This window comes from Streptosporangium sp. NPDC000095, from assembly GCF_042899335.1.
Lineage (GTDB): Bacteria > Actinomycetota > Actinomycetes > Streptosporangiales > Streptosporangiaceae > Streptosporangium.
The window spans coordinates 1-56,306 of record NZ_JBIAZS010000030.1; the positions used below are offsets into that span (position 1 = coordinate 1).

A 56,306-nucleotide genomic window follows, 5' to 3' on the forward strand; every position below is an offset into this window, starting at 1 on the left:
GACCAACCGGTCCGGCAGAACTCCGGGGCGTTCGTTTTATTCTGTTCTTTCGTTGTGCCTTTATTCTTTCAGGCCCGCTTTTTCGTGTCAAACCGACCCGATCCGGCTTACCTGTTTCAGAATTCACTGCCCCCCTTCTCAGGGGGACCCGCCTAACGTACTCGACGGTCCGATTCATGTCGAATCAAACCCCTTTAGGGGACAAAGATCCCATCAAGGCTGAGATGATCAGAGAGGGTTCCGAGGCCCCGGCGCCACCGCCGTCTCCCTCGGGTCTGGTGAACTTTATGAACCCCGACCCGCATCGTCAAATCAACCGCGCCTCGCATGGAAGCAAGGCGCGTTGTGGCGTGCGCGCTTCAGGGAAAGCGGCTCCGACAAAACGGAGGATGCCGGGCACGCCGGAGACGGACCGGTCATGTGGTGTCCCGGCTGTGGGCCCTCGACGCGAGGCGGGCGCGGTGCACCCCGGTAGCGGAAGGAAGGGAATACACCCATGGTTCGCGCTGGAAACTCCGGTAATCTGCCGCTCGTCTTCAGGAGGTGGCAGGTGGCCGGAGCTGGCGCCTTTGCGGTACCGGGCTACGAGGTGTCCGGGGTGCTCGGCCAGGGCGGTTTCGGGATCGTCTACCGGGCCAGACAACTGGCGGTGGATCGTGAGGTCGCGCTCAAGGTGGACAACCGGGTGCTGGTCTCCGAGCGGGACCGGCGCCGCTTCATGCGTGAGGTGACCTCGGCCGGCGCCCTCTCCGGTCACCCGCACGTCGCCCATGTCTACGACGCGGGGGTCCTGCCCGACGGGCGGCCGTACATGGTCCTGGAACTGTGTCCCGGCGGGTCTCTGCTGGATCGGATGCGGGCCGAGAAGCGGTTGCCACCGGCCGAGGTCGCCGACATCGGCATCCGGATCGCCGACGCGCTGTCGGCCGCGCACGCCGCCGGGGTGCTGCACCGCGACATCAAACCCGCCAACATCCTGATCAACCGGTACGGCAATGTGGTGCTCTCCGACTTCGGCCTCGCCACCATGCCGTCCTCGGGCAGCGAGGTGTCGGTGACCCGGGAGTCCCTCACTCCCGCCTACGCCCCGCCCGAGGCGTTCGAGCTGACCGAGCCCGCCGCCGCCGGTGACGTCTACTCTCTGGCCGCCACGCTGTACGCGCTGCTCTCGGGGCGCCCGCCGCGCTTCCCCGAGAGCGGCGTGGTCAACATCGCGGTCATCATGGCCCTGCACCGCCTGCCAGTTCCCGACCTCCCGGAGGTTCCGCCGGAGCTGACCGCCGTGCTCAGGGAGGCCATGGCCACCGACCCCGCGCGACGCACCCCCTCGGTGGCCGCGCTGCGCGACGCCCTCACGGACCTGCGCCTGGAGGGAGGCGCCTCTGCCCGGCCCCACGCTCCGCGCCCCGCCGTCCCCCACCGGGCCCCGAGGCCCGCTCCGCCGCCGGTTTCGACACCGGAGAAGAACCCGGTGCCCATGCCACCGCACGCGTCGCCGTACGGCACACCGCCGGGGCAGCGCGGGGAGCCTGTGCGATCGCATCTGACGTCACCGGGCGTGAAGGGGCTCTCCGGTGCCCAGCCGCCCGCGGTGGCCCCGGAGCATCCGGCCACGTCGAACGCGCGGGTCTTCGTCGCGGTGGCCGTGGCCTTCGCGATCCTGCTGATGGCCGGCGTAGGGCTCATGTACATCGAGAACCGCGACCAGACACCGTCCACCGGGCAGGGGCCCGGCGCACAGGCCCCCCAGAGCCCTGGCGAGGACCAGAGTGCGACCCCGAAGACGGGCACGTCCGCGGCTCGCGAGGTTTTCGAGGTCGCCACGGTCACGACCCCCTGCCCCGCGGCGGCGGTGGCGGGCGCGGGGGCCGCGTGCGTGGCGAAGAACGAGTGCTGGGGCGGCCTCGTCGCGATCGCGGGCGACACCACGGCGAAGCGGATCAGCTGCCAGGAGCCCCACGCGTGGGAGACATTCGCGATCGCCCCGCTGCCCCAGGGCTCTCTCATCTACGATCCGGCCGTCCTGGAGAAGGATCCGACGGTGAAGAAGGTCTGCTCGGACGAGGTGATGTTCGCCTCCATGTTCGACGAGCGCAATGACCGGCGGACAAGGTGGCACAAGACGATCCTGCCGCCCTCGCGGGAGCAGTTCCAGGGCGGGGCGCGGACCTACCGGTGCCTGGGCGGCCTCATCGGACGTGAGCTTCCGGGCGTCATCAGCTTCGGCCGCTGAGTCTTCTCGGCGCGGGCTCGTCCCCGCCGGGTGTCGGAACCGTCGGAAAAGCAGGTCGTCCACCGATCGGCACGGTACCGGGACCTTCTTCGCACGTTCGATCGGGGTGGGTGCAGACTTGCCTTCCCGGACGTGAAAAATTAGACGCGGTTGGACGGAGGTGGAGCGTGAACGTCCGCCTCCCGATCCGCGTAGGTCACAAAGTAGGTCACCAAAGGTGGCGGCATTCACCACGAAGTCGCTCAGGTTTTCGAGAAATCAGCCAACGGTATCCTGCCGCGTTCTCCTTCCGGTCGTGAAGACCGGGTTTTTCGAGCTGGAGGTTTTTGATGTCTCAGGCACAGATCGGTGTGACAGGACTGGCCGTGATGGGGGCGAACCTCGCCCGCAACCTGGCCAGGCACGGGCACTCGGTAGCGGTGCACAACAGGTCCCAGCACAGGACCAAGGCGCTGATCGAGGAGCACGGGCACGAGGGAACCTTTGTCCCCTGCGAGACCCCCGAGGAGTTCGTCGCGGCGCTGGAACGGCCCCGCCGCATTCTGATCATGGTCAAGGCGGGTGCGCCGACCGACGCGGTGATCGAGGAGTTCGCTCCCCTGCTTGAGCCGGGCGACATGCTCGTGGACGGCGGGAACGCGCACTTCCTGGACACGCGCCGACGCGAGGCCGCGCTGCGCGAGCGCGGCATTCACTTCGTCGGCGCGGGGGTTTCCGGCGGGGAGGAGGGCGCGCTGCTCGGGCCGAGCATCATGCCCGGCGGTTCGAAGGAGTCGTACCAGGCGCTGGGTCCGCTGCTGGAGGACATCGCGGCGAAGGTGGACGGTGTGCCCTGCTGCGCCCACATCGGCCCCGACGGTGCCGGGCACTTCGTGAAGATGGTGCACAACGGCATCGAGTACGCCGACATGCAGCTCATCGCCGAGGCATACGACCTGGTCAGGCAAGGACTCGGCCGGACCCCGGCGGAGCTCGCGGACATCTTCGCGGAGTGGAACGAGGGTGAGCTGTCCTCGTACCTGATCGAGATCACCGCCGAGGTGCTGCGCCAGGTCGACGCCGCGACAGGCAAGCCGCTCGTCGACGTGATCGCCGACCGGGCGGAGCAGAAGGGCACCGGCCGCTGGACGGTGCAGATCGCGCTGGACCTGGGCGTTCCGGTGAGCGGAATCGCCGAGGCGGTCTTCGCGCGCTCCCTGTCCGGTCACGCGGACCTGCGGAAGGCCGCACGGGGTCTGCCCGGCCCGTCGGGAGTGCCCGCAGGGGCCGTGGGCGAGGACTTCGCCGAGGACGTGCGCCGGGCGCTGTACGCCTCGAAGATCGTCGCTTACGCCCAGGGGTTCGACCAGCTCAGGGTCGCCAGCACGGAGTACGGCTGGGATCTCGACCTCGGCACGCTGGCCACGATCTGGCGGGGTGGCTGCATCATCCGCGCCGTCTTCCTCGACCGCATCCGCGAGGCGTACGCGGCGGAGGACAAGCCGGTCACCCTGCTCGCCGCCCCCTACTTCGCCGAGGCGCTGACCCTGGCGCAGGACTCGTGGCGGCGGGTGGTGGCGAAGGCCGCCGAGCTGGGCATCCCGGCACCCGGTTTCTCAACCGCGCTCGCCTACTACGACGGGCTGCGCGCCGAGCGCCTGCCCGCGGCCCTGATCCAGGGCCAGCGTGACTTCTTCGGCGCTCACACCTACGAGCGGATCGACCTTGAGGGCTCCTTCCACACCCTGTGGTCGGCCGACCGCACGGAGGTCAAGGGCTAGCCTGCGTATCCCTCGCCCCGAGGTGACCGTCTGCCGCGCCGGATCGGATGCGGCCGCCGACCCGTGACAGGGCGGCACACTCGGGGCAGGGGCCGACCGCCCCTGCCCGGCCCCGCGCAGTGTCGCGGCTGGACGTGCTGCCTCCTTCCGCTTCCCGCATGGTTCCCGTCTGAGCCGCCGTCCGAGGTGGGATCGGCCGCGCCGACTGATCCCGCCTCCCGCGCGACAAGTTTCGCATTAAATGACCTTTTTGTACCTTTATTTCCATTACACGACTCGCGCTTAATGCTGGAATTCGCTGGAATTCAAGGGAGGCTGGTGGAACTCCTGTTACGCTCCGGGCCGTGAGTGATTCACTGGACGCGCTGGAACGGCGAATAGCCGAGCTCCGCGCCGAGGTGCGACGGGCGGTCAAGGCGAAGGAGAACTCGCTCGCCCGATCGCTGCGCGGCGACCTGCGCAGAGCGGAGCAGGCGTGGGACGCGGCGATCACCTCCGAGGCCCCCGAGCCGCCTCACGAACCCGAGACCTCGCTGGTGCCCATCAGAGAGCAGGTGCACCAGGCGCTGGCCATGCTGGGCGTGCCGACGGCGGCCAAACTGATCGTGGCGGTGAACGACGCCTTCTTCTCCCGCGAGTTGCGCGGCTCCCAGCTCACCAGCCTGCGGCGCGACGAGGAGCGCTCGTTCCGCGGTGACCCCTACGCCAGGCCGTACTACCTGTGCGCCGCATTGACCGACCGCCTCTCCCCCGCCCGCGGGCTGTTCGCCGACAGCACGTGGCCACCCGAGTCGCGGGTGCTGGGGCCGCTGAGCCCACGCGTCGACTTCCTCGTCTCGGCCATGCGCGTCGCCGAGCACCTGACGCGGCTGGCGGAACCTCCCGCGGGGGCGGTGCGACTGCTGTCGCGGATGGCGCAGAACATCCCGGGCGCCGTCGAAGGGTTCGCCCCGGCCGACCCGGCGACCGCGATCCGCGCGGCACGGGCCGAGCTGGAGGTGCACCTCGCCACCGACTCCGCGCAGCGGGCCGAGGTGGCGGCACGGGCGATGAGGCAACTACCGGACGTGGAGCGCCTGTTCGGCGCCACCGCGATGAACACCTTGAGGGGGGCCTGTTGAAGACCAGGCTGGACGGGGAGACCGGTTCATGAACAAGCTCGGGGAGAAGGCCTTCCAGAACAGGCTTGACGAGCTGCGCGGGCCGATGCCCTCCCGCCCGCACGACGCGCGGGCCATCGCGGCGCTCGCCGCCAACCCCGGCTGCGTCCGCCGGGCGGTGATGGACGCCGCGGGGGTCGACAAGGACCTCACGGCCCGGCACGTCGGCTTCCCCGCCCCGTTCGGCCAGTCCCAGTTCGCGATCACCCGCGGGAACGTGTTCGAGTCGCTGGTGAAGGAGAACGGGTGCGCGGAGCTGCTGCGCCTCCTGCGCGAGCTGCTCGGCCTGGAGGTCGCCCAGGTCGGCTACCAGGACGTGGAGAGCATCGGCTCCCATCTGCGGCACTCGCACACCCGGGCGCTGATCGACCGCGCGGCGCGCGAGGACGACGGGACCGCGGTGTTCTACGACCACCCGCTGCTCAGTCTGGAGATCGCCGGGCACACCTCCTACCTGGAACCCGACGTCGTGGCCTTCCAGATCGGGAGGCGCTTCCACATCGTGGAGATCAAGTCGTTCAGCGTGATCGACGGCCAGGCCGAGCCGGAAAAGGTCGCGGCAGCGGCGCGACAGGCGTCGGTCTACGTCATGGCGCTGCGCACGCTCATGGCCGACCTCGGGCACGACCCGGAACGCGTCTCCCACGACGTGGTCCTCGTCTGCCCGGAGAACTTCGCCAACCGCCCCACGGCGGCGCTGGTCGACGTACGCAAGCATCTCTCCGTGCTCAACCGCCAGCTCGCCCGGATGACCAGGGTGGAGCGCCTGCTGGAGGACCTGCCCGGCGGCCTCACCTTCGATCTGGCCCCCGGCGAGGACGGTGTGCCGACCCGCTCGGCCGAGGAGCTGGCCCAGGCACTGCTCCAGGTGCCCGCCCGCTACGCGCCCGACTGCCTGTCCACCTGCGACATGTGCATGTTCTGCCGTCACGAGGCCCGCTCCTGCGGGTCCACCGACCTGCTCGGGCGCCAGGTACGCGACCAGCTGGGCGGCGTCTCCGGCATGGACGAGGCCCTCGGCCTGGCCGAGGGCACCCGTGAGGTGGCCGAGGGCCAGGAGGAGATCGCCCACCTGCTCCGGCTGGCGCACCGGCTGCGCGAGGAGTCGCTGCGGTGAGCACACTGACGGCGCTGGCGCGGCTGCGGGCCGCCAGGGACGGCGTCGCGCAGCGGATCACCACGGTCCGGCACTGCCACGTCTCCGCCCAGCCGCTGGTGTTCATCCCGCTCAAGCTCGCGGGCGAGGCCGCCGCGCCGCTCGCCGCCATGGTCGGCACCGATCCCGGTCACCCCCGGCTGCTCGTCGTTCCCCAGCCCCGCAACCGGGACCTGCGGTTCGCCTTCACCGCCGGGCTGGCCGAGGTGCTGCTGCCGTACATCGAGGGGTTCCAGAAGAGCACCGAGACGGTCGAGCGAAAGAGCGGCGAGCCGTACGAGCGATGCCTGGACGCGCCGCAGATCCTGGTGCCGAACCGGCCCGCGGCCTCGTTCGCCGCGCTGCTCGGCCGCTCCACCCGCTTCCGCAAGGCGGAGGGCCCCTACCCGGTGCATCCGTCGGTGCCGCTGCTCGGCCGGTGGCTGACCTATCTCGCCGACCGGTCGCTGCAGCCGGGCTCCTCGATGCTGCTCGCCGCCACCGAGGCGCTGAGCCTGCACTGGGCGACCGGGCAGAGCAACCTGGAGGACGCCAACCTGGCGGCGCTGCTGGGATGGATCGATCCGCCGCGGGGAATGTCCGGGCGGCAGGCGGCCGAGGAGGCCGAGGACCCGCTGCTCTGGCCTCCCGCCGGCCCCACCACCGACCCCGGCTTCGACAACGAGGTGCTCGGCCCCGCGATCCGCGCCTACGAGGAGGCGCCGACCGATCGCGCCGTCGACCGGATCGGCCAGGCGTTGCGCACCCAGCTCGAACCCACCTGGCGGCTGATGTGGCGCAGCGTGGAGTTGTTGCGCTCACTGCCCGAGGGGACGCGGGTGAAGGACCGCTGGGAGATCGACCGCGGGTCGTTCACCCGGTTCGTCGAGCGGATCGCCGAGGGCGGGCCGCCTCAGGCGCGCAGGGACGGGGCGGTCGGCGCCGCCGCGCGGCTGGCGGGGCTGGAACGGGCGCGGGCGAGCTACGACGTGCAGCGCGCCCATGACGACCCGTTGCTCATGGCCGAGTACCGGCTGAGCGGCGAGGCCTTCGCCGGGACGGTGACGTCCGCCGACCTTGAGCACACCGAGGGCGAGGGCCGCTCGCGCAAGCTCAGACCCCTGATCACGGTGCGGACCGACGACCCGGTGCGGCTCTCCCCCAAGACCACGGTCGGCTGCCCCGACCGGCGTGGCCACGCCGCCGAGATCGTCGAGATCGCGGACGGGGAGATCACCCTCAAGGTCACCAAGGGGATGGGGCGGGGTAGGACACCGGCCCCCGGTTCCGTGCCCGAACCGGGCGAGCAGGTCTCGTACACCTCACTGACGGACGACTTCCAGTCGTCGGCGGCACTGCCCGATCCGGAGCAGACGCCGTGGACCCACGGCGGCCCTCCACAGGAGTACGAACCCGGCGACGACGACGCGCAGGAGGAATGGCTTTGAGCGTTCACCGGATCCCGGGCCGCCGGGCGACGCCTCGTCCCACCGCGTGCGGGACGGGCCGTGACCGGGGTCTTGACGGGCGCCTTGACGGGAGCACGACATGACGACCCCGCAGCGGGAGGCCGCCGCCGTGGTGGAGGCCGTGCTGGCCGACCTGCCCCGCCATCGCGGCGTGGTCGTGGACTCTCCGCCGGGCGCGGGCAAGTCCACGCTGGTGGTGAGGGCGGCGGGGCACATCGCGGAGACCGGCGAGCCGCTGATGATCGTCGCCCAGACCAACGAGCAGGTCGACGATCTGGTGGAGCGGCTCGCGGTCGAGCACCCCGACCTGCCGATCGGCCGCCTGTCGGCGAGCGGCTACGTGACCCCCGGCCGCGTCCTCGCCCACCCCAACGTCTCGGTCGCGGGCAAGCTGCCCGACCTGGGGGATCCGGCCGTGGTGATCGCCACCGCCGACAAGTGGGCCTGGGTCGGCGACCGCACCTGGCCCTGGGCCATCGTCGACGAGGCGTACCAGATGCGCTCGGACAAGTTGCTGCGCATCGCCTCGCTGTTCGAGCGGGCGCTGTTCGTGGGCGATCCCGGCCAGCTCGACCCGTTCTCCATCGTGGACGGCGACCGGTGGGCGGGCCTGTCGTGGGACCCGGTGCAGAGCGCTGTCTCGGTGCTGCTGCGGCACAACCCCGACCTGCCGGTGCACCGGCTGCCGGTCTCCTGGCGACTGCCCGCCTCGGCGGCGCCGGTGGTCTCCGAGGCGTTCTACCCGTTCACCGGGTTCCGCGCGGGGACGGGTCCGGACGACAGGTCGCTGGAGTTCACCGTGAACGGCATGCGCACCTCCCACGACCTGGCGCTGGAGGAGGCGGCCGTCTCCGGCTGGGCGCTGTACGAGCTGCCGAGCCGTCACACGGTGCGCACCGACGCCGAAGCCGTCGCGGCGACCGCGATGCTGGCGACGCGGCTGCTCCAGCGGGGCCCGGTCGCGCACTCCGAGCGCGGCAGCCATCCCGTCACCGCCGACAGGATCGCCATCGGCGCCGCGCACCGCGACCAGGTCGCCGCGATCAGGGCCGCCGGGGTGCCGCCGGAGATCACGGTGGACACCGCCAACCGTCTGCAGGGCCGGGAGTACGACGTGACGATCGTGCTTCACCCGCTGTCCGGGCGCCGCGACGCCACCGCGTTCCATCTGGAGTCCGGGCGGCTGTGCGTGCTCACCTCACGGCACCGCCACGCCTGCGTCGTGGTCGCCAGGGCGGGCATTCCCGAACTCCTGGACGCCCACCCGTCGTCCGAGCCGGTCCAGCTCGGCGTGCCGGTGAAGTTCCCCGACGGCTGGGAGGCCAACCAGGCGGTGCTGGCCCACCTCTCCAAACACCGGGTGACCCCGGACCGGTGACCCGGACGCGCCGTGCCGGAGTGCGCACCGCCGCACCGCAGTGATCCCCGCAGTGATCTCCGCGGCCCCGTGCGGCGAGGCCCGTACGGCGGGAGGTCAGATCGTGCGCCGCCAGACGTCGATCGCCAGCACCTGACGCATGCCCACCGAGAGGTAGAGGTCGAGGGCGGGCGTGCTGTTGTTGGCGTCGACGTGGAGGTAGGTGCCGACCCGCCCGCGGCGGGCGTCGGCGGCGAACGCCCCGCGCAGCATGACCTTTCCCAGACCTCGGCCCCTGAAGGCGGGGAGCACGGCCAACTGGCGCACGTACCCGCAGTTCTCGTCCCCCAGGAAGGCGTTGGTCCCCAGCAGCATCGCCGCGGGCTCGCCGTCGAGGCGGGCGACCGTCAGTTGTGCCCAGTCGGTGGTGACCGAGGAGTCCAGCTCCTCGTACCACTCGTCGTAGTCCTTCGGGGCGAACCCGAAGTGCTCGGCGAAGCCGGCCTGCTGCACGGCGTGCCCCTGACGGCGTACCTCCTCGGTGAGCCCGTCGTGCACCGTCACCCCGGCCGGGAGTTCGGGCCCGGGGACCGTCCCCTCGTGGTCGGCGCGGAGCCGGATGAAGCTGGTGGCGGCGGCGAAGCCGCGGGACGCGGCGATGGCGCGCTTGCCGCTGTCCTCGCGGTAGAGGCCGATGTCCACCACGGCCCGGTCGTGGCCGAGTTCGGCCGTGATCTGCCTGGCCCGCTCGGTCACGGTGTCCCAGAGCGGGCCGGTCAGGTCCGGTGCGGCGGGGTGCACGACGACGTCGACGTCGACGTTGTCGCTGCCCCCCTTGCGGCAGGCCCAGGCCCACGCCACCAGGCGCCCGCTCTCGTCGTGGACGAGCCAGCCGTCGGACTCCCCGGCGAAGGCGGAGTCGTTCAGGTGGTCGGCTACGTCGTCGAGCGTCATGTCGGCCTTGCCGATCACCTGGGTGTCGCAGAGCGAGATCAGCTCGTGGATCTCGCGGGCGTCCTCGGCCAGTGGCCGCCGGGTGACGTACCCGGTGGCGGGGATCGTTGTCTTCATGACCCCATCGTCGCGAGGGCGGCTTGGGGATCACTGGGTCGGCACTTGGCTCCCGGCTCATCGGCCGACCGGCCGATGAGCCGGATGCTCCCGTGGTTCGTCAGGCGACGGGAGCGAGACCGTCAGTCGAGTGCCGGGACCGGTGCCTGGGTGTCCTCGGATGCCTCGGGCGCGCCGCGCAGCGGGATCTCCTTGATGAAGGCCGCCAGCAGCGGCACCAGGACCGCGAACAGGATCGCCCACCAGAAGACGCCGGAGATCGACTCGGCCAGCGACTCCAGGAAGCCGACCCGCACGTTGGCGGGAAGCTCGTGCAGCGCGGCCGGGTCGAACTGGGCGCCTCCGGAGGCGATCCGCTCGCCCGCCGCACCCAGCTTGCTCTCCAGGCTGGAGGTGAGCCGGTTGTTGAAGATCGCGCCGAACAGCGAGACGCCGAACGAGCCGCCGATGGAGCGGAAGAAGGTCGAGGCGCTGCTGGCGACGCCGAGGTCCTTCTGCTCGACGCTGTTCTGGGCGATCAGCATGGTGGTCTGCATCAGGAAGCCCATGCCGAGGCCGAGCACCGCGATGAACACCCCGGTCTGCCAGGCAGGGGTGTTGACGTCCATCAGGGAGAGCAGCCACATCGCGACCGCCATGCCCACGCCACCGAGGATCGGATACACCTTGTACTTGCCGGTCCTGGTGATGGCGCGGCCGACGAAGAGCGAGACCACCATGGCGGCGCCCATCATCGGGAGCAGCAGCAGGCCGGAGTTGGTGGCGCTCGCCCCCTGGACGGTCTGCTGGAACAGCGGCAGGAAGTTGATCGCACCGAACATGGCGAATCCGAGCAGGAAGCCCACTCCCGAGATCAGGCTGAAGTTGCGGTCGCGGAAGACGTTGAGCGGCATGATGGGCTCGGCGACGCGGCGCTCCACCAGGACGAACACCGCCAGCGTGATCACGGCGAGCCCTGCCAGGCCGAGGATCTGCCACGATCCCCACGCGTAGTCGTTGCCGCCCCAGGTGGTGATGAGGACGAGCGCGGTGATGCCGACCGAGAGCAGGGCCGCGCCCAGCCAGTCGATGCGGTGCTCGGTGCGGAGCTTGGGCAGTTGCAGTTTGACCGCGAGCAGGGCGAGGGCGACGAACCCGATGGGCAGGTTCACGTAGAAGGCCCAGCGCCAGTCGAGGTGGTCGGTGATGAACCCGCCGACGAGCGGACCCGCGATCATCGCGAGTGACATCACGGCGGCCATGATGCCCTGGTACTGGCCGCGCTCGCGGGGCGGGACGAGGTCGCCGATGATCGCCATGGCGTTGACCATCAGGCCCCCGGCTCCCAGGCCCTGGAGGGCGCGAAAGGCGATGAGCTGCGTCATGCCGTCGGACGGCCCGCCGAGCATCTCGGATCCGGCCATGCCGCAGAGCACGGAGCCGATCATGAAGATGACGATGGAGGCGAGGAAGATGTTCTTCCTGCCGTACAGGTCACCGATCTTGCCCCAGATGGGGGTCGAGACGGTGGTGCCGAGCACGTAGGCGGTCACCACCCAGGACAGGTGCGTCAGTCCGCCGAGTTCGCCGACGATGCGGGGCATCGCGGTGCCGACGATCATGTTGTCGAGCATGGCCAGGACCATCGCGAGCATCAGGCCCGGCAGCACTACCATGACCTCGCGACGCCGCGCCGGCACGGCCGCGGTCTCCTTCACTTCTGTGCCCCCAGTTTTTGTGATCTTGCTTACTTGCCGACCGGCTAGCGTCGGCTATGCTGGAATGTAGGCCGCTTACTTGCCGGCCGTCAAGTTAATTTCTCGGTAAGGGAACCATGAGGGAAAACGCCGACACACGGACGCGCATTCAGGAGATCGCCCTGAAGCTCTTCACCGAGCAGGGCTACGAGGCCACCTCGCTCCGCGAGATCGCGGAGGCCCTCGGCGTGACCAAAGCGGCACTTTACTACCACTTCAAGACCAAGGACGACATCATCGCCAGCCTGGCGGAGGACCGGGTGCGGGCGGTCGAGGAGCTGATCGCCTGGGCCCGCACCCAGCCGCGCACCGACGAGACGCGCGAGGAGCTGATCCGCCGCTACGCCCACGACCTGCGACGAGGCAGGCACCACGAGATCATGCGGTTCTTCGAGCGCAACCAGACCTCACTCAAGAAACACCCGACGATGGAGAAGACCCGCGAGGGGATGTTCGAGCTGCTCACCTTCCTCGTCGATCCGCAGGACCCCCTGGCCACCCGGCTGAAGCACTCGATGTCCCTGTTCGCGCTGCACGCCTCGTGGTTCGCGCTCAGGGACGAGTCGATCACCGACGAGGAGCGCCAGGCGGCCGCCCTGGAGGTCGCGCTCGACCTCGCCAGGCGGTGAGCGTTCTCATCGACCCGCCCAGCTGGCCGGGTCCGCGCGGCCTGCTCTGGTCACATCTGGTCAGCGACAGCTCCACCGGGGAGCTGCACGCCTTCGCGGAGCTGCTCGGCATGCCGCGCCGGGCGTTCGACCGCGACCACTACGACGTTCCCGAGACCGTCTACGAGCGGGCCCTCGCGCTGGGCGCCGAGGCCGTCTCCTCCCGTGAGCTCGTCACCCGTCTCACCGCCGCCGGTCTGCGCCGGCGCAGGGTCCGCCCCCGGATCGACGCTTCTCGCATAGATCCCGACAGTGCGGGCATGGCATCCCCTTGATGGCATATCCGCACGTCAACGAAGGGAACGACATGCTGAACGGCAAAACGATCGCGTTTCTCGTGGCTCCCGAGGGGATCGAGCAGGTCGAACTCACCGAGCCGTGGAAGACCGTCAAGCAGGCGGGGGGCACGCCCAAGCTGATCTCCACCGAGCAGGGTCAGGTCCAGGCGTTCAACCACCTCGACAAGGCCGACACGTTCCCGGTGGACGCCACGGTGGAGCAGGTATCCGTCACCGACTTCGACGGGCTGCTGCTGCCGGGTGGCGTCGCCAACCCCGATCTCCTGCGGACCGTACCCGCGGCCGTGGGCTTCGTGAAGGGCTTCTTCGACGCGGGCAAGCCCGTCGCGGCCATCTGCCACGCGCCCTGGGCGCTGATCGAGGCCGACGTGGTACGTGACCGCAAGGTCACGTCCTGGCCGAGCCTGCGGACCGACCTGCGCAACGCCGGGGCGACCTGGGAGGACAACGAGGTCGTGATCTGCTCCTCGGGTCCGAACACGCTGATCACCAGCCGCAAGCCCGACGACCTCAAGGCCTTCTGCCAGGCCGCGACGGACGCCTTCTCCGGATAGCGTCCTTCGATCATCGAAGCGCGGGGCGGGGGTCGGCGACCCCCGCCCCGCGGGCGTTCCATGCCCGGCTCCGGACCGCGTCGTCGCGAACCCCGAACCGGAGGGAATCCCCCCGGTTACATGCCACGGAAGAAATGTTTTGCCGTTTTCTGCCGTATCCCAGGGACACGATCACCCATCCTCGATTAGGACGGTTTCCCCAGGGCAGGGCTTCTACGTCGGCTGCGAATCGGCGATGAAAAGGGGGAGACCGTGGAGGCCACCATCGCATTGCGTCTGCCGCGTGACGCTGCGAGTGTTCCTGTGATCAGACAGCTTCTCGACTCCTCGCTGCAGGCCCTGGGGGTGGTGTCCCAGATTCGCGAGGACATCCAGCTCATGCTCTCCGAGGCGTGCTCCAACGTCATCCAGCACGCCATTCCCAGCGACGACTACATGGTCAGCACCGAGCTGACCAGGGGCCGGTGCGTGATCAAGGTGGTGGACGCCGGCAACGGCTTCGACTTCTCCGAGACCTCCTCCCCCGCCCCCACCTCCGAGCACGGCCGCGGGCTGCTGATCATGCAGGCCCTCGCCGATGACATCCGGTTCGTCAAGAGGCAGGAGCGGGGCTCGATCGTCTGCCTGGAGAAGATTCTGCGCTTCACCGAGGACGCTCCCGGGCTGTCACTGCTCCTCAACGAGGAACTTGAGCTCCAGCAGGGTGTCCCTGAGATAGTCGGTAACGGTCCACACATCGGGAACCATCTCCCGGCAGGCGATCACGCCGACGTCAAGTGAGCCGTCGTAGGAGAAGACCGTGATGTTGATGCCGCCGCTGGCGTCGGTCACGACGGAGACGGGATGGTACGCCAGAAGCCTGGCGCCACTCACGTAGAGGGGGATCTGCGGGCCGGGCACGTTGGAGATCACCACGTTGATGGGGCCCGCGCTGCCGGCGAACAGGTTGAAGGCGGCGCGGGAGGCGAGCCCGGTCAGCGCGGAAGGCATCATGTCGCTGAGCTCCTGGAGCCAGCGCGCCGGGGCGAGCGACGAGCGGTCCTTGATCAGCCGCATCGCGTCACGCACCGCCAGCAGCCGTTCCACCGGATCGGCGACCTGTGTCGCCAAGGTGGTGATCATGATGCTGACCTGGTTTCCCGCGCTCTGGTCACCGGGCAGGCGGAGCGAGAACGGCACCCCCGCGACCAGGGGCTGCTCGGGCAGCGCGTCGTGCTTGAGCAGCCACTGGCGCAGCGCCCCGGCGCACAGGGCCATCACCACGTCGTTCACCGTGACACCGAAGGCGTTCTTGACCAGCTTGACGTCCTCCAGCGGCAGGGCGGTGTAGGCGAACCGCCGATGCGCGCTGATCCTTCCGCTGAAAGGGGTGCGGGGAACGGTCATGCGGGGCATGGCAGGCACCTCGGCGGCCCCGGATCCGGACAGGCGGGTGGCGAGGTCCCTGGTGATCCGTGAGACCAGCCCCGCCCCGGGTGCCTGGGAGATCAGCGGAATCTCGTCGAGGTGCGGGACGGCGTTGATCAGGAACCGTATCGCGTTGGCCGGGTTGACGGCGACTTTGGCGAGCCCTCTGACGACCATCTCCCCCGTGTCGATCTCCTCCTCCGGCTCGCCCGGGGGCGCCAGCTCGACCTCCGCAGGCTCGGGTGAGGTGTCCAGCAGCCCGGCCAGCACGTCGGCGCCGGTGACGCCGTCGACCGCCGAATGGTGGACCTTCATGTAGAGGGCCGTACGGTCCCCGTGCAGGCCGTGGATGAGATACATCTCCCACAGCGGGCGACGCCGATCCAGGCGCCGGGCGTGCAGCCTGGCCACCTGCTCGCCCAGTTGCATGTCACTGCCCGGTTTGGGCAGCGCGATCTCGCGCACGTGGTAGTCGAGGTCGATTCTGGAGTCCTCGGTCCAGTAGGGGTGGTCCAGGCCGAACGGGACGAAGGCGAGCCGCATGCGGAAGGGCGCGGCCAGGTGGAGCCGACGGGCCAGCAGCGACACCAGGTCACCGCGGGTCAGGCCTCCCGACAGGATCGCGAGTCCCCCGATGTTCGCGACGTTCGTCGAGGTCTCGAAATTCAGGAACTGCGTATCCACCGCGCTGAGCTGCCGCACCGTCTTACCTCCGCCGGGATGTCGTTCTCCCATCCTGCTCCCGTGAAGTCGCCAGAGCCAACGCGGCCAGCGCGAGGAGGACCACAACGGACACGAGAATTAACGACAGCGGAATGAGCACGAGCACGACGACGATGGCCATGATCTCGCTGATCAACTGCAACACCGGAAAGCTGTGCCCGGATTACCCGGCCGCTACACCGCATTCCAGCGACCGAGCTTCAGCGCGAGATGAAGTTCTAACCTGTGGGTTCCGTTCTTGAGGTTGCGGTCGGCCAGGTGCTCGATTCTGGTGAGGCGGTAATAGAGGCTGGTGCGGTGCAGGTGGAGCAGCCTCGCGGTCTCCTGGGCGTCTCCTCCGCTGTCCAGATAGGTCTCCAGGGTGGTGAGGAGCGCCGGGTGCTCGCGCAGCGCGTCGAGCGGGCCGCCGGCCGACCCGTGCGGGCCCGCGACCGGGTCGGCGAGCAGCCGGTAGACGCCCAGGTCCGGCCAGCGGGCGACCGGCCGCAGCGCGGGTTCGGCCGCGGCGGCCCTGGCCGCGGTGAGCGCCTCCTCGTGCGCCCGTACGGCCGATTCCAGCCCGGGGTGCGGTGCGCTGAGCCCGGCGCCCGCGCGGGTCCTGGCGGCGAGCCGCTCCCCCAGTGCCACCGCGTCCTCGCCGCGGTTCAGCAGCAGTACGGCGTGGCGGTCCAGGATCGTGAAGGCCGGCGGGCGGCGCACCCTGGCGAGCTCCGCGCCGACCGCCTCGCGCAGGCCGTCCGGGTCGCCCCGCAGCGCCAGGACGCGCAGCGGCCCCTCACCGAGCACACCGGCCGCACGCCGCACGCCGATCTCACCGGTGAGCAGCTGGCTCAGGATGTGGGAGCTGCCGCCGTCGTCGAGCAGGGCGGCGATCGCGGCGGCGTCGCGCACGGCCCTTTCGCGCTCCTGCGGGTTGAGCGGGCCGGGGCCCTCGATGATCCACAGGTAGCCGACGCGGCGGTCCTGGTGGAGCAGCGGGACACAGAGCCTCGCCGCCATCCCCAAGTCAGGATTTTTCGGGATCCGTACCGGCTCGCGGGTCGTAGTCACCCCGTGCGCCTCCTGCCAGGCCCCCACCTCGGCGGGAACCGAGCGCGAGAGGATGGCCTGCGCCCTGACCGGATCGACCTCCCCGTGATGGGCACTGTGCGCGACGACCCGGCCCTCCAGGTCGTCCACGGACATCCCCCGGCCCACGGCCACGGCGAGCGACTCCAGCAGATCCTGAACATCATCCGCTATCACGGTCCAATCCTACAGATGTAGGAAGTATCTCCGGCGCCGGAACGATGACTCGACCTGGCGTGGGCCGTAGCGTCGCACTTACTCATTTCGGGGGACCCGCCTCGTGGGAGCCGGGGAACCCGCCTCGTGAGAGTCGTTCGATCGCCCGGTGAAAGGAACCTCGTGGAGGAGCGCAGCCGCGTCGCCCCGTGGGCGCCGCCACGGGCACAGTTGCGCCTGGCCGAGCTTGAGGCCGAGGTGGGCGGACTGGGGTTCGACGCGGTGTCCCGGCTGGTCGACGCGGTACTGGCCGAGCACCGCGGCCGCCTCGACGAGGACGGCGTGGTGCTGTACGCGGGCACCAACACGATGAGCGAGCGCGCCAGGGCCGCGCACGAGATCTCCCTGGGGTGCCGCCCTTCGATGGGCTGGCCGGGCGAGAAGTTCCAGACCGGCCTGGAGGAGCTGGACGTGCTGGAGGTCCTCGCCCCGCTCCAGGTCGCGGCGTTGATGGGCGGTGAGTTCGCCGAGGTGCGCCTGCAGAGCGCCACGCTGGCCAACCTCGCCTGCTACAGCGCGTTCGCCGGCCCCGGCGACACGATCGCGGTGCTTCCGGAGACCGCCGGGGGTCACGCCAGCCACCACGCCCAGGGCGCCGCCGGAATCCGGGGCCTGCGGGTCGTCGACCTGCCCTACGACGCCGAACGGCTCGACGTCGACCACGTGGCCCTGCCGGCGTTCCTGCGCGCGCACCGGCCCGCGCTGGTGGTGGTCGGCGCGAACCTGATGCTGTTCCCGTACGACGTCGCGAGGTTACGGGCGGCCTGCGACGAGGTGGGGGCCCTGCTGCTCTACGACGCCTCGCACGTGGCGGGGCTCATCGCGGGCGGCCGGTTCCAGCGCCCGCTGGACGAGGGCGCGCACCTGGTGACCATGTCCACCTACATGTCCTTCGGCGGCCCGCCGGGCGCGGCCGTGGTGACCCGCGACGAGGATCTCGCCCGCCAGGTGTCGGCGGCCGCCTATCCCGGCCTGACCGCCAACTACGACGCCTCACGCCTTGCGCCGCTGGTCCTCGCCTCCGCCGAGCACGCCGCGGGCGGTTCCGCGTACGCCGACCGCTGCCTCGCCAACGCCGGGGCACTGGCCGCGACACTGGACGGCGAGGGCTTCACCGTGGCCGCCGCCCATCGGGGCTGGACCGTCTCGCACCACGTGGCGGTGGACGCCGCCGCGTTCGGCGGCGGGGACGAGGCCGCCAGGCTGCTGGCCGAGGGCGGCGTCTATCTCAGCGGCGTCCGCCTGCCGGGGCAGTCTTCCGGTGAGCCCGCGCGGGGCCTGCGGATCGGCACCCAGGAGGTGACCCGCCGCGGCTTCCGCCCGGAGACGATGGGTGAGGTCGCGGTCCTGATGCGCCGCCTGCTCCTCGACGGTCACGCTCCCGCCGCGGTCCACCGGGACGCGGTCGCCCTGCGCCGCACCACCCCATGATCCCGGACCGGCCCGCTCGACCCCCGGGGGTTCGCCCCCTGGCGGGCCGGTCCGTTCATCGCCACTCCCCCTGACAGACGGACCGGCCCGCGCCCCCCTGGCGGGCCGCTCCGTCTTCCCCCCAGCGCGTCCCCCCACCGGACGGGTCACCTCCCCGTCCGGTGGGAGGGACGCGCCGGGTGACGGCCGCGGCGGAGTCAGACCGCGCGGTGATACTGGTCGGGCCAGCGGGCGGCGGAGCCGAGCTCGCGGGCGGCGAGGTTCGGCCAGTACGGGGTGCGGAGCAGTTCCCGGCCGAGCAGGACCGCGTCGGCCTGACCGGAGGCGATGATCTCCTCGGCCTGCCGGGGCCTGGTGATCTCACCGACCGCGCCCACCCGCAGGTCGGTCTCGGCCTTCACCCTGGCCGCGTACGGCACCTGGTAGCCGGGCCCGGTGGGGATGCGCACCCCGGCGACGTTGCCGCCGGTCGAGGTGTCGAGCAGGTCGACGCCGTGGGCCAGCAGGTCCTTGGCGAAGCGGACGGTGTCGTCGGCGCCCCAGCCCTCGCGGTCGTCCGCGGGGTTCTCGGCCAGCCAGTCGGTGGCCGAGACGCGGAAGAAGAGGGGAAGCTCGTCGGGCCAGACCTCGCGCACCGCGTCGACGACCCGGAGCGCGAAGCGGGTGCGGTTCTCGTACGAGCCGCCGTACGCGTCGGTGCGGTGGTTGCTGACAGGCGACAGGAACTCGGCGATCAGGTAGCCGTGCGCGCCGTGGATCTCGGCCACCTGGAAGCCCGCGGCCAGCGCCCGGCGCGCCGCGGCGGCGAAGTCGCCCACGATCCTGTCGATGTCGCCGGCGTCCAGCTCCGTGGGGGTGGGGTGACGTTCGTCGAAGGGGATCGGGCTCGGCCCGACCGGCTGCCAGCCGTGCTCGCCGGGTCCGGTGGGCGCGCCGCCTCGCCAGGGACTGCGGGTGGAGGCCTTGCGTCCCGCGTGCGCGAGCTGGATGCCGGGCACGGCGCCGTGCTCCCGCAGGAAACGGGCGACACGGGTGAACGCCTGCTGCTGGCGGTCGTTCCAGAGTCCGAGGTCGGCCGGGCTGATGCGGCCCTCCGGCGCCACCGCGGTGGCCTCGGTCAGGATGAGCCCGGCACCGCCCACCGCGCGGGCGGCGAGGTGGGACAGGTGCCAGTCGGTCGGCACCCCCTGCTCCGGCCCCTCGACCGCCGCGGAGTACTGGCACATCGGAGCCATCCAGATCCGGTTGGGAATGGTGAGGGACCTCAGGGTCAGGGGCTCGAACAGGGCGCTCACGGTCGTACTCCTTCTGGAGAGGGTCTTTGGGGCGGCGCCCCGGCTTGACGCTAATACGATAATCTACGTACTACGACAGATGTCAAACTACGACTGCTCTCGTACAATCGAGCCACCCAAGGGAGGGAATCACCGTGTCGACCTCGTCCGTCAGGGCTCTGGAACACCCCGCGCGCGAGGACATCCGTCTGGAGGGCGTGCTGCACGCGCTGTCCGACCCGATGCGCCTTCAGATCGTGCGTTTCCTGTGGCAACTGGGCGAGGACGGGGAGGCCCCCTGCTCGGCGATCGATCTGGCGATCACCAAGTCGACCACCACCCACCACTTCCGGGTGCTGCGCGAGGCCGGGGTGATCAACCAGGCCTATCGGGGCACGGCCAAGATGAACGCGCTGCGCCGACGTGACCTCGACGTGCTCTTTCCCGGGCTTCTCGGCGCCATCCAGAGTGCCGACGCGATCCAGCGCGAGCGCGACGGCCACGACGGCTGACCGTCGTCGCGCGGCGACCGGCCCCGGCGTGATCCGGCCTCGGACCGCACGGTTCCGGCCGCCGATCCGGAGTCGAGCCGAGCGGCTCGGGCACGATCCGGTGGGTCAGGACGCCCCCCGTCGGCCGGTTCCGGCGGGGCCGGCCGGATCTGTAGGGTCGCGAGACGCAGTACGGTCCTGTCATGTGCCGGAGCATCAAGACCCTTCGTGAGCCCTACGCCAGCGACGTGACCGACGACGACGTGCGAGCCGCCGCGCTCCAGTACGTCCGCAAGGTGTCGGGCTTCCGCTCCCCGTCGACGCGCAACGCGGAGGCCTTCGAGCGGGCCGTCGAGGCGGTGGCCGCCGCGACCCAGACCCTGCTCGACGACCTCAGGCTGAGGCACGTCTCCCGGGACTGACCGCGGACGAGCGGACCTGCCCCTTCGCCGTGATCCGGCCGCCGAGGTCGCGGACGGAGACCTCGTGGCCGGAAGCGGTCACGACGCCCCGTGCCACCAGGCCCTGATGGTCGAACAACGGCGCCACCAGGCGGTAGTCGATCGCCGTGGCGAGCACGCCCTTTCCTCGCACGCACTCCGCCATGGCCAGTGCCTGCAGCGGACCGTGGGTCACCAGCCCCGGGTAGCCTTCGACGTCGCGGGCGTAGTCACGGTCGTAGTGGATGCGGTGCGCGTTGTAGGTCAACGCCGAGAACCGGAACAGCAGCACCGGGTCCACGGGCAGCGGCCACTCGTCCTCTTCGACCGCCACCGGTGTGAACATGCCCGCTTCGGCACGCGAGCCGGTGGCGACGGCGTCGCGATAGACGTCGCGATAGACGATGTCCTGTTCCTCGACGACCTTGACCTCGCCACCCTGGCGTACGGTGTGGCGCACGACGACGAAGGTCAGCGGCCCCGTGCGTCCTTCCTTCTCGGTCAGTGACACGACCTCGGTGCGTCGCGTCGCAGCACGCCCCACGACGAGCGGGCCGAACAGCCTGACCCGGCCGCCGGCCGCCATCCGGTGCCGTCCCGGCGCGGGTGGCGCGGGGATCACACCGCGGACCGGATGACCGTCGGCTCCAAGGTCGACCTGGCGCGGCCGCTCCAGCAGGTAGACCCAGTGCCACAACAGGGGCAGCCCCTCGCTCTCCAGATCCGGCAGGTCGACGCCGAGGAGCCGGGCGAGCGCGACGGCGGGCTCCGGCTGGAGCGCCTCGGTGCGCTCGACGACCTCCGCCTCGACGACCTCCGTCTCGATGCCCTCCGTCTCGATGCCCCCTGCCTCGGTCATTCGGCGGCCTCCTCGTGTCGCGGGCCGTGATCGGCCCGGATGCCCTCGTCGTGCCCGCCCGGATGTGGCACGACCCCCGTCACCGGCTCCCGGCCGGCGGCGGACGCGTGCGGCGTCTCTCTCACGCCCCCGGTCCGGCCGTCGTCCGGTGGCCGGCCCGCGCCATTATCCGGCGGGCTCGCTCCAGGACCGGCCTGTCGACCATCTGGCCGTTGCTGGTGAAAACCTCGCCCCCGGGCGCCTCGGCGAGCACCGCCCTCGCCCACTCCAGATCCGCGTGGTCGGGAGCGAAGGCCGCGTTGACGGGTTCGACCTGAGCGGGGTGGACGCACAGCTTTCCCCCGAAGCCGAGCCCCCTGGCGCGGGCCGCGGCCGTCCTGACCGCGGCGGTATCCCGGAGTTCGACGGTGACGCCGTCGATCGGGGCCGGCAGGGACGCCGCGCGGGAGGCCACGACGAGTGCGCAACGGGCGAACAGCAGGGCCTCGTCGGTATGCTCGGCGCCGATGTCGAGCGCGAAGTCGATCGATCCGAACGCCAGCGCGGTCACCGCGGGGAAGGCGGCGATGACTCCCGCCTCCTGAACTCCCAGCGCGCTCTCCACCAGGGCGACGATCCCGGCCTCGGCCGGCAGCCATCGGGCGACCCTGCGCAGGACGGCCGGTCCTTCCGTCTTGGGCACCATCACTCCGCGCAACCCCCGGCAGGAGGCCAGCGCCGCGAGATCGGCCTCGTGCCACCGGGTGTTCGCCGCGTTGACACGCACCCAGGCCGTCGCACCGCCGGCCAGCCAGGCCACGACCTCGTCGCGAGCGGACTCCTTGTCCTCGGGGGCGACCGCGTCCTCAAGGTCGACGACGACCTCGCCGGCACCGGCGCGGGCGGCCTTGTCGAACCGATCCGGCCGGCTGCCGGGGACGAACAGCCAGGACGCCGCGACCGGGGCCGTCACGGCCGCACCCGGTGGCGCCGGACCAGCTCCCGCGCGATCACGTTGCGCTGGATCTCGTTGGTGCCCTCACCGATGATCATCAGTGGGGCGTCACGGAAGTACCGTTCGACGTCGAACTCGGTCGAGTAGCCGTATCCGCCGTGGATGCGCACAGCGTCCAGAGCGATCTTCATCGCCGTCTCCGAGGCGAACAGTTTCGCCATGCCCGCCTCCAGGTCGGCTCGCTCACCCGAGTCGTAGCGGCGCGCGGCGTACTGGACGAGCTGGCGGGCGGCCGTCAGCTGGGTCGCCATGTCCGCGAGGTAGTTGCCGATCGACTGGTGCCTCCAGATCGGCTGCCCGAAGCTCTCACGCTCCTGGCTGTAGCGCAGGGCGTCCTCCAACGCCGCGGCGCCGACACCGACCGCTCGCGCGGCCACCTGGATGCGCCCGATCTCCAGGCCGCGCATCATCTGCGCGAAGCCGTGGCCCTCCGCGTCGCCGAGCAGCGCGGAGCGGGGCACGTGGAAGTCGTCGAAGGACAGCTCGCAGCTCTCGACCCCCTTGTAGCCGAGCTTCGGAAGGTCGCGTGACACCTCGAAGCCGGGCCCCTTCTCGACCAGCAGGATGCTGATGCCGCGGTGCGCGGGGGAGGCCGTGGGGTCGGTGAGACACAGCAGGGCGATCAGCTGGGACCGCCGCGCGTTCGTGATCCACGTCTTGGACCCGTTGAGCACGTACTCGTCGCCCTGCCTGCGTGCCACGGTGCGCATGGCCTGCAGGTCGGACCCTCCGCCGGGCTCGGTGAGCGCCATCGTCGCCCGGATCTCGCCGACGGCCATCTTCGGCAGGTAGTGGTCCTTCTGCTCCTGGGTTCCGTAGGCGAGGAGAAGCTTCGCGACCACGCTGTGCCCGCCCATCGCGCCGGCCAGGCTCATCCAACCGCGCGCGAGCTCCTCGGTCACCGCGGCGTAGCAGCGCGCGGAGACGCCGGCGTCGTTCCACGGCTCGGGGATCGCGAGGCCGTAGATGCCCATCCGCTTCATCTGCTCGATGAGCGCCTCGGGATAGGTGTCGGTGTGCTCCAGCTCCCGCACGACGGGTTTGACCTCGTGGTCGACCCATTCCCGCACCAGGGCGACGATCGCCGCTTCATCCGCGCTGAGTTCGCACATGGGAAGCCCTCCCGGGCGTGATGGTCAGGAACGGGGACACACGGTGCGCTTGGCCGCCAGGCCATCTTATTTTGCGATGTCACATCCTGTGAAATGCTGATATGTGATGACCTCACTCGTTTCGCGCATGACCACGTAAAGGACCCGATGGACCTCAAGCAGCTCACGGCGCTCGTCACCGTCAGCGACGTCGGCAGTGTCACCAAGGCGGCCCGCCTGCTCCGCGTCGTGCAGCCCGCGGTCAGCCGGCACATCCGCTCGCTGGAGGAGGAGATCGGTGTCCGGCTCTTCGAGCGCACCAGCCAGGGCATGACGCTCACTCCCGCGGGTGAGATCCTGACCGAGCGCGCGCGCCGGGCGCTCCTCGAACTGGAGCGGGCACGGGCCGAGATCCGGCCCGATCGCGGGCAGGTCCAGGGGATCGTCACGATCGGGCTGCTGGAGAGCACCGTCGAGATCCTCGCGGCTCCTCTGATGGAGTCGGTCGCACGGCGGCACCCGGGCATCGATCTGCGCCTGCTCAGCGCCTTCTCCGGCCACCTGCAGCAGTGGCTGGACGACGGCGCCGTGGACATGACCCTGCTGTACAACCTCGCGTCGACACCGTCGATCTCCGTCACACCGCTGCTGCACGAGTCGCTGTGGGCGGTCGCGCCGCCCGGCGCGGCTCTCGGCGACGCCGGCTCGCTGACCTGGGACCACGTGACGAGACAGCCACTCGTACTGCCCGTGGCCGGGCACGGACTGCGGACCCTCATCGACGAGGCGCTCGGCACCGCCGGCGTCGAGCCCACGGTGGCGTGCCAGACCAACTCGATGCTGCTGCAGAAGAAGCTGGTGTCGTCGGGAACCGGCTGGAGCGTCCTGCCCGCCGCGGGCGTCGCCGAGGACGTGGCGACCGGGCGGCTGAGCGGCGGCCCGCTGACCGATCCCGAGGTGTCCCGCACCGTTGTCCTCGCTCTGCAGCGGGGCGGCCGGATACCGGCCGCCGTCGAGGTCGTCGCGACCGAGGTCTTCCGGGTGACGCGCCGGTTGGTCGAGAACGGGGCGTGGCCGACGGCGCGTGCCGTCGAACGGCGGGACTGACATCGGCCCGCGTGGTCTCGGAGAACCCGCACCCGCCTCGCGACCGGCCGGAGGGTCCGCCGTCGAGCGCGGTGAGAACCGGCGGGGAAGGACATGCACCCGCGCCGCGAACTCCGTTCGCCGCAGGCGGATTCTGTCGGTCCTCGGTGCCAAGATCTTCCCGATCTGTCAGCCGAAGAGAATCGGACCCCCGTGAGCGACTACGACTGGATCGACGACGACGCGTTCTGCGTGACCTTTGTCCGCGGTCTCACCCCGCGCGAGGCCCTCGCCCGCTTCCCCACCGAGGTGCTCGACGGTGACGACGAGGAGGGGGACTACGAGGAGGGTCTCGTCTCCGCCCGCCCCGCCGAGGGCGGGGCCATCCTCAGTGAGTGGAACGGCTTCGCGGGGACGCTGCCGGAGATCCTGTCCCGGCTCTCCTCGGGAACGGTGACGGCGAGCGTCTTCCGCAACGTCAACATGGTCGCGAGCTTCGTCCACTACGCCGACGGGCAGGAGGTGCTCACCTTCGACTGGCTGTTCCCCGACGACGACGCCTCAGGCGCATACCTCGCCGAGCGGACCGAGCTCGGCCTGGCGGGCGAGGACGCCGAGGGGGATCTTCCGCAGGCGCTGAAACTGGCCGAGCGCATCACCGGCGTGCGGGCGAACGGTTCCAGCGAGACCGTGGCGGCCCACTGCGTGTTCGAGCACTACTGATCCGCCGGGATCCGCACCACGGCCCGCCCTCGGCCGGGAAAGGGCCGGGGACGGGCCGCGGTCAGTCGCGTGCGTTCGAGGAGTGGAAGAGCCGGCTCGCGAACACGACCACCACCCCCACCAGTCCGATGATCAGAGCCCACTTGAGGAGCGTGAAGAGGAAGCCCAGCACCGAGCCCAGCAGGAGGAAGCCGATCACCACGGCCGCCACGATCAGAAGAATTCGTCCCATGCACCCCACGCTAGGCCCCTGCCCGGCCCGGCGGCAGGCCTGGGCCCCGATCTCAGGGACAAGCCGGGGTTTCCCCTCATGCCCGTCCCCTCGCCCGGGTGCCGCAGGCCACGCGAAGGGTCCGCGTTCCCTGACCGGGCCGGGGATCAGCGGAGGGCGGCGCTCCCGCCGACGAGCGGGAGGACGACCGAGCTGGATCCGGGCTCGACCGAGACGCCGGTCCCCGGGGGCAGGCGCAGGGTGAAGTCACGGTCGGTGGACAGGAGCACGACGCCGATCCGGTGGCCGGCCTTGACGACGTAGTCGTTCGGCTGCAGGTCGAAGCGGAAGTCGTAGAAGTGCCCCTCGCGCAGAAGCTCGGTCTTCGAGGCGGAGTGGCGGTTGCGGACGTCGAGCCAGCCCCTTGTGATGATCTTGTAGGGGGCGGTCACCGTGATGTGCTCGGCCAGCCGGGTGCAGCCGGTGTCGCCGGGCACGCCCTGGCCGTAGCAGACCTGGGTGTCGCCGTAGACGACGCCGCCGTACGCGCGGGTGTCGGTGCCGTAGTCGACGAGCAGCGCCGTCAGGTACGGCGAGCGCCCGCCCTTGAAGGCGGCGCGCACCGAGACCTCCGGGGTGCCCGACAGGCGCGCGTCGCGGGCCAGGGTGCCCGAGACGTAGGCCAGCCGGTTGGGATCCGTGGCCTCGGCGTTCTCGGCGAGCTGCTCGGCGGTACGGGCGCTCTGGTCGACGAACGTCTCGACGGTGCGGCGGTCCCGGGGGCGGTCGGCGCTCAGGGTGCCGTTACGGCCGTCCTTGCCGGCGGCGAGGTGGAGCCGCGCGTCGCGGGTGCCGGGCAGCGGCCACGAGGCGTGCTGCGCCCACTGTCCCGGACCCGACTCCACGTCGGCCTGCGGCTCGTCCATGATGCCGTTGCGCAGACCGTACAGGTGGAAGTCGAACCAGCGGTGGAGCTGGCGCAGCCACTCGGCGTTGCGTCCGGCGAAGGAGAACGGGTTGAAGTGCGCGCCCTGGTGGAGCCAGATCTTGCGGGGCACGTTCCGCTTGGCGAGGGCGTCCCACCACTGGACGGCCTGCTTGGTCTTGACGTTCCAGTCGTTGAGGCCGTGCACCAGGAAGACCGCGGCGCGGACCTTGCGCACGTCGTTGAGGTAGTTGCGCCGGTCCCAGAAACCGGAGTAGTCGCCGGTGACCCGGTCCTGGTCCTGCTCGATGCGGTCCATCAGCGCGCCACAGGTCTGCGTGGCGTTCTCGCGGGTCAGCACGTAGCGGGCGAGCACGTCGGCGTCCTCGCCCTGGTAGCCGCCGGGGGCGAGCACCCCGCCGTTGGCTCGGTAGTAGTCGTACCAGGAGGAGATGGCCGCGATCGGCACGATCGCCTTGAGCCCCTTGACCCCGGTCGCGGCGACGGCGTTGGGCAGCGTGCCGTTGTAGGAGACGCCGATCATGCCGACGTTCCCGGTGGACCAGTCGGCCCTGATCTCGTTCCCTGCCGCGTCGAACCCCCGGGCGCGGCCGTTGAGCCAGTCGATCGCGGCCTTGGGGCCCGCGGTCTCGTTGTCCAGGCCGGTCGTGGGGCAGCCGGTCGCCCGTCCCGAGCCGAGGTTCTCCACCAGCGCGATCGCGTAACCGCGCGGCACGAAGTAGTTGTCGTAGTAACCGCGGAAGGGCGGCGCGACCGCCCGGTTCACGTCGAGACCGTCGATGCCGAACATCTCGTCGCGCAGGTCCTGGAACTTGTTGCGCCGGTACTCCATGCCCGCGGGGTCGGAGCCGTCCAGGTCGACGACGTGGTTGGGCACGTCGTTGCCGCCCGCGTAGTAGGGGCTCGCCTCCATGATGACCGGGACCTTCAGCCCCGAGGCGGTCTCCTTGGGCCGCATGATGTCGACGGCGACCCGGTCCGGGCGGCCGTCGGCGTCGCTGTCGACCCCGGCGACCTCGACGAACACGGTCTCGGTGAGCGCGTCGGCGCGCGAGTAGACCGGCTTGGTCTCGCCGTCCTGGATAGGGGAGGCCGCGGATCGCGCGGCGGCGGCGGGCAACACGTCGGTAGGCAGCACGCCGGCGGGTAGCACGGCGGGCAGTACGCCGCTTGGCAGGGTGACCGCCAGCGCGACGATGGCCGTTTTCCATCTGTTCATCGAGGAAAGCTCCCAGAGGGTCGCTGAAAAACTGACAACTCCGGTCAATCTCCTGCGAAGCAATCTTGACCTGCAAGATCGAAGATATAACGAATAAGCGGCTATCTCGCGTTACGCGCGAGTTCCAGCGCGTATTCGGGGAACCAGTCGCCGGCGCGGGGCTCCCCCCGGTGGCACTCGCCGTCCGACTCGCCGGGCCGCTTGATCCACAGGAAGGCGTCCACCCGCTCGTGGCCGGTCTCGGTGGTCGGTTCCGCGCCGAGCGCGCGGCCCTTGGGGTTGCACCACGCGTCGTCGCCCTGCGCGTCGCGGACGGGGCCGTTGCCGTTGCGGGAGGTGTCGATGACGTAGCGGGCCCCGTCGACCGCGTCCGAGAGCCGTCCCGCGACGGCGACGCTCTCCTCGACGGTGAAGAAGTTGCTGACGTTGAAGGCGAAGCCGTCCGCCTGGGGCACCCCCGCCCTGCGCATGGGTTCGGCCCACTCGCCCGGGTTCTTGATCCAGCCGGCGTTCCCCGCGTCGAGGTAGACCTTGGCCGCGGACTGTTTCTTCAACGTCTCCACCGCGCCGCGCAGCAGGTCGAGGCGCTCGCCCGCCTGACCGCCCTGGGTACAGTTGTCCAGGATGTGGGCGAGCGCGTCGGGTTCGACGACGACCAGCGCGGGCCGGTCGCCGATGCCCTCGGCGAACCGGCCGATCCAGGAGCGGTACTCCTCCGCGTCGGAGGCGCCGCCCGCGGAGAACTGGCCGCAGTCGCGGTTGGGGATGTGGTACGCCACCAGGACGGGAATCCGGCCCGCCTGCCGGGCCTTGGTGGTGATGGAGGCGACCCTGTCCTTCGGGTCCTGGTCACCGATCCAGATCGCGTTGGGCCGCTCGGCGATCTTACGGATCAGCCCGGCCTCCTCGGTCCTGCCTTCCCCCTCGAGTTTGCGGACCTCCTGGGCCGCGGCGCCGTCGGGGTCGACGTAGAACCCGCCCGCGGGGCCCGAGGGAGTGCCCCCGGAGGTGGCGTTCCCCGAGGCCGCGTTCCCGGAGGTGGTGGGCGGCGCGGGATCGCCGGTACAGGCCCCCGTCGCGAGAGCGAGAGCCAGCGCGGCCGCGAGGCCGTACCTGTTCATCGAATACCTCCGGCGTGGGGACCCCGGGCCGACCCCGGGGAACAGAAGTGGGAGGGCGCCGTACACCAACGGAGGGCTGCGGGGATCATGTCAGCCCTCTCCTCGGATGTGGACCCAGCGTGCCGGGGACGGCGTTCCCCGTTCGGTGACTCCGAACAGCATGTACCACCCTGGGGGCACCAGGGCTGGATTGGAGGGGATCTCGGCGATTATCCCGGTAGGCACCCGGGTGAACTCCAACTTGATCGAGCGTTGCTCCACATCGGTGACGTGGGTGACGGCGCTCGGGCGCATCAGCCGCACCTGGTGGATGCGTGCGGCGTCGGGAGTCTGGAAACCGGCCCTGCGCCCCAGGGACACGCTCTCGCGCCCGCCGGTGAACACCGGCGCCTTCTCGCCGTTGTGCAGGTAGGTCGGCGTGTAGATCTCGATGCGCTGGTCGAAGGTGCCGGGCAGGGAGCCCGCCTTGTCGCCGAAGAGCGGGTCGGAGCCCATGCCGAGCACCCGTCCGTCGGGCAGCAGGAGTCCTTCGGCGTGGTAGTTGCGGCCGACGGCGGGCGCCGCGGCCTCGTGGAAGCTGTTGCTCTCCGGGCGGTAGACCTCCGCGCGCAGGACGTCACTGGCGCCGCGTCCCCGGTAGTCGCTGGAGCCGTTGAAGGAGAGCACGCTGTCGTCGGGCAGCAGCACGGCGTTCGGGTAGCGCACCGGGTCGGACAGGTCGGGGCCTCTGACGTAGCGCGGGCTCGCCTCGGTGAGGTCGACGATGGCGGTCCTGGCGGTGGCGTTGGGCAGGCCCGGCTGGCGTTCCCCGACCGGCCCCCCGCCCATCACCATGATCCGCTGGTCCTGCGCGGGCGGCAGCAGCACGGAGGCGCCGGTCTCGTTCAACTCGGGCTCGGGCAGTCCGGGGACGGGGGTGAACGCCTCCATCTCGTCGGGCGCCATGCCTCCGACGCCGCCCGGGGTCTTCACCAGACGGTCGGTGTCGCGGCGGTAGTCCCAGATTCCGGGGGGACGCAACTCGAGCTGGCCGGGGCCGTACCCGGCGCTCATACCGGTGAAGAAGAGGGTGTCGTCCTCCAGCAGGAACAGCGCGGGGTAGGTCGGGAAGAACCTCTTGGGACCGGGCCGCCAGGTCTTGGTCCTGGGGTTGTAGATCTCGTTGTCCCTGGTGACCTCCCCCACGACGTCGAGTCCGGAGACGGTCATGACCCTGCCGTCGGGCAGGTTCGTCATGGTCGGGTACCAGCGCCCCTCGGCCATGTCCTGGACCTTGGTGTAGCGCTCGGTGACGGGGTCGAACTCGTAGGCGTCCCTGATGCCCTGGAAGTCCTGCTTCTCCATCGTCATGCTGCCGCCCATGGCGTACAGGTCGCGCTTCTCCCGGCCCTTGAGTCCCTGGATCTCGTAGTTGACGGAACCGGCCGGCGCGGTGAGCAGGCCGGCCGCGCCCTCGGTGACGGCCTCGGCGAAGACCTTGGTCTCGCTGGGCCGGATCCTCACCTTCCCCGGCACTCCGGTCTCGATCTTCTTCGCGGGCGGCACGCTGATGTGGGCGGTGGTGCGGTAGACCTGACCGCCGGGGGCGGTGAGCAGCGTGCCGGGGTGGAACTGCCTGGGCTTGGCGTCGGGGTTCTCGTTCTTGAAGGTCAGGGCGCCCGCGGCCCGCTTGACCTTGGCCTTCAGCACCTCGAAGCGGCCCGTGCCGCCCGCGATGAGGAGCTTGCCGTCGGGCAGCATCGTGTGTCCCGCGCAGAAGAGGTCGACGGGGGTGTCGATCAGCTTGAACTCGTCGGGCCCGCCCGGCTTCGCCGGGTCCCACAGCACGGTCTTGAAGGTGTTCTTGTCGAAGTTGGCGGCGTTGTTCCCCGATCCGGCGACGATGAGCACCTTGCCGGTGTGCAGCAGCGCGGCGTGGATGGCGTTGACCTTGAACCTCTCGGGGACGTCGAGGAAGGTCCAGTGGCCGTGGGACGCCTTGTAGTCGTCGCGGTTGATGCTGTAGTCGCGCCACTTCTCCGTGGCGAAGCCCGCGACGGCGGGCAGGTTGATCGCGAGGACGGCGGTCACCACCGCCACCCCGACCAGGTGCTTGCGCAGGCGGCTCACGACTCGTCACCGACCGGCCGCAGGCCGCCCTTGACCGCCCGCAGGTTCCAGGCCCAGGTCACGAGCGGGCCCAGGCAGATGACCAGGGCGAGGATGGCCCACAGCGTCATGACCAGGTGGATGTGGCCGGTCCAGAAGACGGTGAGCAGCAGCCCTCCGCCGAAGATCGCCGCCCACCACAGGTGGATACGGAACGTGGCGATCTGGTCGGGGCTGGCCGAGTCGCCCTTGGGGGTGACCACGAACTTGCTGGGCCTGCGCAGCGCGGCGCCGATCAGCGAGGTGACGTAGATGGGCGCCGACAGCGCCGACATGACCATCCCCGCCACCCCGGAGGAGCCCTCCGGCTCGTGCGGGCTGACGTTGTGGCGCCGGTTCCAGGTGTAGAGCATGACCTGCAGCAGCGCCGCGTCGCCGTACAGCATGAGCCACATGTCCATCGGCACGGTCACGCCGGAGCCGCCGACGGCCATGAACAGGGTGGCGCTGAGCCCGGCGAGCAGCCAGTTGAGCGCGGACATCGGATAGAAGGTCACCATCAGGGAGTAGTTGAAGAACCGGCCGGGCGAGAGCTTCGGCGCGGCCTTCCAGAACTGGGTGAGCAGCGTCTCGTAGGTTCCCCGGCTCCAGCGCAGCTGCTGGGTGAAGAAGTCGGTCCACGAGGACGGCCCCTCCCCCACGGCCAGCACGTCGGGGGTGTAGACCGACATCCAGCGCTGCCCGGTCTGCGGGTCACGGGAGCGGTGGAACTCGATACCGGTGGCCATGTCCTCGGTGATCGAGTCGTACAGGCCGCCGATCTGCTTGAGCGCGCGGATGCGCACCGCGTTGTTGGTGCCGACGAACATCGGCGCGCCGTACAGGTTGCCCGCCCGCTGGATCAGCGAGTGGAACAGGAACTGCTGGCTCTCGGCGGCCTTGGTGACCCCGGCGTCGTAGTTGCCGTAGACCTGGGGACCGACGACGAAGGCCACCCTCGGGTCACGGAAGTAGCCGAGCATGCGCTCGCAGAACTCCGGGAGCGGTACGTGGTCGGTGTCGACCGAGACGAAGAAGTCGTAGTCGTCGCCGTGCGCGTCCAGCCAGCTGTTGTAGTTGCCGTGCTTGGTCTTGGCTCGGAACGTTCCCTTGGGCTGGTTCCACTCGGGCACGCCCTTGCGGGTGAAGTGGCGGGCGCCCAGCCAGTCACAGAGTTCGCGGATGTCGGGGTCGTCGCCCTCGTCCAGCAGCCAGACGTCGAGCACGCCGTCGTGGCGGATCTTCAGCGCGGCGGCCAGGGTCTCCCTGACCATCTCCAACGGCTCCTTGCCGGGTACGCAGGTGGTGATGAAGGCCACCCGGGTGCCGGGTTCCGGCGCGACCGGGACCGGGTCCCTCGCCGCCAGCATGGCGTGCACGTTGGAGACCACGCTGACCAGCCGGAAGACCTCGATGAAGGCGATCGCGACGAGCATGATCCGGTCGGCCACCGGCAGATACCAGGGGATCGTGCCATAGGGGTCGGGGCGGACGGTCCAGTGGTCGGGCAGCAGCAGCCAGACCATCAGGGTGAACTCCACGAGAAGGGCCGCGACCATCAGCAGCACCGCCCGCACCCGGTGCGGCTCGGTGGCCAGCAGGGAGCGGTAGCTCACGCGGTAGGGCACCCCGGGTTCCGGCTCGGTCACGGGCCCGGCCAGCCTGCTGAACTTTCCGTAGTCGTAGCCGGCGGTTTTCGCGGGAGCGCTCATCGATCCGGCGACCTCGGAGGACACGAAAGCAGGCCAAACACTGTGTTCCCCCAGGTAGATCGCGTAGGCCGCCCCCCGTCAAGGTAGGGTCACCCGCGGCCCGCGTGGTGATAAATCGTCACACATCATATTCGGATCGGTAAGCAAGATCTGCCCAACCCGGAGATGTGCGGAACATTTCACGCGGCTCTCTAGTTTAAGTTTCAACAAACGGGATGAGAGGACCACCAGACATGAACGTCGACATCCGCAGGTCCGACGAGCGCTACGCCACCAAGATCCCGTGGCTGGACTCGAAGCACTCCTTCTCCTTCGGCCGCCACCAGGACCTTTCCAACACCCACCACGGTGTGCTGCTCGTCAACAACGACGACATCGTCAAGCCGGGCACCGGCTTCGACACCCACCCCCACCGGGACATGGAGATCGTCACCTGGGTGATGCGCGGATCCCTCGTCCACCAGGACTCCGAGGGCCACTCCGGGGTGATCTATCCGGGACTGGCCCAGCGGATGAGCGCGGGGACGGGCATCCTCCACTCGGAGAAGAACGACTCGTGGCGACTCCAGGGCGAGCAGCACACCGACCCGGTGCACTTCGTCCAGATGTGGGTGGTTCCCGACGAGGGTGGACTCGCCCCCGGGTACGAGCAGCTGGAGATCGACTCCGAACTGCTCGGCGGCGCCCTGGTGCCGGTCGCGTCCGGCATGGCCAGAGACGAGGGCCGCAGCGCCATCCGGATCAACAACAGGTACGCCGCGCTGCACGTGGCCAGGCTCCAGCCGGGCCAGAGCGTGCAACTGCCCGAGGCGCCGTTCCTGCACCTGTTCGTCCCGCGCGGCACCGTCGACCTGGAGGGGGCCGGGCACCTCGCCGAGGGCGACGCCGTCCGCTTCACCGCCACCGGCGGCCAGCGCGTCACCGCGACCGACCCGGCCGAGATCCTGGTCTGGGAGATGCACGCCGCCCTCGCCGCCTGACGGCGAGATCCGGCCCGCCACCGGGCGGCCTGGGACTTCGGCGGGATCCGTCCCGCCGAGCCCTGGATCGAAGGCCGCTCCCTCGCGCCCACCGGCAGGACCGGAGACGCCCCAGGGGACATTGAGCCATGATTACCAACAAGGCTAGCCTTACCTCATGACTTCCCTCGACACCGGTGAGACCGGCGAGACCGGCCAGATCGTCACGGTCACCTCAGAAGAAGAGCTGCGCCGGATCGCCGGGGAGGCCACGGACGTCGTCCTGCGCAAGGACATCGGCCACCTCGACGAACACGCCCGCGACTTCATCGCCGCCTCACCGTTCGTCCTGCTCGCGACCTCGGCCCCCGACGGCACCTGTGACGTCTCCCCGCGCGGCGAGGAGCCGGGCGGCGTCCTCGTCCTCGACGACCACACGCTGGTGATCCCCGACCGGCCCGGCAACCGCCGGGTCGACAGCCTGCGCAACATCGTCGCCAACCCGAACGTCGGCCTGCTGTTCGTGGTGCCCGGCACCGAGGAGACCCTGCGCGTCAACGGGCGGGCACAGGTGGTCAGCCAGGCCCCGTACATGGAGCGCCTGCGCGTGAAGGGCAGGCTCCCCACGCTGGCGGTGAGCGTCGAGGTGCGCGAGTGCTTCTTCCACTGCTCCAAGGCCTTCCGGCGCTCGGCGCTCTGGCAGCCGGAGCGGTGGCCGGAGCGCGAGTCGCTGCCCACACTCGGCCGGATCCTCAAGGACCAGCTGAACCTGGAGTGGTCGGCCAAGCTGATCGACGACGACCTGAGGGCCGACGCCCGCGAGAACCTGTACTGACGGTGAGGATGTCGGTCAACGTCTCCCGGTGAGGTCCCGGCCGGCCGCCTTCCTCCCCGTCCCGCGGGCGAAAACCTGTACCCGAGCCGGGAGCGGCCCTGACAGGCTGTGCGGATGGATGCACGGTACGTCCCGGATCACCTGGTCTTGTCGGTGGTGGTCGGCTCGCGAGCGTACGGGCTGGAGACCGAGGAGTCGGACATCGACCGGCGTGGAGTCTTCGTGGCGCCGACCCGGCTGTTCTGGCGGCTGACCAAGCCGCCCACGCACGTCGAAGGGCCGCTGCCCGAGCAGTTCTCGTGGGAGGTCGAGCGGTTCTGCGCTCTCGCGCTGGAGGCCAACCCGACGATCCTGGAGTGCCTGTGGTCGCCGATGGTCGAGCGCACCACCCCGGCGGGCGAGGAACTGCTCGCCATCCGGGACGCCTTCCTGTCCGAACGCGCCAACCGGACCTTCGTGGGATACGCCGACGCCCAGTTCCGCCGCCTGGACCCCGGGCGTCCCAGGTGGAAGCAGGCGATGCACATGATCCGCCTGCTGCTCAGCGGCCTGCACCTGGCCCGCCACGGCGAGCCGCTGGTGCGGATGGACGCCCACCGCGACCGGCTGCTCGCCGTACGCAGAGGAGAGCTCCCCTGGCAGGAGGTCGAACGCTGGCGCTCCGAGCTGACGGCGAGATTTCGCGGCGGTGGCGTGCTGCCCGCCGAACCCGACCGGCGGCGCGTGGAGGACTACCTGGCACGCACCAGGCAGGCCGCGCTGTGACGGGTCGTCCCGCCCTGGCGACCGGCCGAGATTCCCGCTGTGGTCGGAGGGCTCACCCGGGTGGCTCCTTCCCGAAGGATCAGAGCCTGGGGTCGGAGCCTCGGGGAGGGGAGTTCGGCACCCGGCCGGGCGTGCGGGACGTCTCGGCGCCGTACGACACCTCCCACCAGCTCTCCAGCATGGGCACCTCGGCGGTGTCGACGCGCTCGCCCGGGCGGGGAACGGTGATGCGGACGTCGCGGGCCTTGGCCTCGCGCCACAGGCGGTCGACCGGCTCGGCCCACGGGTGCGTGGCGAGGGCGAAGGTCGCCCAGTGGACCGGCAGGAGCAGCCCGCCGCCCAGGTCGAGGTGGGCGTTGACCGCCTCCTCGGGATCCATGTGGATGTCGGGCCAGGCGGCGTTGTAGGCGCCGATCGGCATGAGCGTGAGGTCGAACGGGCCGTGCGCGGCGCCGATCCTCGCGTAGCCGTCGAAGTATCCGGAGTCGCCCGCGTAGAAGACCCTCTTCTCTCCGGCCGCGATCACCCAGGAGCCCCACAGGGTGACGTTCCGGTTGAGGGTGCGGCCGGAGAAGTGGCGGGCGGCGGTGGCGACGAACCGCAGGCCCGCGACGTCCGCCTCCTCCTCCCAGTCGAGCTCGATGATCCGTGAGGCGGGCACGCCCCACCGCTCCAGATGCGCGCCGATGCCCAGCGGCACCAGGAACGGGGCGGCCTGCAGCGCGGTGAGCCCGCGGACCGTCGCGCGGTCGAGGTGGTCGTAGTGGTCGTGCGAGATGACGATCGCGTCGAGTGGCGGAAGGCCCGCGAGCGGCCCGGGCACCGGGTGCAGACGGCGCGGGCCGACCAGCTGGGAGGGCGAGGCGCGCCTGCTCCACACCGGGTCGACGAGCACGCGGCGCCCCTCGATCTCCAGCAGCGCGGTGGCGTGGCCGTACCAGATGACGCTCAGCCCCGCCGGGGACGGCCCGCCCAGCGGGGAGGTCACCACGGGGACCGGTACGGCCGGGCGGCGCTCCTCGCGGTTGCGCACCATGTTCCGGACGACCTCTCGGGTGCTCTGCGCGGAGGGGACGAATCCTCCGGGCATGGAGTTACGGAAGACGCCGTCGTGGAACTGCGGCGAGCGACGCATCCGCTCCAGCCGCTCCCCCTCGGCCCTGCCGCCGAGCTCCGCGGGGATGTCCTTCAGCGCCCACCCGGCGGCGGCCAGCGCCAACCCGCCCGCGAGGAGACGCCCGATCGATCTGCTGCCCGCCATGCGGTTTCACGCTCCTGAAGTCGCCCGTGCCTCAAGAACGATCTCGACTCCGCGGGCATTCCCCTTACGCTCCGGGCGAGCCCGGCCCTCGCGGAATCCGAGAACACGCGGGCGGGAGAGACCGTCCGAGGCACGAAACAGCACCTGACGGCACCCGCGACGGCGTCCACGTCTCCGGCCGCGAAAGGCGTCACGATCTCTTCGAGGAGCGAGCACACGTCGACCGGCGCGTGGCATCACGAGGTGGACCACCGTCCTCGGGCGCCGGGGCGTTACGGGGCGAGATGCCGTTCGACGGTGGCGACCTTGGTCTCCAGGCGGCCGCCCTGCCCCTCGCGGATGTCCGCCTTGAGGACGAGGCTGACCCGTCCGGCGCGGGCCTCGACCGCCGCGACGGCGTCCCGCACCACGGTCATGACCTCGTCCCACGTCTCGCCCTCGACCGTGGTGAACATGGCGTCGGTCCTGTTGGGCAGGCCGGAGGCCCGGACGACGCGCACCGCCTCGGAGACGAGTTCGCCGACATCCTCCCCCACCCCGATGGGGGTCACGCTGAACGCCACGAGCACCGACATGGACAGTCCCTTCCCCGAATTCCCGCGGTGACGTCACCGGTCACCGAAGAACCCGATGAACAGTACCGAAATATGACGTCATACTATAAAAGTAGCGATCATGGAGTCATGAAGGTACAAATGCCGCGCACTGTCACGGAGGCCGAGGCCATCCAGGACGAGCTCAGGGCACTGCTCGACCTGGATGGTCCCGGACCCCGCCGGCCCGCGAGGATCGCGGGAGTGGACGTCGCCTACGACAGGGACCGGCTCGCGGCGGCGGTGACCGTCCTGGACGGAACGACACTGGAGATCGTCGAAGAGGTCGCCGTCACCGGCAAGGTGACCTTCGACTACGTCCCCGGACTGCTCGCCTTCCGCGAGGTCCCCGCGCTGCTGGACGCCCTCGCGCGGCTGTCCGCACCCCCCGACCTGGTCGTCTGTGACGGATACGGCCTGGCGCACCCGCGCCGCTTCGGCCTCGCCTGCCACCTCGGGGTGCTCACCGGACTGCCCTCGATCGGAGTCGGCAAGACCGCCTTCGTCGGCACCTACCCCGAACCCGCGCCCGAGCGGGGCGCGTGGAGCGACCTGACGCTGGACGGCGACGTCGTCGGCCGCGTGCTGCGCACCCGGGACGGGGTCAAACCCGTCTTCGTCTCCACCGGTCACCGCGTCGACCTAGACACCGCCTGCCACAACGTGCTGAACCTGACGCCCCGCTACCGCCTCCCCGAGACCACCCGCGCCGCCGACCGCCTCTCGCGACGGACCCTCGCCGAGAAGTGTCGTACGGACCTGGTTGGATCCGCTCAGCACAACAAGATGGGATAAAAGTGGGCGAAGACGAATGGGCCGAGGACATCGACGCGTGGCGTGACACCAACCTGGCGCAGATCCGCCAGCGGCTGGCGGACGGGTTCGACCCCGGCCGACGACTGCCGTGGCTGCGCACGACCCCCCTGCACCAGGCCGCCCAGGAGGGCGCCACCCAGGTGATCGAGCTGCTGCTCGCGTCGGGCGCGGAGGTCGACCCCGTCGACACCGACGGCGCCACCCCGCTGTGGGAGGCCGTCCGCCACGGCTGGGAGGACGCCGTACGAATCCTGCTCGCCGCGGGCGCCGACCCCTGGCGGCCGTGCATCGCGGGCCGCTCCCCCGGCGTCCAGGCCCTCTTCACCGAGATGGCCGACCTGTTCGCCCACCTGCCCGGGGCGCCCAGCGTGAGCCCCCGGTTCCGCGAACTCCAGGACACCGTCGACGCGATGATGTTCTCGTACGAGGACTACAACGAGGAACTGTGCCTGGCCTTCGTCGGCGAGGTGCCCGAGGACGAGGTCATCCGCCGCCTGGGCGTCGCGCCGGAGTCGTGCCCGCCGATGGGGATCGGTGAGCTGTGGGACGCGGAGCAGTCCTCCCCCGTGGAGGTCCTGCGCGTGGCCAGCCCGCCGGGGGGAGGAGTGGTGCTCTTCCAGTCCGGTGGCATCCTGCCGGTTCACGACGAGGTCGGGCGGGCGGTCACCTCGGGCGGCGGGGTGCTGGCCGGGGCGTTCCCGTCCACCAGCCCGTCGGTCGACATCTGGCGGGACGGGTTTCCCGCGGGACGGCCCTCGGTCCACGAGCAGCTCTCCGACGACAGCATGGTCGAGCTGTGGATGTGCCGCTTCGGCGACTGCGGCGCCCACCCCTCCACTGCCACCGAGCGGACCCTCGGCCTCATGACGCTGCTCACCTCCACCTACATCACCGAGGAATGGCTGTGGAACGCCCCGATGAGGCTGGTCCCGGTCATGCTGAGGTGACGGGACCGGGATCGCCGGGAAATGGGTAGAGTCGCACGACGATGAGAATGCACACGATCACCGCCCTGTGGGAAGAGGTCCCCGACGACGCCGACGACCTCGTCGTGGTGAGCGGCGGGTTCCGGATCTATCTGTGCGTGTGCGGCAGCCGGCTGCCCGACCGGGCGGCGGCCGAGTCGCACGCCGCGGAAACAGACCAGTGCACCACCTGCCTGGGCACCACCGTCGAGGACATCGTGCCCGGCTTCTCCCAGCCGTGCACCGCCTGCGCCGGAACCGGCCGGCGCACGGTTCAGCTGACCTGGCAGCTCGCCCACCTCGAGGCCGAGAGTGTGATCACCGTCGAGATCGTCCGCGGCCTGATCTCCGGTCTCGCCGAGCCGTTCCGGCTCTCGCAGGTGGCCGACCTGGTCCGCGACACCCTTCACCTCCCGGTGGGCCGCCTGCCGGTCGGCCCCCGGGTCCGCGACATCCTGCGCGGACTGGAGGCGAAGGGCGAGCTCGTGCTCGTCTCCGCCCCCGACGAGTTGCTCCGCGGCACCTCGGTCACCCTCTACCGCGACCCCTACTGGGAACACGCCACCGGCGGCTGAGCGCCCCTCGCGACTACGTCGTCTCCGCCGCCGCGAGGTATCCCGCCAGCATGGCCAGCGCGACATCGCGCACCGCGCCGTCGCCGGGCAGGAAGCCGGCGCTGTGCATGCGCACGTCCGTGCCGTCACCGACCCCGACGAACATCATCAGGCCGGGCAGCATGGCGGAGAGGTAGGAGAAGTCGTCGGCGCCGAAGGAGAGCAGCGGCCGCGAGAGCGTGAGGCCGAGGTGGGCCAGATGGGCACCGGCGCGGGTGGCGAGCCCGGGGTCGTTGTGCAGGACCGGCTCGCCCCGGGTGATGCTCACCTTGGCCTCGCAGCCGTGGGCCCGCGCGACCAGGTCCGCGACCTCCTCCAGCCGGGTGTGCACCTGGTCGCGGATGTGCTCGCTCAGCGCCCTGACCGTACCGCCGGCCGTGGCCTCGTCGGGGACGACGTTGGCCGCGCTGCCGGCCGCCAGTGTGGAGACGCCGAGGACCGCCGAGTTGGTCGGGTCGACGTCACGGCTGACCACCTGTTGCAGGGCGACGACGACGTGGGCGAGCGCGAGTACCGGATCCCTGGTCAGGTGCGGGTAGGCGGCGTGCCCGCCGCGGCCCCTGACCACGACCGTGAACTCGTCGGCGGCGGCGTTCACCGTACCGGGGGTGGCCGCGACCTCGCCGCGCGGCAGGGTGGGCTGGACGTGCGCGCCGATGACGGCGGTGATCCGGTGTTCCGCCAGTGCCGGCGACCGGGCGATGTCGTGGGCGCCGGAGGGATAGGTCTCCTCGCGTGGCTGGAGCATCGCGATCAGCGGGGGCGTGCCGACGGTCTCAGCGACCGCGTGGCAGAGCGCCACCAGGGCGGCGAGGTGCACGTCGTGCCCGCAGGCGTGCATGCGGCCCGGCCTCGTGGACGCCCAGTCGACGCCGGTCCGTTCGGTGACCGCGAGCGCGTCGAGTTCGGCCCGCACGGCGACCGCGGGCCCGGGACCGCCGACGCGCACCAGCGCGCCCGTACCGGCCACCGCGTCCACCGGGTGTCCCGGCAGCTCGGCCAGGATCAGGTCGCGGGTCGGCCCCTCCTCCCCCGACAGGTCGGGGAGTGCGTGCAGCCGGCGGCGCAGCTCCGTCGCGGCGGGCAGCCGCCGCTCCAGCGCCGACCGGAGCCTGGCCGCGACGGAACCGGCGGCCGGGCCGCGGGCGACAGACTCGATCATTCGGCCGGTTCCAGACCGTAGACGCGCAGGGCGTTGCCGACACCGATCATGGTGGCCACCCGGACCGCCTCCTCCTCGGCCCACTCGCCGGCGTCGACCCATCCGCGCAGCGCCCGGCCGAGTCCGCGGCGGAACAGGTGGGCTCCCAGCATGTGCAGCTCCGCGGGGCCCCAGGCGTCCGACGAGAACAGAATCTTGGCGAACGGCGCGAGTTCCAGTGACTCGGCGATCAGCGCGTCCGACCGGCTGCCGGTGTAGTTGACGCCGAGACCGACGTCGAAGTAGACGTGCGGGAATACCTGCGCGAGATAACCGGCGTTGCGATGGTAGGGGTAGCAGTGCAGCAGCAGGACGTCCACGCCGTGCGGCTCGACGAGCTTCAGCCAGCGGGTGAGCAGCAACGGGTCGCACATGTGCAGTTCCACGTCGGGGTCCCCGTAACCGGCGTGTAGTTGCAGCGGCAGCCCGCGCTCCACCCCCGCCCAGAGCCCGAAGCGGAGCAGCACCGGGTCGTCCACCCGCCAGTGGCCGCTCTCCTCACCGGCGGACAGCCAGCGGTCCGCCGCGAGGGCGACCTCCCGCTCCCCGGGCGGCGCCGGATCGAAGGCGAAGCCGTGCCGATAGGCGACGATGCTCTTGAGACCGACGGCGTCGGCGGTGCGGCGCTGGAGTTCCTCACGGAACCGGCCCGGCAGCTCCGCGGCCGAGACCCCCGAGGCCGCCACCTGCTCCAGCACCCGCTCGATACGGACCACCTCGTGCGCGGGCCGCCCCGACGCCCGCGCCATCCCGGCCGGGTCCAGGACGTCGTCGCCCCGGTAACCGGTCTCCAGCAGGAAGCGGCCGATACCGCTGGCGGCCAGCAGCCGCCGGTTCACCTCGGCGGCGCCGAGTTCGGTGCGGCGCGCCAGGTAGTCCTCCGGTGCGGCGTGGGCGGGCAGGTCGAGGACCGGCGCGCACCAGCGGCGGATCGCGAAGCCGAGCTGGGAGTCGAACTGGGTCATGAACGCCGGGATCGGCCGGTCGGACTCGGTCACCAGCGTCTCGAACTCACCGCGGCCGAGGTCTCCCGAGGAGGCTCCGTGCACATGGTGGTCGACCAGGGGCAGGGTGGCGAGCACGCCCTCCAGACCGCCGACCGCGCCCGCCGGGGAGCTCTCAGTAGACATCGGCGACCTTCCGGCAGAGCTCGTGGTCGGGCAGTCCCGCGACGTGGGCCAGTTCGCCCCGGCGCACGGCGAGGAAGGTGTGCAGCAGTTCGTGGGGGAACCAGCCGCGGGCGACCTCGTCGGCCTCCAGCGCGGCGAGCGCCTCGGGCAGGGAACCGGGAAGCGCGGGCTCTCCCGCCAGGTCGGCCTCGGCCGAGCTCTCCGGCCACACCCGGGCGTCCTCGGCACCGGCCAGTCCCGCGAGGCCCGCGCGGATCAGGACACCGAGCACCAGCCACGGGTTGGCGGTGGCGTCCGCGGCCCGATACTCCAGGTGGAGCTGGTCCGCGGGGTCGGCGTTCCCGATCTCGACGGTCGGCGCGATGCGCAGCAGCGCCTCGCGGTTGCGCTCGGCGAGGAAGACCCCGCCGGCGCTCCACCGGTGCGGAGTGAGCCTGAGGTGGGAGCCGACGCTGGGAGCCGTGACGGCCACCACCGCGCCGGCGTGTCGCAGGATCCCGGCCGCGAACCTGGCCGCGGTCGAGGAGAGCCTGCCGGGGGCTTCGGCGTCGAACATCACCGGGGCGCCACCGGCCTCGCGGAGCGAGAAGTGCACATGGACGCCGTTGCCGACGCCCGCGGGGTCGGCCAGCGGGACGAAGGTGACCGGGTGCCCGCGTCTGCGGGCGAGGTCGCGGACGAGTTCGCGCAGCAGGACCGCCCGGTCGGCGGCGACCATGCCGGGGGCGGGACGCAGGGTGATCTCGAACTGGCCGTCCCCGTACTCGGGAAGCCAGCTCTCCGGTTCCAGCCCGGCCTTCTCCAGCAGCGCGACCAGGTCGGTGCCGAACGGCTCGACGCCGCGCAGGCGCTGGAAGGAGAAGGGCGGCGCCTCCGCCTGGCCGCCGAGCATGAACTCGTGCTCGAAGGAGACGTTGATCTCCAGGCCCGCGATCTCCTTCAGGTCCTCCAGCGCGCGGGCGAGGAAGCCACGCGGGCAGCCGGGCCAGGGGCTGCCGTCCAGGCCGACCTGGTCGGCGAGGTAGAGCCGGGTGCCCGGCACCGGGCCGTCGTCCGGCAGGTCGACGGCCGTCGCGGGGTCGGGAAGCAGCCTCAGGTCGCCCACCGAGCCGAAGACGTTGTCGTCGACCAGCTGGCCGAAACAGGTCAGCGCCAGGTTGGCGGGGACCCATCCCACCCCGGTGCGCAACGTCTGCTCCAGCCGCGCCGCCGGGGTCGCCCGGCCGCGCACCTGGGCCGCGAGGTCACAGGTCGCCACGAAGGCGGTCCCTGTCGTCATCGGCTCTCTCCTCCCAGTCCGGTCCGCACCTCGCGTCCCGGCCGCCCTAAGTGAAACATACGATTCACATGTATGGTCAAGGCGACGGAATGAAACTTAGCATGCGTGTTACCCGGCAGCCCGGAAGAAACGGCCAGGTCACATGTGTCGAGTCGGCAGGAGGCCGCTCCCGCCCGGCATCACCGGAAGGCATCCCATGACGGACGACTCCTCTCCCGGCAGGCTCGACGGAACGGTCGTCCTGGTCACCGGCGGAGCCCAGGGCATCGGCCGGGGCATCGCCGACGCCTTCCACGACGCCGGGGCGACGGTCGTCGTCGCCGACCTCGACGAGACGCGCACGGAGCGGTTCGCCGCGGAACTCGCCGCCACCTCGGTCGCATCGCCCGCGCCGGTCTCGGCGGTGCGCCTGGACGTGCGCGACCCCGGGTCGGTGACCGCCGCCTTCGAGCACGCGACCACCCGGCACGGCGGGGTGGACGTGCTGGTCAACTGCGCCGGGGTCTATCCGAACACCCCGGTCCTCGACATGACCGCCGCGGAGTGGGACGAGGTGTTCGCCGTCAACGTCCGCGGCGTGATGCTGACCTCGCAGGCCTTCGCCCGCACCTCCGGTGCCCTCGGGGGCGGGCGCCGGATCGTCAACGTCTCCTCGGGCGCGGCCCGCTCGGCCCGGGTGGGCGCCGCCCACTACTGCTCGTCCAAGGCGGCGGTGGAGATGCTCACCAGGGTCCTGGCGCTGGAGTTCGCGCCGTCGGGGATCACCGTCAACGCCGTCGCCCCCGGACTGATCGAGGTCCCGGCCACCCTGGCGCTCTCGGCCGAGTACGTGACGACGCTGGTCGCCGGGCAGCCGGTGCACCGCATGGGCACCCCGGCGGAGATCGCCCGGGCGTGCCTGTTCCTCGCCGATCCGGACTCCTCCTTCATCACGGGGAGTGTTCTCGACGTGGACGGAGGCTTCCTGGCCGGGACGGCCCTGCCGCCGAACTGATCCACGTTTTACGAGATCAGAGCGGCGGGACGGATCGAGTTTAAGTAACAAATCTTTTACAGCCCTAGTCTTTGCCGCAGTATGCAACGTACGTTTCAATCGTCGAAACTGACAGAACGGTGCAAAGCAGGCATGTCTCGCACGCGTTCGTCCCCTCGTCCAGCAGACGCAGAGAGGCTTCACCGTGGCCCGTTCCCCCTTCCTCCGTCCCCGGACGCCAGTCCGGGCGATCACCGCCGTCGCGGTGACGGGCGCCCTGGCGGCGCTCACCGCGTGCTCCTCGTCCACCTCCACCTCAGCGGCGGAGAACGGCGGTGAGGCCGGCACGAAGGAGATCCAGATCGGCCTGCTCGCCCCGCTGACCGGAGCTCTGGCATCCGACGGCCTGGGCATGAAGCAGGGGGCCGAGCTCGCCGTCAAGCAGCTCAACGAGGCCGGCGGCGTCAACGGATACACCTTCAAGCTCAAGGTCGCGGACGTGCAGAGCCAGTCCAACGACGCGGTGACCAAGGGCGTGCAGACCCTCACCGACGACGAGTCGGTGAAGGCGGTCGTCACCGGCTACGCCTCCACGTCCAACTTCGAGATCGACGAGTTCGCCGCGGCGGAGAAGGTCTACCTGATCGGCGGCAACACCGCGCAGACCCAGGAGATCATCGAGAAGGACCCGGCGAAGTACCCCACCGTCTGGTCGATCACCCCCAACTACGACGCCTACGGCACCGAGCCTGTCGACCTGGCCGAGTCCTGGGCCGAGCAGGGGCTGTGGAAGCCGCGCGGCAAGTCCGCGTTCATCGTCCGCTCCGACAACCCCTACAGCGAGAGCATCGCCGACGGCCTGGTCAAGCAGTTCGAGGCCAAGGGCTGGACCATCGCCGGCCAGGAGAAGGTGCCGTTCGGCACTGTCAACGACTGGGGCACGGTCCTCGGGAAGATCCGCTCCGCCGACCCCGACTTCATCGTCAACACCGACTACCAGGTCTCCAACGAGGCCAGCTTCCTGCAGCAGTTCCTGCAGAAGCCCACCAACTCCCTGCTCTTCATGCAGTACGGCCCCAACCAGCCCCAGTTCTTCGAGCTGACCAAGCAGCAGGCCGAGGGTGTGCTGTTCAACAACCTCGCGGGCATGGTGCCCTCACCCGACTACGAGCCGGCCGCGCAGTTGCAGAAGGACTGGAAGGCCGAGTACGGGACCGACGACGTCGACCCGCAGGGCGTGATGACGTACGTGGAGACCATGATCTACGCCGACGCGCTGCGCGAGGTCGGTGACCCCGACGACGCACTGGCGATCGGCGCCGCCATCGGCAAGAGCGACAGCGAGCGGGCCTCCGGGCGGATCGCGTTCGACCAGGCCACCCACCTGGCCAAGCAGGGCGACGACTACGTGCCGCTGCAGTCCTTCCAGTTCCAGGACGAGAAGCGGACGCTGATCGCCCCGGAGAAGTACAAGTCGGGCTCCTTCCGGCTCCCGCCGTGGATGGACAAGTGACCTCGGCTCCCCTGGCGCTGCCGCCGGGCAAGCGGATGGCCGTGGCGCTCACCTTCGACTTCGACGCCCACTCCCCCTGGATGGGCACCCTGGGCCGCACCTCGCCGTCCTACCTCTCGCGTGGCGACTTCGGCGCCGAGCAGGGGGTGCCCCGGCTGCTGGAACTGCTCGGCCGCAACGACCTGCCGGCGACCTGGGCCACCCCGGGCCACGACCTGGTGACCTTCCCGCACCGCATCGAGCAGATCCTGGCGGCCGGGCACGAGATCGCCGCGCACGGCTGCTACCACGAGGTCGTGCCCGACCTGGGGCCCGACGAGGAGCGCCGGCTCATGGAGGTCGCGCTGCGCCAGCACGAGCAGGTCGTCGGGCGCCGCCCCCGTGGCTACCGCTCGCCCGCCTGGGACTTCTCCGAGAGCACGCTGGGCCTGCTGGAGGAGTTCGGCTTCGACTGGGACAGCTCGCTGATGGGCCGGGAGTTCGAGCCCTACCGGCCCCGGCGGGTCACGGTGAACTACGAGTCGGCCAGCGAGTTCGGCCCGGAGAGCCGGATCGTGGAGATCCCCGTGTCGTGGTATCTCGACGACTGGCCCTCGGTGGAGTACGTCGCCGGGGTCTCCCCGCTGGGTTCCCACCGCGACATGGAAGACCGCTGGAACACCATCTTCGACTACGCCCACCAGCGGGTGCCCGGTGCGGTCTACGTGCTCACCATGCACCCGCAGACCATCGGCCGAGCCCACCACCTGCTCGTCCTGGAGGCGCTGATCGACCGGATGCTGGCGACGGGCGACGTCTGGTTCGCGACGCTGAGCGAGATCGCCGATGCCTGGCAGGGCTGAGCCGGGCCCCGCCCGGGGAGCCGGCGGGATGGTCACCGCGCCCGACCCGAGGGCGGCGCGCGCGGGGGCGTCGATGCTGCGCGCCGGCGGCAGCGCCGTGGACGCGGCGGTCGCCACCGCCTTCGCCACCGGAGTGGTCGAGCCCTACATGAGCGGGCTCGGCGGCGGCGCGTGGCTGGTGGTGCGCGAGCCGGACACCCCGGCCGCGACCGTCGTGTGCGGCCCGATCCGGGCCCCGGGCCTGGCGCACCCGCGGATGTTCCCGCTGACGCCGTCCGCGACCGGCACCGGCCTGTACAACTGGCCGGCCGTGCGCGACGACGCGAACATCGTCGGCCCGCTGTCGGTGGGCGTCCCCGGAGCGGTCGCCGCACTGTGCCGGGCGCACGCCAGGTTCGGCCGTCTGCCGCTGCCCCAGGTGCTCGCCCCGGCGATCGAACTGGCCGAGGCCGGACACGAGACCAACTGGTTCGCCTCCTCGGCGATCTGCGCCGAGGCCCGGACGCTGCGGGCCTTCCCCTCCTCCGCCGACCTCTTCCTGCCCGACGGCCTGCCGTTGCGCGGCCCGTCCCAGGGGCCGGGCGACCCGCTCGTCCAACCCCGGCTGGCCCGGGTGCTCCGTGAGATCGGCGCCGGCGGCCCCGACGCGTTCTACCTGGGCCGGGCCGCCCACGCGATCGCCACGACGGTCACCGAGGCCGGCGGGCTGCTGACGGCGGAGGACTTCGCCGGGTACACCGTCGACGAGTCCGAGGTCCTTCCCGTCGAGATCGGCCCGATACGGCTGTACGGCCCGCACGCCACCGGGGTGATCTCGGTGATCGAGGCGCTGCAACTGGTCGAGGCCGCCCGGCGGCGCGGGCTGGATCCGGGGGCCCGGCTGTGGGCACGGGTGCTGTCCCACGCGTTCGAGGACCGGCTGCGTGAGGTCACCACCTCATCGGAGAGTCCCGCGCCCTGGGCCCGGCTCACCTCCCCCGAGTACGCCGACGAGACGGTGGCCCGCTGGATCGCGGGCCGGAACCAGCCACCCGCGCCTCCCGGCGGCTCCGCCAGGGCGGGATGCACCTCGCACATGTCGGCGGTCGACGACCAGGGCATGACGGTCTCGCTCACCCAGACGGTGCTCGACCTGTTCGGCTCCCGCATGGTGGAGCCGGAGACCGGCATCGTGCTGAACGACGGGATGATGTACTTCGACCCCCGTCCCGGCCGGGTGACCAGTGTCGCTCCGGGCGCGGCCGGGCTCAGCGCGGTCAGTCCCGTCGTACTGACCGGCCCCGGGAACGCCGAGGCGACGCTCGGCGCCTCGGGCGGGCGGCGGATCATCTCCGCCGTCGCCCAGATCGCCGCCCGCTGGCGTGACGGCGCGGACCTCCAGGAGGCGATCTCGGCGCCGAGGATCCACGCCGAGGGCGACCGCGTCTGGCTGGACCCGCGCGACGCGGGGGCCTCGGCCGACCTCTCCGCCGCCGGGTTCGACGTCCTCGTCGTCGCCGAGGAGCCCACCACCTGGCACTTCGCCCGGCCCAACGGCATCGCGCGGCGCGGCGGCGGGGCCTGGTCCCCCGGCGTCGACCGGATGAAGCCGTACGGGGTGGGTCTGCCCGGCGGATGAGACAGGCCGGCCGAGCCGGCCACCCGGCCCACCGACACCACGATTACCAGCGGATTGAGGGAGATATCGCGATGGCGAGCACTCTGACCGGGCGACGGGCCCTGGTCACAGGCGCGGCGGGCGGGATCGGCGCGGCCATCGCGCACCGCCTGCGCGCGGAGGGGGCGCAGGTCATGATCGCAGACGTCGACGTGGAACGCGGGACGCGTACCGCCGCGGAGCTGCCGGGGGACGGTCCCGCGTGTGTGTTCCAGGAGGCGGACGTGTCCGACGAGGGCGGCGTCGAGGCGCTGTTCGCGCGGGTCTCGGACGAGTTCGGCGGCCTGGACATCCTGGTCAACAACGCCGGCGTCGCCGAGAGCGGCGGCGGCGTCACCGGTGTGCCGGTCTCCGAGTGGCGAAGGGTGATGGACGTCAACGTCACCGGGACGTTCCTGTGCGCCAGGGCGGCGTTCCCGCTGCTGGCCGCGAGCGGTACGGGCGCCATGGTCAACCTGTCGTCCATCTTCGGGGTCACCGGCCTGCCGGCCTTCCCCGCCTACTCCGCGGCCAAGGGCGCCATCGCCAACCTGACCCGGCAGCTCGCCGTCGAGGGCGGCCCGCTGGGAATCCGGGTCAACGCCGTGCTGCCCGGCTACGTCGACAACGACATGGGCGACTCGCGGAGCCTGCTCGACGCCGAGGCGGCCGCGGAGTCCCTGCGGCAGCGCGAGGCCGCGGCGGCCCGCCAGCCGGCCGGGCGGCAGTGCTCCCCGGACGAGATCGCCGGGGCGGTCGCCTTCCTGGTCGCCCCGGACGCCTCGTTCGTCAGCGGCGTGCTGCTCCCGGTCGACGGCGGTTTCCTCGCCCAGGGTGACTGGCGCGGACCGGGGCGGGCCGCGTCGTGAACGCTCAGGTCATCCTCGCCGCGCACGAGGTCGGCAAGTCGTTCGGCAGCCTGCGGGCTGTCGACGGCGTCTCGATGTCGGTGCGGCGCGACGAGGTCTTCGGCCTGGCCGGCCCCAACGGCGCGGGCAAGAGCACGCTGTTCAACCTGCTCACCGGCATCCCGATCCGCCCCGACTCCGGAAAGGTGATCTTCGACGGCCACGAGATCCAGAACCGCTCGCCGCGCTGGATCGCCAAGGCCGGTCTCAAGCGCACCTTCCAGACCGAGGCCGTCTTCGAGTCGCTGAGCGTGCTGGAGAACGTCCGCATCGGCTCGGCGTACGGCGGCGCGGGCAAGGCCAGGCGCTGGGCCCCCGCCCGGTGCCGGGAGGCGCTGGACGCGGTGGAACTCGGCGGCGATCCGAACCGCCCGGCCGACGGACTCTCGCTGATCGACCGCAAGCGCCTGATGATCGCCGGTGCGCTGGTCAGCGGCCCTTCGGTGCTGCTGCTCGACGAGCCCGCGGCCGGCCTCGACCCGGCCGACCAGGACGCGCTGATCCGGCTACTGGCCGGTGTGCGCGGCACGGGCGTCACCATGGTGATCATCGAGCACGTGCTCTCGGTGCTGGAGGCGCTCGCCGACCGGATGGCGGTCCTCGACAGCGGCCGGATCATCGTGACCGGCCGGCCCGCCGAGGTGCTGTCCGACCCGAGGGTCGTCGAAGCCTACCTGGGACCGGGGGCCGCGCGATGAGCGATCTGCTGACCGTGGAGAACCTCACCGCCGGCTACGGCCAGGCGAAGGTGTTGCGCGGCATCTCGCTGCGCGTCGGAGAGAACGAGGCGGTCGGGCTGCTGGGGCCGAACGGCCACGGCAAGACCACACTGCTGCGCTGCGTCTCCAACCTGCACCGGGCCACCTCCGGCACGATCGCCTTCGCCGGACGCGACACCAGGGGCGAGTCCCCCGGCAGCCTGGTCAGGCGCGGTCTCGTCCACGTGCCGCAGGGCTCACGGCTGTTCCCGCAGCTCACCGTGGAGGAGGCCCTGCGGCTATCCGCGTCCTCCAGCGGGCACTCCTCGACCTGGCGGGACGGGATCGAGCGGGTGTTCTCCGTCTTTCCCAAGCTCAAGGAACGGCGCCGGCAGCTCACCGGCACGCTCAGCGGCGGGGAACGCCAGATGGCCAGCCTCGGCATGGGCCTAATGGCCCGGCCCACGCTGCTGATCCTCGACGAACCCACGCTGGGCCTGTCACCGAAGGTCAAGCACGAACTGAGCGAGTGCATCGTGCGGGTCCGGGCCGAGGTCTCGTCGGTCGTCCTGATCGACGGCGACATGGACCTGGTGCTCGACCTGACCGACCGCTACCACGTCGTCCTGCACGGCGACGTGGTGGACAGCGGCGCCTCGGACGGCAGCCGCAGCCGCGACGAGATGATGTCGCTCTTCCTGGGAGGAACCGCCGATGGACGGCATTAGTGTCATCGTGACGAGCACGCTCGTCCTCGGCGGCCTCTACATGCTCATGGCGGCGGGGCTGACGCTGATCTGGTCCACGCTGCGGGTCTTCAACTTCGGGCACGGCGCGCTGATGATGTTCGGCGCCTACCTGACCTGGACGCTGCTGGACTCGACCGGGCTACCGGTCGCGGTGGCGCTGCTCGGCGCCGTGGCGGCGATGGCGCTGATCGGACTGGCCTACGAGTTCCTACTGGTCAGCCCGTTCATCCGGCGGCCAGGAGGCGACATGCTGGTGATGGTCGCCACGCTGGCGGCCACGATGCTGCTGCAGAGCGGCGCCCAGCTGATCTGGGGTCCGGAGATCAAGCAGCTCCCGCCGTTCGGCGGCGCGCGCGTCGAGGTCGCCGGGGCGGTCGCCCAGGGCAGCCAGCTCGTCACGATCCTGCTCGCCCCGCTGCTGGTGGGCCTGCTCGCCCTGGTGCTCAAACGCACCGGCATCGGGCTGACCGTACGGGCGCTGGAACAGAACCGCGAGCACGCCCAGCTGCTCGGCATCGCACCGCGCCGGGTCTACGTCTTCGTGGTCGTGGTCGCGATCGGCCTGGCCACCGTGGCCGGGGCGCTGCTCGGCAGCATGCAGTTCATCTCCCCGGGCATGGGCGGCGACCCGCTGCTGCGGGCCTTCGTGGTGCTCGCCTTCGGCGGGGCCGGCAGCCTGGCGGGCACCATCGCCGGCGCGTACGCCATCGGCCTGCTCGAAGCCGTCACCACCTACTACTTCGGGCTCTCCTGGAGCCCGGTCCTGGTCTTCCTCGCGATGATCGTGATCATGCTGGTCAAACCCGAGGGACTGCTGCGGACCAAGGTGAGGAGCGCGTGAACGCCATGACCAACCTGCGCTCCTGGGCCGGCTGGCCGGTCTACGCGGCGGTCCTGGTGGCCCTGCCGATGGTCTTCACCGACCCGCACTCCCGGCTGCTGCTCATCCTCTTCACGATGTACGGCGTGCTCGCCATGAGCTGGAACCTCACCCTCGGTTTCGCCGGCATCTTCAACTTCGCCCAGATCGGGTTCTTCGGCATCGGCGCCTACACCACGGGCATCCTGGCCACCCGCACCGGCATCGACCCGTGGCTCGCCCTGCCGATCTCGGGGCTGTCGGCCCTGATCGCCTCGCTGGTGGCGTTCCTGCCGGTGCTGCGGCTGCGCGGCATCTACGTGGGCCTGGCCACGTACGTCTTCTCCCAGCTCTGCATCTACCTGGTGCTCGGGCAGGCGGGTCTGACCGGTGGATCCAACGGCATCGTCGGCATCCCCCGGCTCAGCCTGGGCGACGTCAACCTGCGGGCCGACGGCCGGATCGGCTACTACTTCCTCGGTGCAGCGCTGCTGTTCGCGGTAACCGTGCTGGTCCGGGTGCTGACCCGCTCGACCCTGGGCATGTCGCTGCTGGCACTGCGCGACAACGAGGCGCTCGCCACCAGCCGGGGCGTCTCCCGGGTGCGCCAGCACCTGATCGTCTTCATGGTCGGCGCGGCCGTGGCCGGGGTGGCGGGCAGCTTCAACGCCTTCCTCAACGGCGTGGTCAGCACCGACGTCTTCGGCTTCGGCTACCTGACCCTGCTGCTCAGCATGATCTTCCTGGGCGGCAGCGGCAGCGTCTACGGGCCGATCGCCGGCGCCGTGGTCGTCACCCTCGTCTCCGACGTGCTGCAGGACGCCGGGGCCTGGCGCGACATGGCGATCGCCATGCTGATCCTCGTGGTGCTCTGGATCGCCCCCAAGGGCCTGGCCGGCATCACGAACTCCGTCCTCGCCTCGCTGCGGCGGCCCCGTACCCCCGCTCAGGAACCACTTCCCACCACCTCGAAGGAGACCGCATGACCGCCGAACACGACGTGACCCGCCGGGTGCTGGAGCAGGTCGACCTGCTCGCCGAGCGGATGGTCTCCAGCCTGGCCGACGCGATCGCCATCCCCAGCGTGAACCCGCGCTACCCCGGCCAGGAGTACGACAAGATCGTCGGGGCGGAGGGCGACGTGAGCGCGCTGCTCGGCGACCTGTACGCCGAGGCCGGGGCCGAGGTCACCAAGGTCACCGTGGAGCGTGGCCGCGACAACGCCTGCGGTGTCGTCTCCGGCGCCGGTGGCGGCCGGTCGCTGCTGCTCAACGGGCACGTCGACGTGGTGCCGCCGGGCCGCCTCGACCGGTGGCGCGGCGACCCGTTCCGCGCCCAGGTCACCGACGACGCGGTGATCGGGCGCGGCGCGACGGACATGAAGGGCGGTCTGGTCGCCGCGGCCTACGCGGCCCTCGCTCTGCGCGGGGCCGGCGTGCGCCTCGCCGGCGACCTGGTCCTGCAGGGCGTCGTCGGCGAGGAGGTCGGCGACCACGAGGCCGGCACCACCGCGGTGCTGGAGGCCGGGTTCGGCGCGGACGCGGCCATCGTCTGCGAGCCGTCCGGACAGGCCGGCACCCTGCCCGCGTCGGTGCCGGTGACGCCGGGCCTGCTCTGGTTCAGCGTCTCCCTGGAGGGCAAGACCGCGCACTCCGGGCTGCGGGGCATGACCGTGCACCCGACGCTGGAGGGCGACGCGCTCGGCGTCAACACCGTCGACAAGTTCTGGGTGGTCTACCAGGCGTTGCGCGCCCTGGAGGACGACTGGGCCCGGCACAACCGGCACCCGCTCTTCCCGCCCGGCTACTTCAACCTGCTGCCCGGTGTGCTGCGGGCCAACCCCTCGGGCATCCTGGTGCCCTTCTTCCTCGCCGACGAGCTGGTCGTGGAGTACTGCGTCTACCACCACCCCGACCGGTCCAACGAGGAGGTCATGGCCGAGATCGAGTCCCGGGTGATGGACGCCTGCCGCACCGACCCGTGGCTGCGCGAGCATCCGCCGGTGTTCGAGTGGAAGCTGCTCTGGCCGCCGTACTCGCTGCCCGACGACGCCCCGCTGAGCGCGGCACTGGTCGGCGCGCACACCACGGCGACCGGCGGGCAGCCGCCGCTCACCACCGGCTTCATGGGCGTGTGCGACCTGACCTGGATGGACCGCAAGGGCATCGGCGGCCTGGTGTACGGCCCCGGTGTCGGGTACACCGCGCACGCGGAGAACGAGTACGTGGAGATCGCCCAGCTGGTGCAGTCGGCGAAGACCTACGCGCTGACCGCGATCGACTGGTGCGGGCTCGCGGATGAGCGGTGAGCGGTAGCCGGCCCCGGGCGGTCGGTGCGCGATCCGGGGGCGACGTTCTCATTTCGCACGGTTCGTGGCATGATCCCTACCTGCCGACGTGCCGCGCGAGCCGGCGGCCGTTTCGGAGGAGGCACCATGTCCGGCACCCCTGAGCCGCGCACCGTCGCGGCCCAGCTCCGCGATGTGCTGCCCAAGCTGCCCCGTGCGGAGCAGCGGGTCGCCCGCACCCTGCTCGCCGGCTACCCGACCGCCGGCCTGGAGCCGCTGGCGACCGTCGCGAGCCAGGCCCAGACCAGTCCGGCCACCGTGCTGAGGCTGGCCTACCGGCTGGGTTTCGAGGGCTATCCGGAGTTGCAGCAGGCGCTCAAGCGTGAGACCCAGCAGCGCTACTCCTCTCCCCTGGCCCAGTACGGCAGCGCCGAGGAGGACACCGGCAGGGTGCTGAGCCGGTCCCGCCGGGTGCTGCTGGACGCCACCGCCATGACCTTCGACCAGCTTCCCGAGGGGGAGCTGGTCAAGGCCGCGGAACTGCTCGCCGACCCCGGCCGCCGCATCTCGGCGGCCGGGGGCCGGTTCAGCACCATCCTGGCCCAGTACCTCATCGCCCACCTGCACCAGTTGCGGCCCAACGCGACCTACATCACCGGGTCCACCGCCGACCACGCCGCCCACCTGCTCGACATGGGCCGCCGCGACGTGCTGGTGCTCTTCGACTACCGGCGCTACCAGCGCGAGACGATCGCCTTCGCCCGCGCCGCGGCGGCGCGCAACGTGAAGATCGTGTTGCTGACCGACCCGTGGCTGTCGCCCGCCGCCGCGGTGGCGGACGTCGTACTGCCCGCCCAGGTCCGCTCGCCCTCGCCGTTCGACTCGCTGACCCCGGCGGTGGCGCTGCTCGAAACGCTGGTCGCCGCCGTGGTCGAGCAGCTCGGCGAGGCGGGCAGGAGCCGGGTGGCCGAGTACGACCAGATGGCCGACGACGTGCTGCGTGACGAGGGCGACGGGCCGCAGCGCGCGGCGAACGCGTAACCGATGGCGGCCTCCGCCGGAGGCCGGCCGCGAGACCTCAGGACACGCAACCCGCGTACTCGTCGAGGCGCCGGAACATGACGGCCAGCATCAGCGGGAACATCGCCACGTGGGCGATCGTCATGAGCGACCCGCCGTCGATGAACCCCAGCCAGAGCAGCGGGAAGAGCGGTACGACGGGGACGAACATGGCGGCGCACATCTCCAGGGTGGAGGCCCAGCCATGGCCCCGGTAACGCATCCAGGCGGCCATGCCGACGGACATGTCGAACGCCATCAACAGGTAGGCGAGCTCGGGCTGCCGGTCGTGGGAGAAGCCGAGTCCCACCGCGGACAGGAGCATTCCGAGAACGACCATCCCGACGAACATCGCGATGATCATCTCAACGTAGTGCCAGGCGAAGCGGCCCCATCGGCGGGCGGGCGGTGCTGTCTGTGTCATGGCCCAACTCTGTCGCCGCACCGATCACGCACCAAGGAAGACGGTCGAACAGGTCCGGAAATCTGGGACTCCTGTCCTTTCTGGCATAGGGTCCCCTCATGGTCGAACGCCGTGTCGCCGTCATCGGGTACGACGCGGCGGAGTTGCTCGACATCGCCTGTGTGACCACGACCCTGGAGAACGCGAACCTGCAGGGTGCCGCTCCCGCCTACCACGTGCGCCTGGCCACTCCCGGGGGAAGTCCCATCACCTGCGGTACCGGCCTGACACTCCAGGCTCAGGAGGCGCTCGAACGGACCGTCGGGCCACTCGACACGCTCGTCGTGTCGGGAGGCATCGGACACGAGGCGGCGGCCGGCAACCGGTCGATCCTCGCTCATGTCCGTCGCCTGGCGCGGGAGAGCCGCCGCGTCGCGTCGGTGTGCACGGGCGCCGCCGTGCTGGCCGCCGCGGGCCTGCTCGACGGGCGGCGCGCCACCACCCACTGGCAGTCGGCGAAGGCCCTCGCCGCCCGTCACCCGAAGGTCGCCGTCGACCCCGCCCCGATCTTCATTCGTGACGGTGACACCTACACGGCGGCCGGGGTCACCAGCGCCCTGGACCTCACCCTCGCCTTCGTCGAGGAGGATCACGGCGCCGAGCTGGCGCGGCGAGTGGCACGCGGCCTGGTGACCTACCTTCAGCGTCCGGGTGACCAGGCACAGATGAGCATGTTCACCGCCTCGCCCTCGCCCGAGAACAACCTGGTCAGACAGGTTGCCGAGTACGTCACGACACACCTGGGCGCCGACCTGACCACGGTCGCGCTGGCGCACGGCGCGGGGGTGAGCGAGCGGCATCTGACCAGGCTGTTCCTGGAACATCTCGGCCAGACACCGGGACGGTTCGTGCGGCAGGCCCGCACCGAGGCCGCCGCGTACCTCCTGACCTCGACCTCTCTGCCGATGACCGGCGTGGCGATCCGCTGTGGGTTCGGGACGACCGAGACCCTGCGTCAGGCGTTCGTCGACCGGTACGGGGTTCCGCCCTCGCGATACCGGTCCACGGCGACATCCACCACACGGTCCTGACGCGCTCCAAACGCGGGCGGCCGTTCCCCATGTGGCGGCGGAGTGGCGTCCGCGCAGGTGAGAGCGCCCCAGCCGGTCCGCTCTCGTACGCGTATCAGCCCATATCACGACGTTATGGAACTTTGCGAGGTATTCAGCCACCCATCTCGGTGCCACCTTAAGGGAGCCCGGACTTCTTAGGGCTCCTTGCATCCCTCCTACCCCCCAAGGGACATCGAGAGGAATCACCCGCGTGAATCCGAAGGTCAAGCTTGGCGCCGTGGCCGTACTGGTCGTCGCCGCCATGACC

54 protein-coding genes (1 of these 54 running past the window's edge) are annotated in these 56,306 nt (G+C 70.9%); 34 read left to right on the forward strand and 20 right to left on the reverse strand.

The features are described from left to right. The first annotated feature begins 550 nt into the window (after positions 1-550). The 6 genes from ACFY3V_RS37820 to ACFY3V_RS37845 all read left to right on the forward strand — a co-directional run bounded on the left by ACFY3V_RS37820 (position 551) and on the right by ACFY3V_RS37845 (position 9,135). Positions 551-2,233 (forward strand): serine/threonine-protein kinase, encoded by a 1,683-nt coding sequence (locus ACFY3V_RS37820; protein ID WP_389780122.1) that lies wholly within the window; start codon positions 551-553, stop codon positions 2,231-2,233. A gap of 329 nt (positions 2,234-2,562) precedes the next feature. After that, a complete protein-coding gene (gene gndA, locus ACFY3V_RS37825; RefSeq protein WP_362906431.1) occupies positions 2,563-3,993 on the forward strand; it encodes an NADP-dependent phosphogluconate dehydrogenase in 1,431 nt (476 codons plus the stop codon). Between the two features lie 344 nt (positions 3,994-4,337). Further along, the gene (locus tag ACFY3V_RS37830) at positions 4,338-5,114 is read left to right on the forward strand and encodes a hypothetical protein (RefSeq protein ID WP_362906433.1); all 777 of its coding nucleotides are present in this window, start codon (positions 4,338-4,340) and stop codon (positions 5,112-5,114) included. A 28-nt stretch (positions 5,115-5,142) separates the two neighbouring features. Continuing rightward, positions 5,143-6,270 carry a hypothetical protein gene (locus ACFY3V_RS37835; RefSeq protein ID WP_362906435.1) on the forward strand — a complete coding sequence of 376 codons (1,128 nt, stop codon included), beginning with the start codon at positions 5,143-5,145 and terminating at the stop codon, positions 6,268-6,270. Next, positions 6,267-7,736 (forward strand): hypothetical protein, encoded by a 1,470-nt coding sequence (locus tag ACFY3V_RS37840; RefSeq protein ID WP_389780124.1) that lies wholly within the window; start codon positions 6,267-6,269, stop codon positions 7,734-7,736. The genes ACFY3V_RS37835 and ACFY3V_RS37840 overlap by 4 nt, the downstream gene beginning before the upstream one ends. 100 nt (positions 7,737-7,836) lie before the next feature. Continuing rightward, positions 7,837-9,135: an AAA family ATPase gene (locus ACFY3V_RS37845; RefSeq protein WP_362906439.1), complete on the forward strand. Its 1,299-nt coding sequence runs from the start codon at positions 7,837-7,839 to the stop codon at positions 9,133-9,135. Positions 9,136-9,231: 96 nt separating this feature from the next. On the opposite strand, the gene ACFY3V_RS37850 is transcribed toward ACFY3V_RS37845, so the two are convergent. Further along, the gene (locus ACFY3V_RS37850; protein WP_362906441.1) at positions 9,232-10,185 is read right to left on the reverse strand and encodes a GNAT family N-acetyltransferase; all 954 of its coding nucleotides are present in this window, start codon (positions 10,183-10,185) and stop codon (positions 9,232-9,234) included. A gap of 122 nt (positions 10,186-10,307) precedes the next feature. After that, positions 10,308-11,864, reverse strand: coding sequence for an MDR family MFS transporter (locus ACFY3V_RS37855; RefSeq protein ID WP_350948445.1), 1,557 nt, complete (start codon positions 11,862-11,864; stop codon positions 10,308-10,310). A gap of 134 nt (positions 11,865-11,998) precedes the next feature. Between ACFY3V_RS37855 and ACFY3V_RS37860 the strand changes: the two genes are divergently transcribed. From ACFY3V_RS37860 to ACFY3V_RS37875, 4 genes are all read left to right on the forward strand, one after another. Beyond that, entirely contained in the window at positions 11,999-12,550 is a 552-nt protein-coding gene (locus tag ACFY3V_RS37860; RefSeq protein ID WP_389780126.1) for a TetR/AcrR family transcriptional regulator, read from the forward strand. Then, positions 12,547-12,864, forward strand: a complete 318-nt coding sequence (locus ACFY3V_RS37865) for a DUF4031 domain-containing protein (RefSeq protein ID WP_362906445.1) — start codon at positions 12,547-12,549, stop codon at positions 12,862-12,864. Before ACFY3V_RS37860 ends, ACFY3V_RS37865 begins: the two co-directional genes overlap by 4 nt. Next, positions 12,864-13,442 (forward strand): type 1 glutamine amidotransferase domain-containing protein, encoded by a 579-nt coding sequence (locus tag ACFY3V_RS37870; protein ID WP_389780128.1) that lies wholly within the window; start codon positions 12,864-12,866, stop codon positions 13,440-13,442. The genes ACFY3V_RS37865 and ACFY3V_RS37870 overlap by 1 nt, the downstream gene beginning before the upstream one ends. A 252-nt stretch (positions 13,443-13,694) precedes the next feature. Next, positions 13,695-14,222, forward strand: a complete 528-nt coding sequence (locus ACFY3V_RS37875; RefSeq protein ID WP_362906449.1) for an ATP-binding protein — start codon at positions 13,695-13,697, stop codon at positions 14,220-14,222. Here ACFY3V_RS37875 and ACFY3V_RS37880 read toward each other — a convergent pair. From ACFY3V_RS37880 to ACFY3V_RS37890, 3 genes are read right to left on the reverse strand one after another with little or no spacing between them, the layout of a single operon-like run. Beyond that, on the reverse strand, positions 14,109-15,551 hold the full coding sequence (locus tag ACFY3V_RS37880; RefSeq protein WP_362906451.1) for a wax ester/triacylglycerol synthase family O-acyltransferase: 1,443 nt from the start codon (positions 15,549-15,551) through the stop codon (positions 14,109-14,111). The genes ACFY3V_RS37875 and ACFY3V_RS37880 overlap by 114 nt on opposite strands. 4 nt (positions 15,552-15,555) lie before the next feature. Further along, on the reverse strand, positions 15,556-15,717 hold the full coding sequence (locus ACFY3V_RS37885) for a hypothetical protein (protein ID WP_350948439.1): 162 nt from the start codon (positions 15,715-15,717) through the stop codon (positions 15,556-15,558). 29 nt (positions 15,718-15,746) lie between these two features. Further along, complete coding sequence (locus ACFY3V_RS37890; RefSeq protein ID WP_362906454.1) at positions 15,747-16,817, reverse strand: helix-turn-helix domain-containing protein; 1,071 nt, start codon at positions 16,815-16,817, stop codon at positions 15,747-15,749. A gap of 162 nt (positions 16,818-16,979) precedes the next feature. Here ACFY3V_RS37890 and glyA point away from each other — a divergent pair, with 162 nt between their 5' ends. Next, a complete protein-coding gene (glyA, locus tag ACFY3V_RS37895; RefSeq protein WP_362906456.1) occupies positions 16,980-18,287 on the forward strand; it encodes a glycine hydroxymethyltransferase in 1,308 nt (435 codons plus the stop codon). Between the two features lie 197 nt (positions 18,288-18,484). Here the strand turns inward: glyA and ACFY3V_RS37900 are convergent, their stop codons facing one another. Then, entirely contained in the window at positions 18,485-19,582 is a 1,098-nt protein-coding gene (locus ACFY3V_RS37900) for an NADH:flavin oxidoreductase/NADH oxidase (RefSeq protein ID WP_362906458.1), read from the reverse strand. 134 nt (positions 19,583-19,716) lie between these two features. Here ACFY3V_RS37900 and ACFY3V_RS37905 point away from each other — a divergent pair, with 134 nt between their 5' ends. Further along, entirely contained in the window at positions 19,717-20,073 is a 357-nt protein-coding gene (locus ACFY3V_RS37905; protein WP_362906460.1) for a helix-turn-helix transcriptional regulator, read from the forward strand. Between the two features lie 182 nt (positions 20,074-20,255). Then, complete coding sequence (locus ACFY3V_RS37910) at positions 20,256-20,474, forward strand: DUF2277 domain-containing protein (protein ID WP_350948434.1); 219 nt, start codon at positions 20,256-20,258, stop codon at positions 20,472-20,474. Here the strand turns inward: ACFY3V_RS37910 and ACFY3V_RS37915 are convergent. The 3 genes from ACFY3V_RS37915 to ACFY3V_RS37925 form a co-directional block, all read right to left on the reverse strand. Next, on the reverse strand, positions 20,446-21,351 hold the full coding sequence (locus ACFY3V_RS37915) for a MaoC family dehydratase N-terminal domain-containing protein (protein WP_389780133.1): 906 nt from the start codon (positions 21,349-21,351) through the stop codon (positions 20,446-20,448). The two genes, ACFY3V_RS37910 and ACFY3V_RS37915, sit on opposite strands and share 29 nt — an antisense overlap. 121 nt (positions 21,352-21,472) lie before the next feature. Then, positions 21,473-22,303, reverse strand: coding sequence for a CoA ester lyase (locus tag ACFY3V_RS37920; protein WP_362906464.1), 831 nt, complete (start codon positions 22,301-22,303; stop codon positions 21,473-21,475). Continuing rightward, on the reverse strand, positions 22,300-23,457 hold the full coding sequence (locus tag ACFY3V_RS37925; protein ID WP_362906466.1) for an acyl-CoA dehydrogenase family protein: 1,158 nt from the start codon (positions 23,455-23,457) through the stop codon (positions 22,300-22,302). The genes ACFY3V_RS37920 and ACFY3V_RS37925 overlap by 4 nt, the downstream gene beginning before the upstream one ends. 147 nt (positions 23,458-23,604) lie before the next feature. Between ACFY3V_RS37925 and ACFY3V_RS37930 the strand changes: the two genes are divergently transcribed. Further along, positions 23,605-24,543 (forward strand): LysR family transcriptional regulator, encoded by a 939-nt coding sequence (locus ACFY3V_RS37930; RefSeq protein WP_362906468.1) that lies wholly within the window; start codon positions 23,605-23,607, stop codon positions 24,541-24,543. A 192-nt stretch (positions 24,544-24,735) separates the two neighbouring features. Next, on the forward strand, positions 24,736-25,245 hold the full coding sequence (locus tag ACFY3V_RS37935; protein WP_362906470.1) for a DUF6461 domain-containing protein: 510 nt from the start codon (positions 24,736-24,738) through the stop codon (positions 25,243-25,245). Positions 25,246-25,306: 61 nt separating this feature from the next. Here the strand turns inward: ACFY3V_RS37935 and ACFY3V_RS37940 are convergent, their stop codons facing one another. From ACFY3V_RS37940 to ACFY3V_RS37960, 5 genes are all read right to left on the reverse strand, one after another. Next, a complete protein-coding gene (locus ACFY3V_RS37940; RefSeq protein ID WP_362906472.1) occupies positions 25,307-25,477 on the reverse strand; it encodes a hypothetical protein in 171 nt (56 codons plus the stop codon). Positions 25,478-25,623: 146 nt separating this feature from the next. Then, positions 25,624-27,621: a Xaa-Pro dipeptidyl-peptidase gene (locus tag ACFY3V_RS37945; protein ID WP_362906474.1), complete on the reverse strand. Its 1,998-nt coding sequence runs from the start codon at positions 27,619-27,621 to the stop codon at positions 25,624-25,626. A gap of 101 nt (positions 27,622-27,722) precedes the next feature. Then, entirely contained in the window at positions 27,723-28,742 is a 1,020-nt protein-coding gene (locus ACFY3V_RS37950) for a glycoside hydrolase family 6 protein (protein WP_389780137.1), read from the reverse strand. Between the two features lie 90 nt (positions 28,743-28,832). Then, a complete protein-coding gene (locus ACFY3V_RS37955) occupies positions 28,833-30,851 on the reverse strand; it encodes a galactose oxidase-like domain-containing protein (RefSeq protein WP_389780139.1) in 2,019 nt (672 codons plus the stop codon). After that, positions 30,848-32,581, reverse strand: a complete 1,734-nt coding sequence (locus ACFY3V_RS37960) for a glycosyltransferase family 2 protein (RefSeq protein ID WP_389780141.1) — start codon at positions 32,579-32,581, stop codon at positions 30,848-30,850. The genes ACFY3V_RS37955 and ACFY3V_RS37960 overlap by 4 nt, the downstream gene beginning before the upstream one ends. A 233-nt stretch (positions 32,582-32,814) precedes the next feature. Between ACFY3V_RS37960 and ACFY3V_RS37965 the strand changes: the two genes are divergently transcribed. From ACFY3V_RS37965 to ACFY3V_RS37975, 3 genes are all read left to right on the forward strand, one after another. After that, the gene (locus ACFY3V_RS37965) at positions 32,815-33,561 is read left to right on the forward strand and encodes a pirin family protein (protein ID WP_362906482.1); all 747 of its coding nucleotides are present in this window, start codon (positions 32,815-32,817) and stop codon (positions 33,559-33,561) included. Between the two features lie 157 nt (positions 33,562-33,718). Next, positions 33,719-34,375, forward strand: coding sequence for a pyridoxamine 5'-phosphate oxidase family protein (locus ACFY3V_RS37970; RefSeq protein ID WP_389780143.1), 657 nt, complete (start codon positions 33,719-33,721; stop codon positions 34,373-34,375). Positions 34,376-34,489: 114 nt separating this feature from the next. Next, positions 34,490-35,140 (forward strand): DNA polymerase beta superfamily protein, encoded by a 651-nt coding sequence (locus ACFY3V_RS37975; RefSeq protein ID WP_389780145.1) that lies wholly within the window; start codon positions 34,490-34,492, stop codon positions 35,138-35,140. A 79-nt stretch (positions 35,141-35,219) separates the two neighbouring features. Here ACFY3V_RS37975 and ACFY3V_RS37980 read toward each other — a convergent pair whose 3' ends face one another. Continuing rightward, positions 35,220-36,401 carry an MBL fold metallo-hydrolase gene (locus ACFY3V_RS37980; RefSeq protein WP_362906488.1) on the reverse strand — a complete coding sequence of 394 codons (1,182 nt, stop codon included), beginning with the start codon at positions 36,399-36,401 and terminating at the stop codon, positions 35,220-35,222. A 272-nt stretch (positions 36,402-36,673) separates the two neighbouring features. Continuing rightward, positions 36,674-36,970 carry a thiamine-binding protein gene (locus ACFY3V_RS37985; protein WP_350948460.1) on the reverse strand — a complete coding sequence of 99 codons (297 nt, stop codon included), beginning with the start codon at positions 36,968-36,970 and terminating at the stop codon, positions 36,674-36,676. A gap of 126 nt (positions 36,971-37,096) precedes the next feature. Here ACFY3V_RS37985 and ACFY3V_RS37990 point away from each other — a divergent pair, with 126 nt between their 5' ends. From ACFY3V_RS37990 to ACFY3V_RS38000, 3 genes are read left to right on the forward strand one after another with little or no spacing between them, the layout of a single operon-like run. Continuing rightward, positions 37,097-37,789 (forward strand): endonuclease V, encoded by a 693-nt coding sequence (locus ACFY3V_RS37990; RefSeq protein WP_389780147.1) that lies wholly within the window; start codon positions 37,097-37,099, stop codon positions 37,787-37,789. Positions 37,790-37,791: 2 nt separating this feature from the next. Then, positions 37,792-38,757: an ankyrin repeat domain-containing protein gene (locus ACFY3V_RS37995; RefSeq protein WP_362906492.1), complete on the forward strand. Its 966-nt coding sequence runs from the start codon at positions 37,792-37,794 to the stop codon at positions 38,755-38,757. A 41-nt stretch (positions 38,758-38,798) separates the two neighbouring features. After that, positions 38,799-39,350 (forward strand): hypothetical protein, encoded by a 552-nt coding sequence (locus ACFY3V_RS38000; RefSeq protein WP_389780150.1) that lies wholly within the window; start codon positions 38,799-38,801, stop codon positions 39,348-39,350. A gap of 13 nt (positions 39,351-39,363) precedes the next feature. On the opposite strand, the gene ACFY3V_RS38005 is transcribed toward ACFY3V_RS38000, so the two are convergent. The 3 genes from ACFY3V_RS38005 to ACFY3V_RS38015 are packed head-to-tail and all read right to left on the reverse strand — an operon-like array spanning position 39,364 to position 42,999. Continuing rightward, entirely contained in the window at positions 39,364-40,551 is a 1,188-nt protein-coding gene (locus tag ACFY3V_RS38005; RefSeq protein ID WP_362906496.1) for a M20 family metallopeptidase, read from the reverse strand. After that, on the reverse strand, positions 40,548-41,720 hold the full coding sequence (locus ACFY3V_RS38010; protein ID WP_389780152.1) for an amidohydrolase family protein: 1,173 nt from the start codon (positions 41,718-41,720) through the stop codon (positions 40,548-40,550). The genes ACFY3V_RS38005 and ACFY3V_RS38010 overlap by 4 nt, the downstream gene beginning before the upstream one ends. Then, the gene (locus tag ACFY3V_RS38015) at positions 41,710-42,999 is read right to left on the reverse strand and encodes a glutamine synthetase family protein (RefSeq protein ID WP_362906500.1); all 1,290 of its coding nucleotides are present in this window, start codon (positions 42,997-42,999) and stop codon (positions 41,710-41,712) included. Before ACFY3V_RS38015 ends, ACFY3V_RS38010 begins: the two co-directional genes overlap by 11 nt. Before the next feature lie 196 nt (positions 43,000-43,195). On the opposite strand from ACFY3V_RS38015, the gene ACFY3V_RS38020 reads away from it, so the two are divergent. The 11 genes from ACFY3V_RS38020 to ACFY3V_RS38070 all read left to right on the forward strand — a co-directional run bounded on the left by ACFY3V_RS38020 (position 43,196) and on the right by ACFY3V_RS38070 (position 54,505). After that, complete coding sequence (locus ACFY3V_RS38020) at positions 43,196-43,993, forward strand: SDR family NAD(P)-dependent oxidoreductase (protein WP_389780155.1); 798 nt, start codon at positions 43,196-43,198, stop codon at positions 43,991-43,993. A 184-nt stretch (positions 43,994-44,177) separates the two neighbouring features. Then, positions 44,178-45,485, forward strand: coding sequence for an ABC transporter substrate-binding protein (locus ACFY3V_RS38025; RefSeq protein ID WP_389780157.1), 1,308 nt, complete (start codon positions 44,178-44,180; stop codon positions 45,483-45,485). After that, a complete protein-coding gene (locus ACFY3V_RS38030; protein ID WP_389780159.1) occupies positions 45,482-46,327 on the forward strand; it encodes a polysaccharide deacetylase in 846 nt (281 codons plus the stop codon). The genes ACFY3V_RS38025 and ACFY3V_RS38030 overlap by 4 nt, the downstream gene beginning before the upstream one ends. Before the next feature lie 28 nt (positions 46,328-46,355). Beyond that, complete coding sequence (locus tag ACFY3V_RS38035; RefSeq protein WP_389780161.1) at positions 46,356-47,945, forward strand: gamma-glutamyltransferase family protein; 1,590 nt, start codon at positions 46,356-46,358, stop codon at positions 47,943-47,945. 71 nt (positions 47,946-48,016) lie between these two features. Beyond that, positions 48,017-48,832 carry an SDR family NAD(P)-dependent oxidoreductase gene (locus ACFY3V_RS38040; protein WP_389780163.1) on the forward strand — a complete coding sequence of 272 codons (816 nt, stop codon included), beginning with the start codon at positions 48,017-48,019 and terminating at the stop codon, positions 48,830-48,832. Then, positions 48,829-49,569, forward strand: a complete 741-nt coding sequence (locus ACFY3V_RS38045) for an ABC transporter ATP-binding protein (RefSeq protein WP_350948408.1) — start codon at positions 48,829-48,831, stop codon at positions 49,567-49,569. The genes ACFY3V_RS38040 and ACFY3V_RS38045 overlap by 4 nt, the downstream gene beginning before the upstream one ends. Further along, the gene (locus ACFY3V_RS38050; protein WP_362906514.1) at positions 49,566-50,297 is read left to right on the forward strand and encodes an ABC transporter ATP-binding protein; all 732 of its coding nucleotides are present in this window, start codon (positions 49,566-49,568) and stop codon (positions 50,295-50,297) included. Before ACFY3V_RS38045 ends, ACFY3V_RS38050 begins: the two co-directional genes overlap by 4 nt. After that, a complete protein-coding gene (locus tag ACFY3V_RS38055; RefSeq protein ID WP_350948406.1) occupies positions 50,284-51,159 on the forward strand; it encodes a branched-chain amino acid ABC transporter permease in 876 nt (291 codons plus the stop codon). Before ACFY3V_RS38050 ends, ACFY3V_RS38055 begins: the two co-directional genes overlap by 14 nt. Before the next feature lie 5 nt (positions 51,160-51,164). Next, a complete protein-coding gene (locus tag ACFY3V_RS38060) occupies positions 51,165-52,163 on the forward strand; it encodes a branched-chain amino acid ABC transporter permease (protein ID WP_350948459.1) in 999 nt (332 codons plus the stop codon). Further along, a complete protein-coding gene (locus ACFY3V_RS38065; protein ID WP_350948405.1) occupies positions 52,160-53,485 on the forward strand; it encodes an ArgE/DapE family deacylase in 1,326 nt (441 codons plus the stop codon). Before ACFY3V_RS38060 ends, ACFY3V_RS38065 begins: the two co-directional genes overlap by 4 nt. A gap of 126 nt (positions 53,486-53,611) precedes the next feature. Continuing rightward, positions 53,612-54,505: a MurR/RpiR family transcriptional regulator gene (locus ACFY3V_RS38070; RefSeq protein ID WP_362906517.1), complete on the forward strand. Its 894-nt coding sequence runs from the start codon at positions 53,612-53,614 to the stop codon at positions 54,503-54,505. Between the two features lie 37 nt (positions 54,506-54,542). Here ACFY3V_RS38070 and ACFY3V_RS38075 read toward each other — a convergent pair whose 3' ends face one another. After that, the gene (locus ACFY3V_RS38075) at positions 54,543-54,947 is read right to left on the reverse strand and encodes a hypothetical protein (protein WP_362906519.1); all 405 of its coding nucleotides are present in this window, start codon (positions 54,945-54,947) and stop codon (positions 54,543-54,545) included. A 98-nt stretch (positions 54,948-55,045) separates the two neighbouring features. Here ACFY3V_RS38075 and ACFY3V_RS38080 point away from each other — a divergent pair, with 98 nt between their 5' ends. Further along, positions 55,046-56,017 (forward strand): GlxA family transcriptional regulator, encoded by a 972-nt coding sequence (locus ACFY3V_RS38080; RefSeq protein WP_389780168.1) that lies wholly within the window; start codon positions 55,046-55,048, stop codon positions 56,015-56,017. A 232-nt stretch (positions 56,018-56,249) separates the two neighbouring features. Further along, positions 56,250-56,306, forward strand: partial view of a M4 family metallopeptidase gene (locus ACFY3V_RS38085; protein ID WP_389780170.1) — the 5' end (the start) only. The gene runs 1,548 nt beyond the window's last position; only the first 57 of its 1,605 coding nucleotides appear in the window; the start codon lies at positions 56,250-56,252; the stop codon falls past the right edge of the window.

Excerpts from the sequence above, each read along its gene's own strand:
- ACFY3V_RS38075 (WP_362906519.1), bottom strand. The coding sequence starts at position 54,947 with ATGACACAGACAGCACCGCCCGCCCGCCGATGGGGCCGCTTCGCCTGG.
- ACFY3V_RS37910 (WP_350948434.1), top strand. The coding sequence starts at position 20,256 with ATGTGCCGGAGCATCAAGACCCTTCGTGAGCCCTACGCCAGCGACGTG.
- ACFY3V_RS37950 (WP_389780137.1), bottom strand. The coding sequence starts at position 28,742 with ATGAACAGGTACGGCCTCGCGGCCGCGCTGGCTCTCGCTCTCGCGACG.
- ACFY3V_RS38080 (WP_389780168.1), top strand. The coding sequence starts at position 55,046 with ATGGTCGAACGCCGTGTCGCCGTCATCGGGTACGACGCGGCGGAGTTG.
- ACFY3V_RS38020 (WP_389780155.1), top strand. The coding sequence starts at position 43,196 with ATGACGGACGACTCCTCTCCCGGCAGGCTCGACGGAACGGTCGTCCTG.
- ACFY3V_RS37970 (WP_389780143.1), top strand. The coding sequence starts at position 33,719 with ATGACTTCCCTCGACACCGGTGAGACCGGCGAGACCGGCCAGATCGTC.
- ACFY3V_RS38000 (WP_389780150.1), top strand. The coding sequence starts at position 38,799 with ATGAGAATGCACACGATCACCGCCCTGTGGGAAGAGGTCCCCGACGAC.
- ACFY3V_RS38065 (WP_350948405.1), top strand. The coding sequence starts at position 52,160 with ATGACCGCCGAACACGACGTGACCCGCCGGGTGCTGGAGCAGGTCGAC.
- ACFY3V_RS38050 (WP_362906514.1), top strand. The coding sequence starts at position 49,566 with ATGAGCGATCTGCTGACCGTGGAGAACCTCACCGCCGGCTACGGCCAG.
- ACFY3V_RS37870 (WP_389780128.1), top strand. The coding sequence starts at position 12,864 with ATGGCATATCCGCACGTCAACGAAGGGAACGACATGCTGAACGGCAAA.
- ACFY3V_RS37835 (WP_362906435.1), top strand. The coding sequence starts at position 5,143 with ATGAACAAGCTCGGGGAGAAGGCCTTCCAGAACAGGCTTGACGAGCTG.
- ACFY3V_RS37960 (WP_389780141.1), bottom strand. The coding sequence starts at position 32,581 with ATGAGCGCTCCCGCGAAAACCGCCGGCTACGACTACGGAAAGTTCAGC.
- ACFY3V_RS37965 (WP_362906482.1), top strand. The coding sequence starts at position 32,815 with ATGAACGTCGACATCCGCAGGTCCGACGAGCGCTACGCCACCAAGATC.
- ACFY3V_RS37850 (WP_362906441.1), bottom strand. The coding sequence starts at position 10,185 with ATGAAGACAACGATCCCCGCCACCGGGTACGTCACCCGGCGGCCACTG.
- ACFY3V_RS37915 (WP_389780133.1), bottom strand. The coding sequence starts at position 21,351 with ATGACCGAGGCAGGGGGCATCGAGACGGAGGGCATCGAGACGGAGGTC.
- ACFY3V_RS37945 (WP_362906474.1), bottom strand. The coding sequence starts at position 27,621 with ATGAACAGATGGAAAACGGCCATCGTCGCGCTGGCGGTCACCCTGCCA.
- ACFY3V_RS38055 (WP_350948406.1), top strand. The coding sequence starts at position 50,284 with ATGGACGGCATTAGTGTCATCGTGACGAGCACGCTCGTCCTCGGCGGC.
- ACFY3V_RS38040 (WP_389780163.1), top strand. The coding sequence starts at position 48,017 with ATGGCGAGCACTCTGACCGGGCGACGGGCCCTGGTCACAGGCGCGGCG.
- ACFY3V_RS38060 (WP_350948459.1), top strand. The coding sequence starts at position 51,165 with ATGACCAACCTGCGCTCCTGGGCCGGCTGGCCGGTCTACGCGGCGGTC.
- ACFY3V_RS37940 (WP_362906472.1), bottom strand. The coding sequence starts at position 25,477 with ATGGGACGAATTCTTCTGATCGTGGCGGCCGTGGTGATCGGCTTCCTC.
- ACFY3V_RS37990 (WP_389780147.1), top strand. The coding sequence starts at position 37,097 with ATGCCGCGCACTGTCACGGAGGCCGAGGCCATCCAGGACGAGCTCAGG.
- ACFY3V_RS38035 (WP_389780161.1), top strand. The coding sequence starts at position 46,356 with ATGGTCACCGCGCCCGACCCGAGGGCGGCGCGCGCGGGGGCGTCGATG.
- ACFY3V_RS37930 (WP_362906468.1), top strand. The coding sequence starts at position 23,605 with ATGGACCTCAAGCAGCTCACGGCGCTCGTCACCGTCAGCGACGTCGGC.
- ACFY3V_RS37860 (WP_389780126.1), top strand. The coding sequence starts at position 11,999 with ATGAGGGAAAACGCCGACACACGGACGCGCATTCAGGAGATCGCCCTG.
- ACFY3V_RS37980 (WP_362906488.1), bottom strand. The coding sequence starts at position 36,401 with ATGGCGGGCAGCAGATCGATCGGGCGTCTCCTCGCGGGCGGGTTGGCG.
- ACFY3V_RS37975 (WP_389780145.1), top strand. The coding sequence starts at position 34,490 with ATGGATGCACGGTACGTCCCGGATCACCTGGTCTTGTCGGTGGTGGTC.
- ACFY3V_RS38010 (WP_389780152.1), bottom strand. The coding sequence starts at position 41,720 with ATGTCTACTGAGAGCTCCCCGGCGGGCGCGGTCGGCGGTCTGGAGGGC.
- ACFY3V_RS37925 (WP_362906466.1), bottom strand. The coding sequence starts at position 23,457 with ATGTGCGAACTCAGCGCGGATGAAGCGGCGATCGTCGCCCTGGTGCGG.
- ACFY3V_RS38005 (WP_362906496.1), bottom strand. The coding sequence starts at position 40,551 with ATGATCGAGTCTGTCGCCCGCGGCCCGGCCGCCGGTTCCGTCGCGGCC.
- gndA (WP_362906431.1), top strand. The coding sequence starts at position 2,563 with ATGTCTCAGGCACAGATCGGTGTGACAGGACTGGCCGTGATGGGGGCG.
- ACFY3V_RS37845 (WP_362906439.1), top strand. The coding sequence starts at position 7,837 with ATGACGACCCCGCAGCGGGAGGCCGCCGCCGTGGTGGAGGCCGTGCTG.
- ACFY3V_RS38015 (WP_362906500.1), bottom strand. The coding sequence starts at position 42,999 with ATGACGACAGGGACCGCCTTCGTGGCGACCTGTGACCTCGCGGCCCAG.
- ACFY3V_RS38070 (WP_362906517.1), top strand. The coding sequence starts at position 53,612 with ATGTCCGGCACCCCTGAGCCGCGCACCGTCGCGGCCCAGCTCCGCGAT.